The following is a 57,671-nucleotide window of genomic DNA, read 5'->3' as shown; positions in this document are numbered from 1 at the left end:
TCGATGTCGAACAGGGTGCCGGCCGGGGTGTGGCTGGTCATCCAAGTGATGAAGCGCTGCGCCAGCTTGGCGTAGAGGGCCGGGGCTTCCTGGTCGTCATCATCGTAGAGGAAGACCACGTCCAGGTCAGAGGCATAGCCCAGTTCCTTGCCGCCCAGCTTGCCGTAGGCGATCACGGCGAACTGCGGGACCTCGCGGTGGCGCTGGGGAATGCTGCCCCAGACCGCTTCGATGGTCACCTGCACCAGCACGTCGGCCAGGGCGGAGAGTTCATCGGCCAGCTTTTCCACCGACAGGTCGCCTTCCAGATCCTGTGCCAGCAGGCGGAACTGTTCGGCGTGGTGCAGTTCGCGCAGGATGTCGAGCTGGCGTTCGGTGTCGCCTTCGGCCGTGGCCAGCTGGCGCCGGCAGTTGTCGGCGAAGGCGGCCCAGTCGGAGGCGGCCTTGAGGTTGCGGTCGTCCAGCAGTTCGTCCAGCAGCAGGGGGTGGCGCGTCAGGTAGGTGGCGGCCCAGCCGCTGGCGCCGATCATGCGCACCAGGCGCTGCAGAGCGTAGGGATATTCGGTCAGGAGTGCCAGGTAGGCGGCGCGGCGGGCAATGGCTTCGAGGAAATCCAGCAGCCGCCCGAGGGCCGGCAACTGGTCGTAGTGCAAGGCGGCCAGCAGCGGCAGGCAGTTGTTGATGACGGTATTGAGCCGGTTGCGGCTGGTCTCGGGCAGGCTCTGCATGCGCGGCGATTGCCAGGTCAGGTGCAGGCGCCGGGCGCCGTCCTCGATGTCGTCTTCCGGGAAGCCGACCAGGCTCAGGGCGTCGGCCAGGCCTTCCAGGTTGTCGTTCTCGCTCACGCTCACGGCCGGGCCATCGGCTTCGCTTTCGCCGGACTGCTTGTCGGCGAAGATGGCGTCGAACTGGGCGGCGACGATGGCGCGCTGGCCTTCCAGCTCATGCAGCAGGGCCGCGCTGTCCGGGTAGCCCATCATCTGCGCCACCAGCAGCAGGTCGTCGGGATTGACGGGCAGGGTGTGGGTCTGGGCGTCTTCCAGGTATTGCAGACGGTGTTCGAGGTCACGCAGGAAGGTATAGGCATCCAGCAGCTGCTGCACCACCTCGGGCGCCAGCAGTTCCTTGGCGGCCAGGGTGCGCAGGGTGATGCGGGTGGAGCGGTCGCGCAGTTCCACATCGCGCCCGCCCCGGATCAGCTGGAACACCTGGCTGGTGAACTCGATCTCGCGGATGCCGCCCCGACCGAGCTTGACGTTGTTGCTGCGGTCCGGGTGCAGGGCTTCCTGGCGTTTGACCTCGGCGCGGATCTGGCCGTGCATGGAGCGCAGGGCGTCGATGGAGCCGAAGTCCAGGTAGCGGCGGAAGATGAAGGGGCGGCTGATCGCCTCCAGGGTGGCGATATCCTCCGGTGTGCCGGTCAGGGCGCGGGCCTTGGTCCAGGCATAGCGCTCCCATTCGCGGCCCTGGCGTACCAGGTATTCCTCGACCATGTTGAAGCTGGCCACCAGCGGGCCGGAGTTGCCGTTGGGCCGCAGCGCCATGTCGACCCGGAAGGTGAAGCCGTCTTCGGTGATCTCGGCCAGGGCGCCGATGAGTTTCTTGCCCAGGCGCACGAAGAATTCATGGTTGGACAACGACTTCTGGCCGGCTTCGGCCCGGATGTCGCCGTCTTCCGGATAGACGAAGATGAGGTCAATGTCGGAGGACACGTTGAGTTCGCCCCCGCCCAGCTTGCCCATGCCCAGCACGATCATTTCCTGCGGGCGGCCGGACTCCTCGCCGATGGGCTGGCCGTAGAGGGCGGTCTGTTCCTGCATCAGCGCGGCCAGATGGGTCTGCACGGCAAAATCGGCAAAGCCGGTCATGGTCGCCACCACTTCGGCCAGGTCGGCGCGGCCGTCGAGGTCGCGCGTGATCAGGGCGCAGATGATCAGGTTGCGCAGGCGCCGCATGGCCGCCGGCAGCGCCAGGCCGGCGTCGAGGTCGGCCTGCAGGCGCTGCTGCATGCCGGCGCGATCCATGGGCTGGGCGGCGGCGGCCAGGACCAGGGCCGGGCGGGCGGCGTCGGCCTGGGTCCAGCGGGTGTAGTAGCGGGAGGTGGTGGCGTCGACCAGGGATCGTTGATGAACAGGCATAGGGGACCGCAAAGCTCCACGACAGGATGTAAAGGAAGGCAAACCGGCGTCAATGCCACTTCAGCGGGGCGCCCCTGTGATAGACAATATCCAGGGCGCTGACAGCGGGCTGACGTTTTGCACGATAACGGGGATTCTAGCCTTCCTTTTTAAACTTATCGGTGATTTTGCCCCTCATACATCCCCAGCGCCGATGGCATGGTCAGGTTTTCCATGCGATCATGTGGCCTGCCCGATTTTCTCCCATACCGAGCTGCCTTTGCATCCTGATGTCCCACGAAAAACATAACGCCGCATCCAGGCCTGGCCGTTGGGCGCTGTGCTGGCGATTTGCACGGGGCAGCTACATTCACCTGAACCGGGCCAGCCACCATGTGCTGGGTTTCACCCTCAAGCTGCTGCTGGCGGCCTACTTCGTCTTTTGCGCGCTGTTCCTGGTGCTGCGCTATGCGGTGCTGCCCGAGATCGGCCACTACAAGCCGCGCATCGAACATCTGGTGTCGGCCCAGATCGGGCGCGCGGTCAGCATCGAGGCCATCGACGCTTCCTGGAGCGGCCTGCGCCCGCAGCTTTCCCTGTCCAATATTACCGTGCATGACCAGCAGGGCGAGGCCGCGCTGACCTTGCCGCGGGTATCGACCACCTTGTCCTGGAGCAGCGTGCTGGTGGCTGCGCTGCGGGTGGAAAACCTGAGCATCGAGGGCGCCGACCTGGCGATCCGCCGCGACGCCGCCGGCAAGCTCTTCGTGGCCGGCATCCCGGTGCCCACGGGCGGTGACGGCAGTACACTGGATTGGCTGCTGTCGCAGCGCGAGATCGTGATCCGTCACAGCAAGCTGCGCTGGGATGACGAAATGCGCAAGGCGCCCGAGCTGGTGCTGGAAGACGTCAACCTGATCCTGCACAACCGCTGGCTGCGCCACCGCCTGTCCTTGCGCGCCAATCCGCCGCAGGAGACCTCGGCGCCGCTCGATGTCAGGGCCGATTTCAGTCATCCGGCCTTTGCCCGCAGTTCCGAGATCACGCGCTGGAAGGGTGTGCTCTATGCCGACCTGCGCAATACCGACCTGGCGGTCTGGCGCGCCTGGGTGGACTACCCGATCGCCATCAGCAGCGGTCGCGGTTCGGTGCGGGCCTGGCTCACGCTGGACCATGCCAAGGTCGCCAATTTCACCGCCGACCTGAGCCTGGCCGATTTCAACGCCCAGTTGTCGCGCCAGCTGGAGCCCCTTTCGCTCAAGCGCGTCAATGGCCGTATCTCGGCCAGCGAAACGCTTGGCGCCGGCCAGCAGGACGGCGTGCCCACCTTCGGCACCAACGGCCACCAGGTGACCCTCACCGATTTCTCGATAGAAACCCCGGACGGCTTCGTCCTGCCGCCGACCTCGATCACCGAGAGCTACGAGCCGGCCACCCCGCTCAAGGCCGAGCGCACCAGTGTCAAGGCCACCTACCTGAACCTGCAGACGCTGTCGCAACTGGCGACCCGGCTGCCGCTGGCACCCTCGCAGCGCAAGTTGCTGGACGACCTGGCGCCACGCGGAGAACTGAACGATTTCACCGTGCAGTGGCAGGGCAGTTATCCGGAACTGAGTTCCTACCGGGTACAGGGACGTTTCAAGGGCCTGGGCATGAAGGGTCTGGCGGCCCATGTGGAGCCGCGCAAGAATCCGGCCCAGCAGGCGCGCGCCCAGTGGGCGGGCTTCCCGGGCTTCAGCAACCTGAGCGGCGAGATCGATGCCACCGAAAAGGGCGGCTCGGTCAAGGTGGATACGCAGCAGCTGGTGGTCGATCTGCCCGCCGACATGTTCGCCGAGCCCAGCATGCCCTTCGATACCCTGAAGCTTCAGGCGCACTGGCAATATCTGAAGGATCAGACACTGCAGGTGGATCTGGACCAGATGCAGTTCAGCCAGCCCGGCGTGGCCGGCAGCCTGTCCGGTCGCCATCTGCTGCCCTTGCAGGGCAAGTCGGCGGGTACCCTGGACGTGGCCGGCGAGATCAGCAGCTTCGACGTCAAGGCGATCCGGCGCTATCTGCCGCAGCACATGAGCGAGCCGCTGCGTCACTGGCTCACTGAGGGCCTGATGGCGGGCCAGTTGCACGACGTCCAGTTCAAGCTCAAGGGGGCGCTGGCTGATTTCCCGTTCCATACCGCCAAGCCTGGCGAGCAGCCCAAGGGCCAGTTCCAGCTGAGCGGCGACTTCGAGGGGCTCAAGCTGAATTACACCCCCGGCCATCTCGGGCGTGACGGCAAGGAACCCGAGTGGCCCCTGCTGGAAGAGGGGCGTGGGCGCCTGAGCATTGACCGCACGCGCCTGGAGATCAAGGCCGAGAGCGCCCGCAGCCTGGGCGCGCGGCTGGGGCCGGTGACGGCGCGGGTGGCCGATGTCGATTCGCACGAAGCCACGCTGGAAATCGATGGCGTGGCCAATGGTCCGATGCCGGCCTTCCTGCAGTACGTGAACCAGAGCCCGGTGGCGCGCTGGACCGGCAATGTCATGGAGCACAGCAGTGCGTCCGGCGAGGCGCGGCTGGATCTCAAATTCCAGATGCCGTTGAACCATGCCATCGATACCCGCGCCCAGGGTGCCTTCCACTTCGCCAACAACGACGTCGACCTGCTGCCGGACCTGCCGGTGCTGTATCGGACCACCGGCAAGGTGGAATTCAACGAACGCGGTTTCACCCTCAACGGCGTGCGCGGCCAGTTCCTGGGCGACAGCCTGGCCATCAGCGGCGGCACCCAGAAGGATGGCAGCAGCCAGGTGCGGCTGGAGGGGGCGGTCAATGTCGAGGCGCTGCGCAGGCAATATACCGAGCCCTCGCTGCAGCGTCTGCTGGCACGCCTGTCGGGGAGCGCCCGCTATACCGCCACGGTGCAGGTGCGGCAGCGCCAGCCCGAGGTCAGCATCGAATCCAACCTGGCCGGGCTGGGGCTGGACCTGCCGGCGCCCTTGCGCAAGGGCGCACAGGACGTTCTGCCGTTGCGGGTGGACCTGCTGCCCCTGGCCTCGTCCGATCCGCTGATCGAGCGCGAGGAATTGCGCGTCTCGCTCGGGCAGAACATCAGCACGCGCCATGTGCGCGAACGGGTGGTGGCCAGCGGTGGCAACTGGCGCGTTGCCAGTGGCGGCATCGGATGGAACCAGCCGGCCCCGACGCCAGCCTCCGGACTCAAGCTGGCGCTGGCGACCGACAGCCTGGACCTGGATGCCTGGCTGGCCCTGAAGAACGAGCTGGTCGGCAAGGGCAGCAGCAGTCCGGCAGCCAGCCCGGCGGGGCGCCTGGCCAGCGATGATGTGACGCAGTACCTGCAGCCGGACAATGTCTCGGCCCGGGTGGGCGAGCTCAAGCTGATGGGCAAGAAACTCAACAGGCTGATCCTGGAGGCGACGCATCGTCGCAATGCCTGGCAGATGAACCTGGAGTCGCAACAGGCGGCCGGCACTGTCACCTGGGACGAACCCACCGGCGGCAAGGGCGCGGGCAAGGTGACGGCGCGCCTGTCGTCGCTGGTCATTCCCAAGTCCAGCCCGTCTGCCGAGGCGGCCCAGGCGACCCCGCCACAGCCCCAGCCCGACAGCAACGACGACAATGTGCAGATGCCGGCCCTGGACATCCGCGCCGACCAGTTCGAGCTGGGAGACAAGAAGCTGGGCCGACTGGAGCTCGATGCCAGCAACATCGTCACCTCGGTGGGGCGCGAATGGCGCATCAGCCGGCTGCTGCTGGCCAATCCCGATGCGCAGTTCCGCGCCGCCGGCAACTGGCTCAGCTTCGGCAGCAACCATACCTCCAACTTCACCTATGCACTGGACGTCGAGGACGCCGGCAAGCTGCTGGAACGCTTCGGGTATCCCGGTACCATCCGCGGCGGTCGCGGCAAGCTGGATGGCGACCTGAGCTGGAAGGCACCGCCCTATGCCATGGACATGGCCAGCCTGGGCGGCCAGGTCCACATGGATGTGCACTCGGGCCAGTTCCTGAAGGTCGATCCGGGCGCAGCCAAGCTGCTGGGCGTACTCAACCTGCAGGCATTGCCGCGCCGGCTGACGCTGGACTTCCGCGACGTCTTCTCGGAAGGCTTTGCCTTCGATACGGTGGCCGGCACCGCCAGCATCGCTCGCGGCATCGCCACCACTGACAATCTCAAGATGGCCGGCGTGACGGCCTCGGTGCTGATGAGCGGCTCGGCCGACATCGCCCGCGAAACCCAGGACCTGCATGTGGTGGTGATCCCCGAGATCAACCTGGGCACGGCCTCGGTGGTGGCCATGGCGGTCAACCCGGTGGTGGGCGTGAGTACCTTGCTGGCACAGCTGTTCCTGCGCAATCCGGTGATGAAGTCGCTCAGTTTCGAATACAAGGTGACCGGGCCGTGGAGCGACCCCATCGTGGTCAAGCAGGGGCAGGTGTCGCCGGTGGATGCCGAGCGCGCCAAGGAAGTGCTGCAGAAGGGCCGGGACGACAAAGAGCAGACACCGCCGGCCAACGACCTGGCCCCGGCACCGGCGGTCCCTGCCTCCCCGCGTCGTCAGCCTGCGCCCGGCCCGGCCATCAATTCCGGTGCCTGAACCCGATCGGGTGAGGCCTGCAGATAGTCGCGGGATGGGCCATACTGAAGCATCCTTCATATCATTCACGCGTGCTGCCATAGCCGGATGCGCCAGGCAAGTGGCAGACAAGAGGCAGACATGAGCCAGACATTCAAGGTGGCGGCCATCCAGATGGTCTCCACCCCCGAGGTACAAGAGAACTTCGCCAGTGCGGCGCGCCTGGTGGCGCAGGCGGCGGAGCAGGGCGCGCAGCTGGTGCTGCTGCCCGAATACTGGCCCCTGCTGGGCCGTCACGAACGCGACAAGCTGGCCCATGCCGAGGACGATGGCACCGGCCCGATCCAGGCCTTCATGCAGACGCTGGCCCGCCAGCACCAGATATGGCTGGTCGGCGGCACCTTGCCGCTGCAGTCGGCCGACCCGGACAAGGTCCTCAATACCTCGCTGGTCTACGACCCGCAAGGCCAGCGCGTCGCCCGCTATGACAAGATCCACCTGTTCAACTTCGTGCGCGGGCAGGAAAGCTACGACGAGGCCCGCACCATCGAACATGGCGGCGAGGTACGCAGCTTCGAGGCGCCGTTCGGCCGGGTCGGGCTGTCGGTCTGCTATGACCTGCGCTTCCCCGAGCTCTACCGGGCCATGGGCGAGTGCGCGCTGATCGTGATGCCGGCCGCCTTCACCTATACCACCGGCCGTGCCCACTGGGAGCTGCTGCTGCGCGCCCGCGCCATCGAGAACCAGTGCTACGTGCTGGCCTCGGCCCAGGGCGGCGAGCACATCAATGGCCGCCGCACCTGGGGCCATAGCATGCTGGTGGACCCGTGGGGCGAGATCGTGTCGGTCCTGCCGGAAGGCGAAGGCCTTGTGATCGGCGACATCGACCCCCATCGTCTACAATACGTTCGAGAAAGCTTGCCGGCACTTCGCCATCGCAAGCTTTGACCTTTTTGCCTTCCGACAAGACGCTATGAAATTATTTGAACCCAACATGGGCGCCCTGCAAGTGGCGCGCGACGTGCTGCTGACTCCCTTCGGCCTGGACGAATCCAAGCTGCTCAAGGCCCTGGGCAACATGTTCACGCATAAGGTCGACTACGCCGATCTCTACTTCCAGTTCACCAAGAGCGAGGGCTGGAGCCTGGAAGAGGGCATCGTCAAGACCGGCAGCTTTTCCATCGACCAGGGCGTGGGCGTGCGCGCCGTGTCGGGCGACAAGACCGCGTTTTCCTATTCCGACGAGATTTCCGAAGCGGCCCTGATGGACGCCGCCGCCGCCACCCGCACCATTGCCCGCCAGGGCAGTGGCAAGGTCAAGGTGGCCGGGTCCATGATCCCGGCCGGTGGCCGTGCGCTCTACCTGCCGCACGATCCGCTGACCTCGCTGGACGCCACGGCCAAGGTGCAACTGCTGGAACGCATCGAGCGCATCGCCCGCGCCAAGGACCCGCGCGTCAAGCAGGTCATGGCCAGCCTTTCCGGTGAATACGACGTGGTGCTGGTGGCACGTGCCGATGGCGTGCTGGCGGCCGATATCCGCCCGCTGGTGCGGGTTTCGGTGACGGTGATCGCCGAACAGAATGGTCGTCGCGAGATGGGCAGTAGTGGCGGCGGTGGTCGTTATGATTATGGCTATTTCTCCGATGTGCTGCTGGAACAGTATGCATCCGAAGCCGTCGCCACGGCCCTGGTCAACCTGGAATCGCGTCCGGCCCCCGCCGGTCCGATGACCGTGGTGCTCGGTCCCGGCTGGCCGGGTGTCCTGCTGCATGAAGCCATCGGCCACGGCCTGGAGGGTGACTTCAACCGTAAGGGCTCGTCCACCTTCTCCGGCCGTATCGGCGAGCGTGTGGCGGCCAAGGGCGTGACCGTGGTCGATGACGGCACGATTGCTGACCGTCGCGGTTCGCTTAATATCGACGACGAAGGCAATCCGACCCAGTGCACCACCCTGATCGAGGATGGCATCCTGAAAGGTTATATCCAGGACACCATGAACGCGCGCCTGATGAAAATGGACATTACCGGCAACGCCCGCCGCGAATCCTTCGCGCACCTGCCCATGCCGCGCATGACCAATACCTACATGCTGGGCGGCGACAAGGACCCCGGCGAAATCCTGGCCTCGGTCAAGAACGGCCTGTATGCAGTCAACTTCGGCGGCGGCCAGGTGGATATCACCAACGGCAAGTTCGTCTTCTCCGCCAGCGAGGCCTACATGATCGAGGATGGCAAGATCACCTATCCGGTCAAGGGTGCCACGCTGATCGGCAATGGCCCCGATGTGCTGAACCGGGTCTCCATGATCGGCAACGACATGCGCCTGGATTCGGGCGTGGGCGTGTGCGGCAAGGAAGGCCAGAGCGTGCCGGTCGGCGTGGGCCAGCCGACCCTGCGCCTGGATGGCGTGACCGTGGGTGGCACTGCCTGAGCCAGCTGATCAGGTTCAGTAGAAGCAGGTTCAACACTGCTATGAAGACCGCCGGAGAGCTTGCCGGCGGTTTTTTTTCGTCGGCAGGGGATGGAAAAAGCTGCTGTGAAGGTGCTGAAGGAGACGTCGCCAGATCAAATTACCGCCTTTTTTGCAGGATAACCACAGCGAAAAGTGGCACAGGAGACGGGCAGGGCTTGCATGGGGTGTGATTTTTTATTGCTTTTGGAGGCTTATATTCTGCATTTAAGACAATTATTATTCAAATGTTTAATTGTTTTTGAGAAAAATGTGCATGAGCACTGCATCAATCCATTTTTCGCATCTCCCTTGCCAAAGCCCCGGATTTGTAGCACTATGAATATCTGCTTCAATTAATCCATGACGCCAGACATGTCTTTCGCCCGCGCTTACTTTTATTTTTACTTTAGCTATTCCAGCCCCACGGCGGTGAAAAGCGGTAAGCGTTCGTAAAAAGACAAAACCGAATTTCCTAAAAAACCGCCAGTGATGGCGGTTTTTTTTTGGTCAAATTTCCAGCTGAATATTTGCAGCACTCCAGGAGAAAAAAATGCCGCGCACTGACGATCTTCGCATCCGAGAAATGAAAGAACTGGTCCCCCCCTCGCATCTCATCCGCGAATTCGGCTGCACCGAAAAGGTTGAGCGCACCACCGCCGAAGCCCGCACCGCGCTGCATCGCATCCTGCACGGTCAGGACGACCGCCTGATGGTCGTCATCGGCCCCTGCTCCATCCACGACACCAAGGCCGCCATGGAATATGCGCGCCGTCTGGTGGTGGAGCGCGAGCGTCACAAGAACGAGCTGGAAATCGTCATGCGCGTCTACTTCGAGAAGCCGCGCACCACCGTCGGCTGGAAGGGCCTGATCAACGACCCGTACATGGACAACAGCTTCCGCATCAACGATGGCCTGCGCGCTGCCCGTGAACTGCTGCTCAACATCAACGACCTGGGCCTGCCGGCCGGTACCGAATTCCTGGACGTGATCAGCCCGCAATACATCGCCGACCTGATCAGCTGGGGTGCCATCGGCGCCCGCACCACCGAATCCCAGGTGCACCGCGAACTGGCCTCTGGCCTGTCCTGCCCGGTGGGCTTCAAGAACGGCACCGACGGCAACGTCAAGATCGCCGTGGATGCCATCAAGGCCGCGTCCCAGCCGCACCACTTCCTGTCGGTGACCAAGGGCGGCCACTCGGCCATCGTCTCCACCGCCGGCAACGAGGATTGCCACATCATCCTGCGCGGCGGCAAGCAGCCCAACTATGATGCGCCCAGCGTGGAAGCAGCCTGCCAGGACATCGCCAAGAGCGGTCTGGCCGCGCGCCTGATGATCGACGCCTCGCACGCCAACAGTTCCAAGAAGCCGGAAAACCAGATCCCCGTCTGCGCTGACATCGGCCGCCAGATCGCCGGTGGCGACACCCGCATCGTCGGCGTGATGGTGGAGTCGCACCTGGTCGCAGGTCGTCAGGACCTGGTGCCGGGCAAGGAACTGACCTATGGGCAGTCCATCACTGATGGCTGCATCAACTGGGAAGAAAGCCTGCAAGTGCTGCAAGGCCTGGCCGACTCCGTCAAGCAGCGCCGTCTGGTGGGCGATGAGCGCGATGCGGCCTGATCGGGTCTGAGCTGATCCGCTTCAAGCAGCGCACAAGCAAAACGCCGGCAATCGCCGGCGTTTTTCGTTGCAAGACCTGATCAGGCCTGGGGATCAATCACGGAAGTTGTTGAACTCCAGCGGAATGTCCTTGATCTCCTTGCGCAGCAGCGCCATGGCGGCCTGCAGGTCGTCGCGCTTGGCCCCGGTGATGCGCACGGCGTCGCCCTGGATGCTGGCTTGCACCTTCATCTTGCTGTCCTTGATGACACGCACGATCTTCTTGGCGTCGTCGCTTTCGATGCCGTTCTTCACCTTGATGACCTGCTTGACCTTGTCGCCGCCGATCTTCTCGATCTTGCCTTCGTCCAGGAAGCGCACATCGACGTTGCGCTTGGTCATCTTGTTGGTCAGCACATCGCGCACCTGGCTCAGCTGGAAGTCGGAGTCGGCGAAGGCGGTCAGTTCCCGTTCCTTCTGTTCGACGCGGGCGTCGGTACCCTTGAAGTCGAAGCGGGTGGAGATTTCCTTGTTGGCTTGTTCTACGGCATTCTTGACTTCGACCAGATTGGCTTCGCAGACGGTATCGAATGAGGGCATGGCTTTATCCTTATGTTCTTGCAGCCGGCGGAGGCCGGCGTCTGACCCGTGATTCTAGCGGAGTGGGGCCGCCGCCGCCATCGTCGTCCCGCCGACAGCCAATCTCCGGCCTCCGGAGCGCTATAATCGCTGCCCTATGACCACGTCTTCGCTTCCCGTCCAGCACGCCGTTTCCCTGCGCGCCCTCAATACCTTCGGCATCGACGCCCAGGCCCACGCCTACCTGCCCGTCGATGCTGTGGAAACCCTGCAGGCACTACGCGCCGATGCCTCCCTGATGAGCTTGCCCCGGCTGGTGCTCGGAGGCGGCAGCAACCTGCTGTTGACGCAGGATTTCGGTGGGCTGGTGCTGCATATGCAAGGCCGCGGCATGGCGATCACCGGCCAGGATGAGGACTTTACCTACGTGCGCGCCGCCGCCGGCGAAAGCTGGCACGGCTTTGTCCAATGGACGCTGGCGCAGGGGCTGGGCGGGCTGGAAAACCTCTCGCTCATTCCCGGTAGCGTGGGCGCCGCGCCCATCCAGAACATCGGCGCCTACGGCATCGAACTGAAGGATCGTTTCCACAGCCTGCGCGCCTTCGATCTCGAGCGCGGCGAGATGCTGACGCTGGACCGCGAGGCCTGCCGCTTCGGCTATCGCGACAGCGTCTTCAAGCACGCACTGCGTGACCGCGCCATCGTGCTCGACGTCAGCTTCGCCCTGCCCAGGCGCTGGATCGCCAATGCCAACTATGCCGATGTGGCGCAGGCGCTGAAAGAGCAGGGCATCACCGAACCCGGCCCGCGTGACATCGCCGAGGCCGTCATCGCCATCCGCACCCGCAAGCTGCCCGATCCGGCGCGCATCGGCAATGCTGGCAGCTTCTTCAAGAACCCCATCGTCCCGGCCCGCCTGCGCGATCGCCTGCTGGCGCAATACGCCAATCTGGTCAGCTATCGGGTCGATGACGAGCACTACAAGCTGGCGGCCGGCTGGCTGATTGATCGCTGCGGCTGGAAGGGCAAGTCCATGGGACGGGCGGGTGTCTACGAACAGCAGGCATTGGTGCTGGTCAATCGCGGCGGCGCCAGCGGTGCCGAAATCGCCAGGCTGGCCAAGGCCATCCAGGATGACGTGCTGGAAAAGTTCGGGGTGCAGCTGGAGCCGGAGCCGGTCTTCATCTGAGTACGCATTTTGATGCACGTAAAAAAGCCGTCGGTATCGCTACCGACGGCTTTTTCATTCTGCTTTGCTGGCGATCAGCCGAAGTGGCAGACGTAGTCCAGGGTCTCGGTCACTTCGATGTCGAAGCTGGAGTTGCCCGGCACGCTGAAGGTGGTACCCGCAGCGTAGGTATTCCAGGCTTCTTCGCCCTTCAGGCGCACACGGCAGCTGCCGCCGTTGATTTCCATGATTTCGGGCGCGCCGGTGCTGAAGTTCAGCGAGGAGGGCAGGATCACGCCCAGGGTCTTCTTGCTGCCATCGGCCAGCAGCACGGTGTGCGAGACACACTTGCCGTCGAAATAGACGTTGCCCTTTTTCAGGACGGTGACGTTGTCGAATTGAGTGCTCATCGAATCGCTTCCATTAAACGGTGTAAGGGGAAATCCTGCAGGAATTACTTCTCATCCTTGCCCAGCAGCGGCAGCGACACAGCCGTGCTGGAATCCAGCAGGCCGGTGCCCTGGTAGATAGCCAGCTTCTGGCGGGTGTCGGCGATGTCCAGGTTGCGCATGGTCAGCTGGCCGATACGGTCGATGGCGGAGAAGCTGCCTTCGCCCTTTTCCATGGTCAGGCGTTCCGGGTGGTAGGTCAGGTTGGGCGACTCGGTGTTGAGGATCGAGTAGTCATTGCCGCGACGCAGTTCCACCGTCACTTCGCCGGTGATGGCGCGCGCCACCCAGCGCTGGGCGGTTTCGCGCAGCATGATGGCCTGCGAGTCGAACCAGCGGCCCTGGTACAGCAGGCGGCCCAGCTTGCGGCCGTTGTCGCGGTACTGTTCGATGGTATCTTCGTTGTGGATGCCGGTGACCAGGCGCTCGTAGGCGATGAACAGCAGGGCCAGGCCCGGGGCCTCGTAGATGCCGCGGCTCTTGGCTTCGATGATGCGGTTCTCGATCTGGTCGCTCATGCCCAGGCCGTGACGGCCGCCGATGCGGTTGGCTTCCAGGATCAGGTCGGTCATGCTGTCGAAGGTCTTGCCGTTCAAGGCCACCGGACGGCCTTCTTCGAAGCGCACGGTGACGGTCTCGGCCTTGACTTCCACATCATCGCGCCAGAACGCCACGCCCATGATGGGCTGCACGATCTTGATGCCGCTGTTCAGGAACTCCAGGTCCTTGGCTTCGTGGGTCGCGCCCAGCATGTTGGAGTCGGTCGAGTAGGCCTTTTCCACCGACATCTTGTAGTCGAAGCCGGACTTGATCATGAACTCGGACATTTCCTTGCGGCCGCCCAGTTCGTTGATGAAGGTGCTGTCCAGCCAGGGCTTGTAGATCTTCAGGTTGGGGTTCACCAGCAGGCCATAGCGATAGAAACGCTCGATGTCATTGCCCTTGAAGGTGCTGCCGTCGCCCCAGATGTCGACGTTGTCCTCGCGCATCGCGGCCACCAGCATGGTGCCGGTCACGGCGCGGCCCAGCGGGGTGGTGTTGAAGTAGGTGATGCCGGCGGTGGAGATGTGGAAGGCACCGCTCTGCAGGGCGGCAATACCTTCGTTGGCCAGCTGCTCGCGGCAGTCGATCAGGCGCGCCAGTTCGGCACCGTATTGCAGGGCCTTCTTGGGGATGGCGTCGTAGTCCGGCTCATCCGGCTGGCCCAGATTGGCGGTATAGGCGTAGGGGACGGCGCCTTTCTGGCGCATCCAGGTCAGCGCGGCGCTGGTATCGAGGCCGCCGGAGAAGGCGATGCCGACTTTTTGATTGACCGGGACGGATTGCAGGATGTTGGACATGATCTTGACGTTGCGATGAGGATGAATTGACTAGGACTGGCGGGCTGGGCGTCATGCCCAGCCCGCAATTTCATTGGTCGAACTTGCCGTGCACCAGATACTCGAGCAGGGCCTTCTGGACGTGCAGGCGATTTTCCGCCTCTTCCCAGACCACCGACTGCGGGCCGTCGATCACCTCGGCGGCCACTTCCTCGCCACGGTGGGCCGGCAGGCAGTGCATGAAGAGTGCGTCCTTCTTGGCGCGCGACATCTTGGCCTGGTCCACGATCCAGCCGTCGAAGGCCTTCAGGCGCGCATTGTTCTCGGCCTCGAAGCCCATGCTGGTCCACACGTCGGTGGTGACCAGGTCAGCATCCTGGCAGGCATCGGCCGGATTGGCGAAGAAGGTGTAGTGCGTGTTCCCGGGCGAGACCTGGGCCGGGTCGATGTCGTACCCCTTGGGGGTGGAGACATTGACGTGGAAGCCGAATACCTCGGCCGCCTGCAGCCACGAATACAGCATGTTGTTGGCATCGCCCACCCAGGCCACGATCTTGCCCTGGATGCTGCCGCGCTGCTCGATGTAGGTGAATACGTCGGCCAGCACCTGGCAGGGATGCTGCTCGTTGGTCAGGCCGTTGATCACCGGCACGCGCGAATGGGCTGCAAAGCGCTCGATGATCTCCTGGCCGTAGGTACGGATCATGATGACGTCGCACATGCGCGACATCACCTGGGCTGCGTCTTCCACCGGCTCGCCGCGGCCGAGCTGGCTGTCGCGGGTGTTCAGGTAGATCGCGGCACCGCCCATCTGGTGCATGCCGGCCTCGAAGGAGAGGCGGGTGCGGGTCGAGTTCTTCTCGAACACCATCACCAGCGTGCGGTCGGCCAGCGTGTGGTGGGGCTCGTAATTCTTGAACTTACGTTTGATCACACGGGAACGTTCGATCACGTACTCGTATTCATCAAGCGTAAAGTCGGAAAACTGAAGGTAGTGTTTGATTGCCATAAATAAAAACGGCGGCCAGTGTGGCGCCTGCCGCCGATAGTCGTTAACTCCTTAGATTATAAGGGATTCGGCTTAAAAAGATACCCGCCGTAATTGCCTTTGGGCAACCGTCGCTGATGCGACAGGGCTACCAGGCTCTCCCAGCGACAGCCGGGGACCGTGCGCTGGTCCTCACGGCCGCCTGCACGTTCTGCGCGGATCAGTACAGCGTCTGTGAAGACTCATGCACCAGCTGTGCATACAGCTGATGGCGCAGGCCGGCAATCTCGCCGGCCTGTACCGCTTCCAGCACGGCACAGCCGGGTTCGTTGAGGTGGTGGCAGTTGTAGAAGCGGCACTTGCCCAGGTAGGGCGTGAAGTCACGGAAGGCGCGTTCCAGCATGCCTTCGGAGAGCTGGTACAGGCCGAATTCCTGGAAGCCCGGGGAGTCGATGATGCTGGCCCCGCCCTCCATCTGGTACAGGCGGGTGAAGGTGGTGGTGTGCTTGCCGGTGTCGAGCGCGGCCGAGATTTCGCGGGTGGCGATGTCGGCGTCCGGCACGATCAGGTTGATGATGGAGGACTTGCCCATGCCGGACTGGCCGATCAGGATGGTGCTCTTGCCGGCCAGCAGGGGCATGAAGGCGGCGCGGGTTTCGTCCGGGTGGGCCTTGGCCGAGACCTCGTGCACCGGATAACCCAGGCGCGCATAGACCTGCAGGCGTTCGCGGGTCTTCGGCAGGGCCTCGGTGATGTCGGTCTTGTTCAGGATCAGGTGGGCTGACACGCCCGCCGATTCGGCCGCCACCAGCGCGCGCGAGACCAGGTCATCGGTAAAGCTCGGCTCGGTCGCCACCACGATGAACAGCTGATCCACATTGGCCGCCAGCAGCTTGGACTTGTACTGGTCGGAACGGTACAGCAGGGTCTTGCGCTCGTCGATGGCCTCGATCACGCCCTGGTCCGGCGAGGTACGCGCCAGACGGATGTGGTCACCCACGGCGACATCGCTCTTCTTGCCACGGGTGACGCAATGCAGTTTCTGTTCCCCTGCCTGCACAAGATAATGCCGCCCGTGGGCGGCGATCACCAGACCGGGTTCCAGGTCGGCCTTGCCGGCCGGCCCGGCGCCGCGTGCTGCGGCTTGCTTGCGGCCAGCCATCAGGCGTTGGCGCGCTGGGCGTAGATGGCGTCGACCTTGGCCGCGCAGACGAAGTCGTTGGCTGACAGACCGCCACGGCCATCATTGACGCTGTGGGTATCGAAACGCACGCTGCAGCGGTTGTAGCTCACGCCCAGGTCCGGGTGATGGTCTTCGGCATGGATCACCCAGGCAATCGCATTGACGAAGGCCAGGGTCTCGTAATAGTTGGCGAAGGCGAAGCTGCGCGCCAGCTTGCCACCTTCGACTTTCCATTCGGGCAGGGCGGCCAGGTGGCTGGCGAGGGCGGCGTCATCCAGGGCCTCGATAGGCTGGACGCAACGGGAAGCGGCGAGGGTGCTTGCGGTAATGCTCATGGGGGTTCTCCAACGGTCAGGAAGCTGCTCGCTCCTGACCTTTATGCGATGAAAGAAATCAGTGAATGGCAGCCGGCGCTGGCGCTGCCATGGCGCCATGCAGGTGGCGGATGCGCAGCGAAGCCGGCGGGTGCGAGTCGTAGAAGGCCGAGTGTAGCGGGTCGGGGGTGAGGGTGGAGGCGTTGTCCTCATACAGCTTGACCAGCGCCGAGACCAGATCCTGCGCATTGGTATGCTGGGCGGCGAAGGCATCGGCCTCGAACTCGTGCTTGCGTGAGGACAGCGAGGACAGCGGCGAGAGCAGGAAGGTGAAGATCGGCAGCACCAGCATGAACAGGATCAGCGCCATCGCGTCGTTGCTGCCCAGCAGCAGCGGGTCCACGCCCAGTCCGGTATAGAACCAGGTCTGGCCCTTCAGGTAGCCCAGCAGGGCCAGCAGCGCCAGCGACATGGCAAACATCACCACCACCCGCTTGACGATGTGCTTGAGCTTGAAGTGGCCCAGTTCGTGGGCCAGCACGGCCTCGATCTCATGCGGCGCCAGGCGCGCCAGCAGGGTATCGAAGAAGACGATGCGCTTGCCCGAACCGAAGCCGGAGAAATACGCATTGCCATGCGCGCTGCGCTTGGAACCGTCCATCACGAACAAGCCCTTGGAGGCGAAACCCACACGCTGCATCAGGCCCTCGATGCGGCTGCGCAGGCTGTCGTCTTCCAGCGCGGTGAACTTGTTGAACAGCGGGGCGATGAAGCTGGGATAGATCACCAGCATCAGCAGCTGGAAGGCGCACAGCACCACCCAGGTGTAGAACCACCACAGCGCGCCGGCTTTCTCCATCAGCGTCAACACCACCCACAGCAGCGGCAGGCCGATCACCGCGCCGACCAGGCTCTGCTTGATCATGTCGCTGAAGAACAGGGCGCGGCTCATCTTGTTGAAGCCGAAACCGGCTTCCAGGCGGAACTGGCGGTAATAATCGAAGGGCAGGTCGACCAGGCCGGAGATGATGCCGAAGCCGGCCACCAGAGCGATCTGGTAGAGCATGCCGGGGCCACCGGTCCAGCCCAGCAGCAGGCTGGAGAGCCACTGCAGCCCGCCCAGCAGGGTGAAGCCGATCAGTACCGCCGCATTGACCAGCAGGGTCACCAGCCCGAACTTGGTGCGCGCGACGGTGTAGTCGGCCGCCTTCTGGTGGGCCGACAGGGGAATCTTCTCGGCGAACTCGGGCGGCACGGCGGCGCGATGCGCGATCACATGGCGAATGTGGCGCGAGGCCAGCCAGAACCGCACCCCCAGGCTGATCCCCAGGAACACGATGAACAAAACGGAAAACGAAAGTGAAGACATGCGTACCCTGTGCGAAAATGGCGGGATTCGTCGCCCCGGTGGGGCCCCGGCGTCGGCCGGGCAAGCGAACCAAGCAATGGAACCATGCAGTAGATGGGGCCGGACCCCATCCCGTCAATAAGGAATAATTATGTCACAAGCCCCCGCCGCGCCCGTCCGGCCGAATGAAATGAACCTGATCTGGGTCGATATGGAAATGACCGGACTGGACCCGGACAAGGATCGCATCATCGAAGTGGCCGTGGTGGTTACCGATGCCGAACTGAACGTCCTGGGCGAAGGCCCGGTACTGGCGATCCACCAGTCCGATGAACTGCTGGACGGCATGGATGCCTGGAACAAGGGGACCCACGGCCGCTCGGGCCTGATCGACCGCGTCAAGGCCTCCACCGTCACCGAAGCCGATGCCGAGCAGCAGATCATCGCCTTCCTGAAGCAATACGTCCCGGCCGGCAAGTCCCCCATGTGCGGCAATTCGATCTGCCAGGACCGCCGCTTCATGGTGCGCGGCATGCCCAAGCTGGAAGAATTCTTCCACTATCGCAACCTGGATGTGTCGACCCTGAAGGAACTGTGCAAGCGCTGGAAGCCGGAAATCGCCACCGGTTTCAAGAAGCGCCAGATGCATACGGCCCTGGCCGATATCCTGGAGTCGATCGAAGAGCTCAAGTATTACCGCGAGCACTTCATCAAGGAATGATGCGCAGGGCAGCCATGTTGCCCACAGTGCAATAAAAAGGCGCGCCGGCTTCCCGGTGCGCCTTTTTCGTTATGGGCCGGAAATGCTTGCCCCGGTGACCTTCCGGCTTATTCGGTGCCGTCTGCACTGCTGTCCGCGCCACAGCATTTCTTGTACTTCTTGCCACTGCCGCAGGGGCAGGGATCGTTGCGCCCGGTCTTGGGCGCTTCGCGCTGCACCTGTTCCACGGCCGACTTGCGTTTCGGCGCCCAGTAGCGGTGGATGTGAGGAATGGCAGCCTCGATCTCGATGGCCAGCTTGTGGGTCTTGACCGGGTCATCGATGAGCTTGGTTTCTTCCTCTTCCAGCTCTTCCGAGCCCAGCAGGTAGATCGGGCGCATCAGCGGGGCCAGGTTGGAATGGAAGATTTCGTCCCATTGCTCGGCGCGCAACTGGATCCCTTCCCAGAAGCCCCAGGCCCAGGCCTCGGCGTCCAGCAGCGGCTTGCCTTCATGTTCACGTTCGCAGAACAGGGGCTCGTACTCCTTGGGCGCCACTTCAAAGGTGATGGCGATTTCGTTCATGCTGCGCGCGATCAGGCTGGTGATGCGCTCGGCTTCCTTGCCGTTCTTGAACTTGGGCGTGTCTTCCGGACGGCTGCCCCAGACCCGTGGCAGCCATTCGGCCATCAGCACCTCCTGCGGACCGATGGCCAGTGCCGTCAGGTAGCCGTGCAGGGTGTCCATGGTCATCACATCGTCGGCGCAGCGATCGGAGAGGAGAAAATCGTCGAGTTCGTCGAATTCGGCGTCGGAAAGGGGCTGGTCGAGTTGCATGATGGGTCCGGTTGCTGAAGATTGCTATTACCAAAGGCAGGAGTGTAAAGGCATTCAGCCAGGGGCGCGAGCATTGTCGGCGCCGGTTGCCGCAATCTGCTGCGGCGCGGGCGCCGTGGACAGTACAATAGCCGAATGAATCAAGCCGCCACTGCTGACATCCCTGACGTCCCCGACGCCACTTCCTTCGCCACGCTCTCGCCCGATACGGTGCTCGATGCCCTCGACGCCCTGGGCCTGTATGGCGACGGTCGCCTGCTGGCATTGAACAGCTATGAAAACCGGGTCTACCAGGTCGGCATGGAAGACGGCCCGCCGCTGGTGGCCAAGTTTTACCGCCCCCTGCGCTGGTCGGATGCGCAAATCCTCGAAGAACATGATTTTTCGCAGGAGTTGGCCGACGAAGAGGTTCCGGTAGTGCCGGCCATGCGCCTGGACAGCGGCGCCACCCTGCATCGCCATGCCGGTTTCCGCTTTGCCGTGTTCCAGCGCCATGGCGGCCGCGCCCCCGAGCTGGACGATGCCGACACCCTGGAACGCCTGGGCCGCTTCATCGGCCGCATCCATGCGGTGGGTATGCGCCGTCCCTTCGTCGAGCGCCCCGCGCTGGACCTGGCCAGCTTCGGCCATGAGCCGCGCGACTGGCTGCTGGCGCATGACTTCATTCCCATGGATGTGGCCACCGCCTGGCGCACCACGGTCGAACAGGCCCTGCAGGGCGTGCAACGCTGCTACGACCGCGCAGGCGACATCCGCAGCCTGCGCCTGCACGGGGATTGCCATGTCGGCAATGTCCTGTGGACCGATGCCGGCCCGCACTTTGTCGATTTCGACGACAGCCGCAGTGGCCCCGCCGTGCAAGATCTGTGGATGCTGCTTTCCGGCGAGCGACGCGAGATGGTCGGGCAACTGGCCGACCTGCTGGCCGGATATGAAAGTTTCTGCGAATTCGAACCGCGAGAACTGTACCTGATCGAAGCGCTGCGTACACTGCGGCTGATCCATTATTCCGCCTGGCTGGCGCGCCGCTGGGACGACCCGGCGTTTCCGGCCGCTTTTCCCTGGTTCAACACCCAGCGCTACTGGCAAGACCGCATCCTGGAATTGCGCGAGCAGATCGCGCTGATGGATGAGCCGCCCCTGTGGCCGGTGTGAACCGGTACCGATGAACCGCCTGACCTGTTTCCCCCATCTTCCATGAGCCAATCCCTTACCCGCTGCGGCTGGGTCAACCTTGCCAACCCTCGCTACGTCGAGTACCACGACCACGAGTGGGGCCTGCCCTGCCATGACGAAACCCGACTCTTCGAAATGCTCAACCTGGAAGGCGCCCAGGCCGGGCTGTCCTGGGAGACCGTGCTCAACAAGCGCGAGAGCTACCGCGCCGCCTTCGACCAATGGGATGCCGAGAAGATCGCCGGCTACGACGAGCGCAAGGTGGCGCAATTGCTGGCCGACCCCGGCATCGTGCGCAATCACCTGAAGGTGGCCGCCACCATCGGCAATGCCCGCGCCTACCTCAAGCTGCGTGAGGAAGTCGGTGGGCTCGATCCCTACCTGTGGGGCCAGGTCGACGGCCAGCCCATCGTCAACCGCTGGGCTTCCCTGGCGGACTGCCCGGCCAAGACGCCGCTGTCGGATGCCATTTCCAAGGACTTGGCCAAGCGTGGCTTCAAGTTCGTCGGCTCCACCATCATCTACGCCTATCTGCAGGGCGTGGGCGTGATCAACGACCACGTGCGCGATTGCCATTGCCACGGTCGCTGAGTCGACCTGTACCAAAGGGTGGCATGAAGAAGGGATGAGGACGGGCGGCCGTGGTCGGGTTTGGTTTACACTCGCAGCCTGCGGCGGTGCATCAGGACTGCCGGGATAGATTCACGAGGCCGGCTGGCGCCATGCCAGGCCGGTGAAGTATGGGAGTAGCATGATTTTCGTCAAATGGTTTGGCTGGTCGGTCCTCTGGCTGCTGCCGCTGCTGCTGCGCACGGTAGCGCGCGTGCTCGGCCGCAAGTCCATCTTCGGCGGCCGCGGCGCCATCCGCCTTTGGTGTGGCAGCCTGTTGCTGCTGGCCGCCAGCGGGGCGCTGGAAGCCCTGCTGCGCGCGCAACTGAGCAGCAGCGACGACGGCCCCAGCGGTGATCTGGTCGGTGCAGCCCTGATGGAAACCCTCGGCGGCAAGATCAGCAAGGGCATCGCCGCAGTACTCTTGCTGGGCCTGCTGGTGCTGGGTCTGAAGTGGTTGCTGGGGGCCATCTTTGGCCGAAGCGATGCGCAGAGCCGCGACGATCACCCAGAACTGGACCTGGGACCACCCCGACGCGGCAGTATCGAAAGCGAACGCGTGCGCATGAGCAGCCAGCGCAGCAGTTTCCCGACAGGCGCCGAGCGCCGTATGCCTGCGGTGCGCCAGCCTGTGCCGCCGCGCGCAGCGGCCCACCCCTCCGGCCATGCCGCGAACCGCTCGCCGGTGGGCTCGCCCTTCGAACCGCGCCCGCGTCCAGCCCGCCTCACGCCAACCCCCGCCAATGAGCGCCCACAGGAGGGTGCTGCCCGTGATGACTGGAAGGTACCGCTGTCGGCCCTGACCGGCGGCCAGTCGCGCCATGCCCAGGCAGGGCAGGGTGGCCAAGGGGGACAGGGGGGCAAATGGCCTTCGCTCAACCCCCGTCCGTCCGGCCCCGCCGCCAAGGCGCGCCCGGAATCCGAGTGGGCCGCTTTCGAAACCCTGCGCCCGACCGAAGCCATGCTGGCCCGTGCCGCCGCCAGCCGCGCCATCTCGGCCGCCAGTGCTGCCGCCGATGTCAGCCTCTCGCGGGCGGCCAATCCGGCGTTACCGATCCGCCCGATTCCGTCGTCGATTGCCCGTCCCGGCGCGGACCAGTCGGGGGCGCCGTCCTCGGTCAACCCGGCCAACCCGACCCGCAGTATCCGCATCAGCAGCGTAGGCCGCGCCGCGCCGCAGGCAGCTGCACCGACCGGGCCGGCGCCGCGTGCCGATGTGATTCCGACCCGCCTGATGCGCTCGCTGCACGAGGCCGATGGTCCGCAGGGTCCGACGTCACCGGCCGCGCCCATCGTGCCGGTGTTGCCGATGCCAAGCACGCCGCAGGATCACTTGATCCCCGACCTGCCGACCGCCCACCAACTGCCGCCGGCAGGTGCCGCCTGGGCGCCGGCCGAACCCGCGCAAGCGCCCGTCCTGCCCGTCTCGGAGCCGGAAGCGTTCTCACCCGCAGAAGACGAACCGATCGACCTCGGCACCTTCAACGCGCCCTGGTTCGACATGCTGCCCGATCCGGCAGCGCCAGCATCGCCGGCATCGCCGGCCTCCCAGCAGCCGGCCTTCACCGTGCGCATGCCCGAACCGCAGCCGGCCGCGGCCGCGCCGGTGGCCAGGGTCTATCCCGATCACGAGGACGAGCCCCGGGTGGATATCCCGCTGCCCTCGCTGGACCTGCTGGACGAAGTCCCCGAGTCGCGCATCGAGATCGATCCCGAGCAACTGCAGGAAACCGGCCGCCTGATCGAACAGCGTCTCAAGGAATTCAAGGTCCCCGTGACCGTGCTGGGCGCCGAAGCCGGCCCGGTGATCACCCGCTTCGAAGTGGAACCGGCGCAAGGCGTGCGCGGCGCCCAGGTGGTGAACCTGATGAAGGACCTGTCGCGGGCGCTGGGGCTGACTTCCATCCGGGTGGTCGAGACCATCCCCGGCAAGACCTGCATGGGCCTGGAACTGCCCAATGCGCGCCGGCAGATGATCAAGCTCTCCGAGATCATCCATTCCCAGGCCTACCGCAAGTCGTCGTCCCACCTCACCATTGCCATGGGCAAGGACATCACCGGCACACCCGTGGTGACCGACCTGGCGCGGGCCCCGCACATGCTGGTGGCCGGTACCACCGGCTCGGGCAAGTCGGTGGCCATCAATGCCATGATCCTCTCGCTGCTCTACAAGGCCACGCCCGAGGAAGTGCGCATGATCATGATCGACCCCAAGATGCTGGAGCTGTCCATCTATGAAGGCATCCCGCACCTCCTGGCGCCGGTGGTGACCGACATGCGCGAGGCCGCCCATGCCCTGAACTGGGCGGTGGACGAGATGGAGCGCCGCTACAAGAAGATGTCCAAGCTGGGCGTGCGCAACCTGGCCGGCTACAACCAGAAGATCGACGAAGCCGCCGCCCGTGGCGAGAAGATCCCCAATCCCTTCAGCCTCACGCCGGACGCTCCGGAACCGCTGGAAAAGCTGCCCACCATCGTGATCGTCATCGATGAACTGGCCGACCTGATGATGGTGGTCGGCAAGAAGGTCGAAGAGCTGATCGCCCGCCTGGCGCAGAAGGCGCGGGCAGCCGGCATCCACCTGATCCTGGCTACCCAGCGTCCCTCGGTGGACGTGATCACCGGCCTGATCAAGGCCAACATCCCGACCCGCGTGGCCTTCCAGGTGTCTTCCAAGATCGACTCACGCACCGTGCTGGACCAGATGGGTGCGGAATCCCTGCTGGGCCACGGCGACATGCTGTTCCTGCCGCCGGGCTCGGGCTACCCGCAGCGCGTGCACGGCGCCTTCGTGTCCGACGAAGAGGTGCACCGCGTGGTGGAATACCTGAAGTCCTTTGGCGAGCCGCGTTATATCGAGGAAATCCTGGCCCCGCCGATGTCCGAGGACACTGCCCAGGCCGACATGTTCGCCGGTGGCGAGGGTGGCGATCCGGAGTCCGATCCGCTCTACGACGAGGCCGTGGCCTTCGTGCTCAAGACACGGCGCGCCTCGATCTCGTCGGTGCAGCGGCAATTGCGCATCGGCTACAACCGCGCAGCGCGGCTGGTGGAACAGATGGAGACGGCCGGCGTGCTCTCGGCCATGTCGCGCAACGGCAGCCGCGACATCCTGGTCCCACCCTCTGGCGGCGAGGAATAGAGACAACGGCATCGGTGCCAGCGCCAACGCGAATATCCGGCTGCACAAGACAAAACGGCGAACCCTTGCAGGTTCGCCGTTTTGCTTGAACGCCGTCTCAGGCGATCAGTGCATCAGAGCGCCAGCCCTCAGATATCGAGCTGGGTCACCAGCTTGGTATTGATGTAGGCCTCGATGGCTTCGGTACCGCCTTCGGAACCATAGCCGCTGTCCTTGACGCCGCCGAAGGGCAGTTCCGGGAAGGCCAGGCCCAGGTGGTTGATGGTCAGCATGCCGCTTTCCACGCGGGCGGCCAGTGCGTGCTTGGTCTGTGCCGACTTGGCGAAGGCATAGGCTGCCAGGCCGAAGGGCAGGCGATTGGCTTCGGTGATGACTTCATCGAGGGTCTCGAAGGAGTTGATCAGCGCCAGTGGACCGAAGGGCTCTTCATTCATCACCCGTGCGCTCAGCGGCACGTTGGTCAGTACGGTGGGCTGGAAGAAGTAACCCTTGTCACCGATGCGCTTGCCACCGGTGCGCAGTTGCGCGCCGTTGGAGACGGCATCGTCGATCAGCGCTTCCAGTGCGGGGATGCGACGCTTGTTGGCCACCGGACCCATGTTCACGCCGGCTTCCAGGCCATTGCCGACCTTCAGTTGTTCGGCATAGGTGACGAACTTGTCGACGAAGGCGTTGAACACGCCCTTCTGCACCAGGAAGCGGGTCGGCGACACGCATACCTGACCGGCATTGCGGAACTTGGACGTCGCCAGGGTCTTGGCGGCCAGGTCCACATCCACGTCATCGAACACCATGGCCGGCGCGTGGCCGCCCAGTTCCATCGTGGCACGCTTCATGTGCTGGCCGGCCAGCGCCGCCAGTTGCTTGCCCACCGGCGTGGAACCGGTGAAGGAAATCTTGCGGATCACCGGATGCGGGATCAGGTATTCCGAAATCTCCGCCGGCACGCCATAGACCAGGTTGATGACGCCGGCCGGCACGCCTGCATCGGCGTAGGCACGGATCAGTTCAGCCGGCGAAGCCGGAGTTTCCTCGGGCGCCTTGACGATGATGGAACAGCCTGCCGCCAATGCGGCCGACAGCTTGCGCACCACCTGGTTGATCGGGAAGTTCCAGGGCGTGAAGGCCGCCACCGGGCCGACCGGCTCCTTGATCACCATCTGGTAGGCGCCCGGGGTGCGGGCCGGTACCAGGCGACCGTAGGTACGGCGGGCTTCTTCGGCGAACCAGTCGATGGTGTCGGCCGCACCCAGGGTTTCCATCTTGGCTTCGGCCAGCGGCTTGCCTTGTTCCTGGGTCATCAGGCGGGCGATCTCGTCGACGCGCTCACGCAGCAGGTCGGCTGCCTTGCGCATGATCTTGGAGCGATCGAAGGCGGACATGTTGCGCCAGGTCTCGAAGCCCTTCTTGGCGGCTTCCAGGGCGCGGTCGAGGTCGGCGCGGTCGGCGTGGGCGATCTTGCCGATCACTTCCTCGGTGGCCGGGTTGATCACGTCGATGGTGCGACCGGAAGCGCTGGCGGTCCATTCGCCGTTGATGTAAAGCTGTACGTCCTTATACATGGGCAATCCTCGTTCTTCAGGTTGGGGGAAGGGCCGCCGCTGCCCGGTTCACGCGATCAGGCAGGAACACAGGGCGGGCAGGACGGCCGCGGGAGAATTCAGACAGACCGGCGTTTGCCGGTCTGGTTCATGCGCGTTGCAGGCCCCGGGGCAATGCGGCGCGAAGACTGTCTTTATACCACGCGCCATGTTTTCGCGTCGGCCCGCCAGGGCGCCGACAGCGGCTTCCTACAAGGGTGGCGCGGCATCTGCCGGGGAGGAACAATCGCTGCCGGCCGTCGGTCACACCGGCACAACAATATGTCTAATCGAGGTCCCCATGAACCGCTCTCCCGACGCGTTCCGTCCCGCCCACCATCCTGCCGACGCTGCCGGCGGCGCTGATTCCATCGAGCGTGATAGCGCTGCCTCCCATGCGGAACCGGATCTCCGTGGCAGTGCTGGCGGCGTGCTCGCTGGTGCCCTGCTGAGCGCCGGGCTGGGCATCTGGCTGGGACGCAAGCGTCGTGGCCGGCAAGTGCAGCGTGCGCAGCACTTGCAGCGCGCCTCGTCGGCCGCCGTCAAGAGCGCACCGCGCCACTCTTCGCGCCCGCACGCCGCAGCCCAGGTCGGTCACGAGACACTCTCGCCCGGGCTGGAACGCGCGTTGCGGATTGTGACCCTGGCCATGCCGCTGGTGGCAGCCTGGCGCAAGGGATCGGAGGCTTCCCGGGCGGCCGCGGCCAAGGCCCGGGCCGAGCCCACCTTGCCGCCGGACGCCCCGGCCCGCATCGACATCGTCAAGGCCAAGCTGGAACCGGCCCCGTCGGATTACCTGGACCCGGCCGCCGAGGTCAAGATGCTCAAGGGTGGCACCCGCGCCCAGCAAGCCTGGCAGATGACGTCGGCCGCCATCAATGCCTGGATCGATGACTTCGCGCCCAGCATGGGCGCAGCCATCGCCTACTACACCATCTTTTCCATCGCCCCCATGCTGGTCATCGCCATCGCCGTGGCCGGCATGCTGTTCGGTCACGACGCGGCGCAGGGCGAGATCGTCAACCAGATCCGCGACATCGTCGGCACCGAGGGCGCCTTCGCCATCCAGGGCTTGCTCAAGTCGGTCAGCCAGCCGCGCGAAGGCATGATCGCCGCCGGCATTTCGGTGGTGACGCTGGTCATCGGTGCCACCGCCGTGTTTTCCGAATTGCAGAGTGCGCTCGATCGCATCTGGCGTATCCCGGCTGCCAAGCGCAAGAGCGGGGTATGGCAACTGGCGCGTACGCGCCTGCTGTCCTTCGGCCTGATCCTGGGACTGGGCTTCCTGCTGATCATCTCGCTGGTGGTCAGCGCTGTGCTGGCGGCCCTGGGACGCTGGTGGGGCGGTTGGTTCGAGGGTTGGCAACTGGTGCTGCAACTGCTCAACTTCGTGCTGTCCTTCGTGGTGTTTTCGACGCTGTTTTCGATGATCTACAAGTTCATGCCGCGCGTGACCTTGTCCTGGCATGACGTCTGGATCGGGGCGGTCGCCACTACGGTCCTGTTCATCGTCGGCAAGTACCTGATCGGACTCTACCTCGGCAGTACCGGCATGACGTCCGGCTTCGGTGCCGCCGGTTCCTTTGCCCTGCTGCTGCTGTGGATCTACTACTCGGCGCAGATCTTCCTGCTGGGGGCGGAGTTCACGTGGATCTATGCCAACAATTTCGGCTCACGCGCCCGCCGCCAGAAGCTGGTCAATACCGTGCAGGAACATCACGTCAGCCTGGAACAGGCTCAGCAGGTGGTGCGTGGCAACGATAGCGCGCGCTGAGGCGCCAGCGTCAGGGCTGGGCAGTCTTCCACCGCCCATTGCCGGAGGGTGTCGCCAAAGCCGCCGCGCGCCTTGCTCTGCGGGCGGGTGCTGGTGACCACCCGCGGACGTGCGCTCCAGGCGATACGCGCGCCGCTGGCCTGCAAGGCCTGCACCAGTCCCACATCTTCATGGCAGCGGAGCGCCGGGAAGCCGCCTGCGGCCAGATAGGCCCGCGCGCACACGCCGAAGTTGGCGCCGTGGATATGGCGATGTTCGTCCTGGTCGACATAGTCGCGCGCAAAGCGCTGCTGCACCTGCGGCGGATGGCCGTGCCAGTCGTCCGGCACCACGGTGCCGCATACCGCGTCGGCCTGCAGCTTGAGCTGGGCGGCCAGCCAGTCGGGCGCGACGCGGGTGTCGGCATCGGTGAAGGCCAGCCAGCGCGCACCCTGCAACAGCAGTTGATCGGCACCCAGCGCGCGGGCCAGCCCGACGTTGCGCGCCTGAATCGGCAGCACGCTCACCGGATGGCGGCGCGCAATCGCTTCGGACCCATCGCTGCAGGCATCGAGCACCACCACGATGCGTACTTCCTCTCCCCCCAGGTCGGCGTGACCGGCGGCCTGGCGGACTGCCTGCAGGCAGGCATCAAGCAGGACTTCTTCATCGTGGGCGGGAATGACGATGCCTATCATGGCGTGCTCCTCCTTGTTGTTCTGGCGGTCGGACTGTCCGGCCGGGGATCAGGTCTTGCGCCACAGATCGATCAGGATGTCTTCATCCTCGTAGCAGGCCTGGCGCTTGAGCCTGGCATGGGCGTCGATGAGCTGGTGCATGGGGCGCGTGGCCAGCAGGCGGTCGTCGAACTCCTTTTTCCAGTGACAGGCCAGCAGGTGTCCGCCTTGCGCCAGGCTGCCCGCCGCCAGCGTCGCCATCTCCGCCATTTGCGGCGCATCGAAGTAGTAGCAGAGTTCGGAAAAGACGATCAGCTCGAACTCCGGCGCATCGTGCGGCGGTACCGGCCATTGCTCGGGCAGGGCCTGACGGCGGACCTCCACATGCGGCAGATGCGCGGTCTTGTCGCGCGTGATGCGTACCGCTTCCTCGCAGAAGTCCGAGGCCATCATGCGCTGGCAGCGTTCGGCCAGATGCAGGGTCAGTTCGCCGCTGCCGCAGCCGGGCTCGAAGATGGTGGTACATCGTTGCCGGGGCAGGATGGCCGCGACGATGGCGCGCTTGCGTTGTTCGTACCAGCTTTCCCGGGTATTCCAGGGGTCGACATTGCCCGCATACAGTTGGTCGAAATGTCCGGTGGTCCGCGCTGTCATAGGAAGAACACCTCGTAGGGCCGCACGAAGTGCGCCAGCACACCGGCCGGCAGCACCGGGTCACGTTCACCATCGCGGCCGATCTGGCTGTGATAGCAACGCAGGGCGCGCCGCTTGCGCAGCCCGGTATCGGCATCGAAGGCCAGCTTATGCGCCCGGCCCCAGGGGAAGTCGCCCGACAGCGGCTGTGCCCAGTGCCAGCCCCAGATCGGCACTTCGACCAGCTTGCAGCCGAGTTCATGTTCCAGTTCGGCGGCGATCTCGCCCACCGTTTCATGATCGGGATGGCCATCCAGCCGCCAGGGCGCGAACACGATATCGGTATGGCGCAACTGCGCGATCAGCCAGGCTTTCAGTTCCAGCCGGTGCTGCCGGATCTGACCGTCGGGAATCCGGGCCCGCAGTATGCGCGCCTGGCCGGCGCCCAGGCACTCCAGGGCCGCCATGCTTTCGGCCGGTCGCAGCAGTGGCAGGCGTGGTGCCAGCGGCGAGCTGTCGGGGTGACTGTGTTCGCCATCGCTGACCGCCACCACGGCGATCTCGCGCATCATCGAAGCCAGTCGCGCGATGAGACCGCCGCAGCCCAGTGTTTCGTCATCCGGGTGGGGGGCCAAAATAACCGCGCGCGAGCGCGGTGGCACCAGTTGGGCCAGTTCGATCTCGGGCAGCGCATGCAGGCGCTGGCAGGATTGCCAGACCTCCTCGGTGGTGCCGTGGGCGACGTCGATATGGCGCGCGGCCGGTGGGTGCCGTGTCGCTGCGGGGGCATTCACAATAAGCATGGGGCAGACTCCTCTTGCAGGCAGGATGTGGCCAGCGCGGCCAGGTCGCGCTCGGCATGGCTCTGGCGCAACCAGACCGGCAGGTCGGCCAGCAGGCGCGCACTGCGGCGCTGGCCGCAATAGGGATGGGGACCGAGCGCTGCGCCCATGTCGTCGATGATGCGGGTGCAGGCCTGCTCGACGATGAGGCGCGTACGCAGGGCATGCCGCATGGCGTCTTCGGCGGGGAAGGCATCGATCCGTGCCGCGCTCTCGCGCAGGCTGGTGGCCGAGGTATGGAGCGCGCATTCGGCGCTGCCCAGACGCGCCAGTGCGTGCGGGTCGGCGCGTTGTGCCAGCGCCTGTCGCAGCTGTCCCACCAGGGCGGCTGCGGCGCCATGCCAGCAGGCAGCGATGCCGATGCCGCCGTGCCAGAAGCCGGGCCGGCGCAGATAGAAATCGGGGGCGCCCACCACCTGGGCCGTGGCGCCCTGCAATTGCAGGCGGGCGGTGCGGGTGGCCGCCATGCCGACGGCCGCCCAGTCGTCTTCGATGATGCTTACCTCGCGCTGGCCCAGCTCCAGCGCCAGCAGCCAGGTGCGACCGGCGTCGTCGCGGTGGCTCAGCAATCCGTGCGTGACCGCAGCGGCCCCCGAGCACCAGGGTTTCTCGCCGTCCAGCAGAACGTACTCTTCGGCGGCCGGCATGCGCATGACCAGACTGCCCGGGCGCCCCTGGGCGCACCACACGCCCCAGATCGAGCGGGGCGGCTGTGGGTGTCCGGCTGCGGCCAGGATGGCCAGTGCATCGGTATGGGCCTCATACAGCTTGGCCAGTGACAGGTCGTGCGCGGCCACCGCCGCCAGGGCTTGCCAGCGGGCCAGCGTTTCTCCCTGGCCGGGCAGCGGCAACTGATCCAGACCGGCCGCGACCAGCTGGCGCAGCAGGCGCGCGTCGAGGCCTGCCAGTTGTTCGTGGGGGCAATCGGCCAGTGCGGATGCGATGAATCCTTCCAGCATGGCGGGCAGGGTGGGGCAGGCGGGGACATCACCAGAAGCGCGACAGTTCATCATGACCAGGCCGGGTTCGGGCGGCCGGGGAGGGGCCGCAACGATGAGCAGTATGCGCGGCAATGCGGAGCGCCGATGTCGGTGCGCTGCTGTGATAGTCGTAGGATTTCATTAAGGCCGGGTAGCGCGGCGGCGACCTGTAGGAATCGTACGCACTGTAAATCCGTCTCGCGCCTACAGCCAAACCGCTGCGCTACTTCCATCATGACCACCATCCACGTGTCTGTACGTCCCCGACCGGACCACGCACGCATGCAGCCGGGCGCCGCGCCAAACACGCGCCTATCGTGAACCCATGAATCCAGCTCGACAGAGCACGCACAAAGAGGCGATATGAAAACCAAGGACATTCCCGAAAAGGCCAGTTTCGACGAATACAACAATGCCGCCGGCGGCTGGGGCTCGGTCAAGGCGCTGGGTTCCATCCTGCAGCAGGAGCACGTGATCGCCACCGGCACCCGCATCCTGATGAAGCAGAACAAGCCCGATGGCTTCGCCTGCGTCAGCTGTTCCTGGGCCAAGCCGGCCGATCCGCATCTCTTCGAGTTTTGCGAAAACGGCGCCAAGGCCACCGCCTGGGAAATCACCGGTAAGCGTGCAAGCCCCGACTTTTTCGCGCAGCATACGGTCAGTGAGATGGAAAGCTGGAACGACCTCGAACTGGAGTCCACCGGCCGCATTACCGAGCCCATGAAATATGACGCCGCCAGTGATCGCTACCTGCCGGTGTCATGGGCGGAAGCCTTCGATGACATTGCGTCCCGGCTGCGCGCGATGGATCCGAAGAAGGTGGTGTTCTATGCCTCAGGCCGGGCCTCGTTGGAAACCTCCTACCTGTACCAGTTGATGGCCCGCCTGTATGGCAGCAACAACCTGCCCGACAGTTCCAACATGTGCCACGAATCGACCTCGGTGGCCCTGCCGCAGACTATCGGCGTGCCGGTCGGCACGGTCCGGCTGGAAGACTTTGAACAGACCGAGTGCATTCTTTTTTTTGGTCACAACACCGGCACCAATGCCCCGCGCATGCTGCATCCGCTGGAAGCGGCACGTAAGCGCGGGGTTCCGGTGATCACGTTCAATCCCTTGCGTGAACGCGGCCTGGAGCGCTTCGTCAATCCGCAGTCGCCCAAGGAAATGATCACACCGGCCCATACCGACATCAGTTCGCAGTATGTGCAGATCAGGATAGGTGGTGACACCGCCGCCGCCGTGGGAATGGCCAAGCGCATCCTCGAGCGCGACGACCGTGCCCGTGCTGAGGGCCTGCCTCGCCTGCTCGACCAGGCCTTCATTGATGAGCACACCAGCGGCTTCGAGGAATTCGCCGCGGCGGCCCGGGCCGCCTCCTGGAGCGATATCGAACAGCATGCGGGCGTATCGCGCGCCGAACTGGAACTGGCTGCCGACACCTACGCCAGTGCCGGCCGCGCCATGCTCATGTATGGCATGGGCGTGACCCAGCACCGGGAAGCCGTGCGCACCATCCACATGCTGACCAACCTGCTGCTCATGCGCGGCAACATCGGCAAGCCCGGTGCCGGCATCTGCCCGATCCGCGGCCATTCCAACGTACAGGGACAGCGTACCGTCGGCATCACGGAAAAACCCAAGATGGTACCCAACGACCGTCTGCGTGCGCTGTATCATTTCGAACCGCCGATGGAGCAGGGCCTCAACACCGTGGAGGCCTGCGAAAAGATCCGTGACGGCGAGCTGTCGGCCTTCTTCATGCTGGGCGGCAATTTCGTGCGGGCCATTCCCGACCACGGCGTGATGGAGCCGGCTTGGCGCAAGCTGCCGTTGACGGTGCAGGTGGTCACCCACTTCAATCGTTCCTGCGTGATCCACGGCCAGACCGCCTATGTGCTGCCATGCCTGGGGCGCATCGAGATCGACCGCCAGCGGGGCGGAGAACAGGCGGTCTCGGTGGAGGACAGCACCGGTTGCATGCACGGTTCGCGCGGACGGGTAGAGCCCGCCTCGCCGCACCTGCTCTCGGAGCCGGCCATCATCGCCGAGCTGGCCAAGCGCCTGCTGCCTTTCAATCCGCACGTGGACTGGGATGCCTGGGTGGGGGACTACGCCCGCATCCGCGATGCCATTGAAGCCACCTATCCCGATATCTTCCGCGACTTCAACGCCCGCATGTGGACGCCGGGCGGCTTCCCCCGCCCGCTGGCCGCGCGCGAGCGCCAATGGAAGACACCCAATGGCAAGGCCAACTTCAAGACACCGGCCGGACTGGAGCCCGATCCCGACATGCCGGCCGACGCCCCTGGCGTACTGCGTCTGATGACCACCCGTGGCGACAGCCAGTTCAACACCACCGTCTATTCGCTGGATGATCGCTTCCGTGGTGTCTGGGGCACCCGCCGCGTGCTGCTGCTGAACCTGCGCGACATGCAGGCCCAGGGCCTGGTGCCAGGTGATTTCGTCACGGCCGAGACGGTCTCCGACGACGGCGTGGAGCGACGCGTGGATCACCTGCGGGTAGAGCCTTTCGATATCCCCGTGGGCTGCGTGATGGGTTACTTCCCCGAACTGAACCGCCTGATTCCGCTGTTCCACCATGCGCGCGACAGCAAGGTCCCGGCGGCCAAGTCGATTCCGGTGCGTTTGATTGCGGAGGTGAGTGAGCCGGTGTTGTCCTGACAGCGGTCGTCAGCTTGCAGCTGCCGGGCGGTTCTATACCACGCCCAGCAGCACTTCCAGATCGTCATCCTCGCCCAGCGGGGTGGACATATCCAGCACGCTCTCGATATGGTGCAGGTGCGCCAGCATGGTCGCCACCGCCTCTTCGGCGCGGCCTGCTGCGATGGCATCGATGATGTCGCCATGGTCATCGTGCGTGCAGGCCGGCACCGTCGGGGAGTCGTACAGCACGATGATGAGACAGGTCAGGGAGGCCAGTTCGCGCATCATCTTGCTCATCACCGGGTTGTCCACCATGTCGGCGATGCGGATGTGGAATTCTCCCGAGAGCCGGATAATGGCGCGCCGGTCATTGCTCGCCCGCGCCTTGGCTTCCTCGGCCACGTGGGCCCGCAGCAAGGCAATGTGCTCGGGTCGCGTGTGCTCGCACAGATGACGCAGCAGGGCCGGTTCCAACAGGCGGCGCGCAGCGAAGATGTTGCGGGCTTCCTCCGGGGTGGGGCTGGCCACGAAGGCGCCGCGGTTGGGGATGGTTGTGATCAGGCCCTCATGCGCCAGGCGCGCCAGCACTTCCCGTACGCGGGTACGGTTCACGCCGAAGATGCCCGCCAACTTCTCCTCGACCAGCTTGGTGCCGGGCGTGAGGCGATGTTCCATGATGGCCCCGACTATCCTTTCATAGATGGCATCCCCAGCCAGTGGCCGCACGCTGAACGCCTGGCCAGGCAGCGGGCTGTTGTCCGGGTGCTCGTGCTTGCTCTGTTTCCTGCGGGGGCTGCTGGTGCTGGTCGGGCTCATGGGTTTTCGGATCGAAGACGTAGGTTGCCCGCCATGATAGCGGAAAATTGTGGAAATTGATTGTCACAAAACGATAAAAATAATCAGACAAATAAGCGCTCAAAATGCTGCACTTTGACGGGGCGTTTTCCCTCTTTTGGCATGCTCACATTGAATTGCTTTGGTGCGTCCATGCTGGTTTCCGCCCGGCAATACGAATAGAGGGATGGGTCATGAGTACCAATCCACAAGGGGTTTGGGGGAATTTCTCAGTAACTGCGACAGGGTATTTCCGGGCTGGCACAGGCTTTGCATAAACGGTGGCAATGCAAAACAAGATTGTCACAAAATAGTCGTCCTCGAATGTCCACCTGGGAGAAAACCATGCAACAGCAAGTCCGCAAGTCCCCCTCCGGCCTGTTCTTCAAGACAGTCGCCCTCGCCAGCCTGCTGGCCTGCACCGCCTTCGGCTCCGGCTCGGCCATGGCCCAGGCCAAGCCCAAGATCAAGCTGGCCTATGCCAAATGTGCGCATTGCATGTCTATGGCCATGGTGCCGGCGCTGGCGCAGAACGTGGAGATCGAGGGCATCAACTTCACCGCCGGCAGCGATGCGCTCACGGCGCTGGTGTCCAAGAGCGTCGATATCGCCCAGGTGACCTACCTGGCCTACGTCAGCGGCCTGGACAAGGGCTTCGATCTGGTTGCCGTCTCGGGCCAGGTCAACGGTGGCTCGGAGATGCTGGTCGGCAAGGACAGCAAGCTGGCCTCGGATGACTGGGCCGGCCTGAAGAAGCTGATCGCGCAATACAAGGCCGAAGGCAAGCCCTTCCGTATCGCTGCCTCGCGCGGCAATGCCCAGGATCTGCACATGCGTGGTGAACTGGCCGGCCATGGCATCGATCCGTCCAAGGATGTGCAGTTCGTCAATATCCCCAATCCTTCCGATCACGCGGCAGCGCTCTCGCGTGGCGAGGTGGAACTGATCTGCTCGGTGGAACCGTTCGCTTCGCAGATCCGCATGACCGGCGTTGGCAAGCATTTTGCCTATCCCTATGACCAGGCGGCAGGTCGCCTGACCAATCTGATCGTGACCCGTTCGGATGTCATCAAGGAACATCCGGCCGAGGTCAAGGAAACCGTGGCCGCGGTGGTCAAGCTGGTCGATGGCTTGCAGAAGGACAAGCAGGGCTGGATCAACAGCATCGTCAAGGGCACCGGCCTGGATCCCAAGATTGCTACCGAGGCGCTCAACAACGCCTATCCCGACTATCGCATGTATCGCACCCAGACCAAGGCCATTGCCGGGATGATGAAGGATCTGAAATACGTCTCCAGCGATGTCTCGGCGCTGGCCGAAAAGAACATGGACTACAGCTTCCTGATGAGCGTGACCGGCAAGCCCAAGTCCGAGCTTGGTTATTGATTCACGACGACACTAGCCCCAAAGGAAACATCATGAGTGGATGGAAGCAATCCCTGTCGGAAGCCAAGTGGCGCTTTGCGGTGCCGCTGTTGCTGGTGCTGTTCTGGGAGGCTTTCTCCCGCTCGGGCGTGATCCCGGCATCGCTCCTGCCGGCCCCTTCGCGCGTGTTCGCCACCTGGATGGACTGGATCTTCGGCATCAACGAAGCGGCCCAGGACAGCAGCGGCAAGTGGATCTACGATGCCATGGCCAGCTGCCTGCGGGTGACCGCCGGCTACCTGATCGCGGCGGTCTCCGGCATTGCGCTGGGGGTGGCCATCGGCTGGTGGCGCTGGGTCGAACGCACCATCGAACCTACCGTGCAGATGCTGCGACCGATTCCGCCGGTGTCCTGGATTCCGCTGGCCATCATCTGGTTCGGCATCGCCAACAAGCCGGCCATCTTCCTGGTGTTCCTGGGGGCCTTCTTCCCGATCCTGATGAATACCGTGCATGGCGTGAAAACCGCTGACCGCAACCTGTTGCGCGCCGCGGCCATGGCCGGTGCCCGGCAAAGCCAGTTGCTGCGCTTCGTCATCCTGCCGGCCGCCATGCCCAGCATCTTCGCGGGCTTGCGCATCGGCATCGGCAGCGCCTGGATGCTCACGGTGACCGCCGAGATGGTGGCCGTCAAGAGCGGGCTCGGGTATGCGCTGTGGGATTCGTATTACTTCCTGCGCTATGACCTGGTGATCGCGGCCATGATCAGCATCGGACTGCTGGGCTTCCTGGCGGACTGGATCCTCAAGCAGATCATGCATTCCATGCTGCGCTGGCAGCATGTGGCAACCGTACAGGGCAAGGCCTGAGCGGCCCGTGCCCGTCCGGCCTGCGCATCAACGATCAAGGAAAACGCATCATGGCATTCATCGAACTGAACGATATCGTCAAGGTCTTCAAGGACCGCAAGCGCGGCACCGACATGCTGGCCATCGACCAGGTCAGCCTGCAGCTGGAGAAGAAGGAATTCCTCTGCCTGCTCGGTCCCTCCGGTTGCGGCAAGTCCACGCTGCTGAACATGATCGCCGGGTTTGAATTCCCGACCAGCGGCGCGGTGAAGGTGGCCGGCCAGGCCATCACCGGTCCTGGTGCCGACCGCGGCATGGTGTTCCAGCAGGCCAACCTGATGCCCTGGTTGCCGGTCTGGGACAACGTGGCCTTTTCGCTCAAGTTGCAGGGCAAGAGTGCGGCCGCGCGGCGCGCAGCGGCCCAGCCTTTCATCGAGACGGTCAAGCTCAAGGGCTTCGAGAACCACTATCCCAGCGAACTCTCCGGCGGCATGGCGCAGCGGGTCGGCATTGCCCGCGCGCTGCTGCAGAACCCCTCGGTGATCCTGATGGACGAGCCCTTCGCTGCCCTGGATGCGCAGACCAAGATGGAGATGCAGGAAGAGCTGGTGGCTCTCTGGCAGCGTTACGAAGGCACCATCGTTTTCGTTACCCACAGCGTCGATGAGGCCCTGATCCTGGCCACCAAGGTGGCGGTGATGACGCATCGGCCGGGACGCATGCGCGAGTTGATCAACATCGACCTGCCGCGTCCGCGCGATACCACCACTCCCGAATTCAACCAATACAAGCGCCATGTGCTGAGCCTCATCCGCGAGGAATCGGCACTGGCCCATGCGGATGCCGCCCTGTTGGCAGCCTGAAAGGAAACATGATGACCCAACGCACCCTGCTCGGCATGCTCACGCCGTCTTCCAACACCACGCTGGAACCGGTGACCACCGCCATGCTGGCCGACATCCCCGAGGCCAGCGCCCACTTCGGCCGTTTTCGCGTGACCGAGATTGCGCTGTCCAACCAGGCGCTGGCGCAGTTCGACGACAGCGAAATCCTGCGTGCCGCCGAACTGCTCTCGCATGCCAAGGTCGGCAGCATTGCCTGGAATGGCACATCCTCGGGCTGGCTGGGCTTCGATGCCGACGAGCGCCTGTGCCGCCGCATCACCGAGGCGACCGGCATCCCGGCCTGTACCTCGGTACTGGCGCTCAACGAGATCTTCGACATCACCGGCGTGAAGCGCTTCGGTCTGGTCACCCCGTACCTTGACGAGGTGCAGGCGGCCATCATCAAGAACTATGCCGCCTCCGGTCTGGAATGCGTGTCCGAACGCCATCTGCGCAAGCAGGACAATTTCTCCTTCTCCGAAGTCGGCGCAGCCGAGCTGCGTGCCATGGTGCGCGAGGTGGCCAAGGATAAGCCGCAGGCCATCACCATCTTCTGCACCAACCTGCGTGGCGCGCCGCTGGTGGAGGAGCTGGAGCGCGAAGTCGGCATCCCGATCTACGACACCATCTCCACCGTGGTCTGGAAGTCGCTGCAACAGGCCGGTGCCGATCCCTCGCGCATTCGTGGCTGGGGCAGCCTGTTCCGCGACGTGCGCTAGCCCGCTCGCTCCGCACTCTCAATTTCTCTCCCCGCCTGACGTCCCGGCCCCTGCCGGCGGCGTTGGCGGCGTCACGCCCATGGCAGCACGCGCTGCCGGGACAGACGCGTGCCTGATCGAAAGGAAAACAGATGGACAGCTTTGACCTGGTGATTCGCAACGGTACCGTTGCGACGGCCTCCGACATCATGCAATGCGACGTCGGCATCAAGGATGGCAAGGTGGTCATGCTCGGCTGCGGCCTGGCCCCCGGACGCGAAGAGATCGATGCCAGCGGCAAGCTGGTCCTGCCCGGTGGCGTGGATGCGCATTGCCATCTCGACCAGCCGATGGAAGAGGGCCTGAAGATGGCCGATGATTTCCGTAGTGGCACGATCTCGGCCGCCTGCGGCGGCACCACGACGGTGATCCCGTTCGCCGCCCAGGCCAAGGGCGGCTCCCTGCGCGCAGCGGTGGAGGACTACCATCGCCGGGCCGAGGGCAAGGCGGTGATCGACTACGCCTTCCACATGATCGTGAGCGACCCCAGTGAACAGGTCCTCAAGCACGAGCTGCCGCAACTGGTGCGTGAAGGCTATACCTCCTTCAAGATCTACATGACCTATGACGATCTCAAGCTCAACGACCGCCAGATCCTCGACCTGCTGGCGCTGGCGCGCAGGGAAGGGGCCCTGGTCATGGTCCATGCGGAAAACGCCGATTGCATCGGCTGGCTCACCGACCAGCTGGAAGAAGCCGGCCTGACGGCACCGAAGTATCACGCCCACTCACGTCCAATGATGGTGGAGCGCGAAGCCACCCATCGGGCCATCGCCCTGTCGGAGCTGGTGGACGTGCCCATCCTGATCGTGCATGTCTCGGGTCGGGAAGCCATCGAACAGATCCGCTGGGCCCACGGCCACGGCCTGCGCATCCATGCCGAGACCTGTCCGCAATACCTGGTGCTGACGGCCGATCACCTGGATGACGGCTACCATGGCGCCAAGTGCGTCTGCAGTCCGCCGCCGCGCGACAAGGCCAACCAGCAATACGTCTGGGACGGCCTGGCCAGCGGCCTGTTCACCGTGTTTTCATCGGACCATGCCCCCTTCCGCTATGAGGATCCGCAGGGCAAGAAACCGGGCGGCCAGGAAGTGCCGTTCCGCTACATCCCCAATGGCACGCCGGGGCTGGAGACGCGCATGCCCATCCTCTTTTCCGAAGGCGTGGGCAAGGGGCGCATCGATCTCAATCGCTTCGTGGCGCTGACCGCGACCGATCCGGCAAAGATGTATGGCCTGTATCCACGCAAGGGCACCATCGCCATCGGCAGCGATGCCGACATTGCCATCTGGGATCCGCATCGCGAGGTACGGGTGAGCAACAGCATGCTGCATCACGATGTCGATTACACGCCCTATGAAGGCATGCATCTGACGGGCTGGCCGGTGCTGACCCTGTCGCGTGGCGAGATCGTCTGGCGCGATGGCGAGGTCCTGGGAACGCCGGGACGGGGCCAATTCCTGCCGTGCGGACTGCCTGATCCGGCCCGGCCCAAGAGACAGATTTTCCAGTGAGAAGACACGCTTGGGGATGTCTGCACCCGGTCGTAGGATGCGCGGTTCAGGGCGCAAGAAAAAGCCCCGCCGAAGCGGGGCCGAGAGCAATTTCAACAACAGAAGCAACAGAAGATCATGAATGCGAAAACGATTTATATCGTTTTCTGACGTCAGGTGAGATCAATACTTCCACATGATCTTCTGCAGTTCCTTGGGATCGTTGGTCCTGGTCAGTGCCAGTTCGGCCAGGATGCGCGCCTTCTGGGCGTTCTGGTCGTCGGTCACTACCCAGTCGAACTTGTCGTCGGGTTGCTCGCCGTTGCGGATCACCACGCCGCTGCCGGTGCGCGAGGCGCGGATCACCTGCACGCCCTTGCTGCGCACTTCCTGCAAGACCGGCACGATCTGTTCGGCCACGCTGCCGTTGCCGGTGCCATCGTGGATGATGGCCTTGGCGCCGGCGGCGACGAAGGCGTCATAGGCGGTGCGGCTCACGTTGCCGTAGTTGTAGACGATGTCCACGCGCGGCAGGCTGCTGATCTGGTCGATGTCGAACTCGGTCTGCGTGGTGTGCGGGCGGGCCGGCAGGCGGTAGAAGCTCAGCTTGTTTTCCACCACGTAACCCAGCGGGCCGTAGGGCGAGCGGAAGGTCTCGACCTTGAAAGTATTGCTCTTGGTGACGTCGCGGCCGGAGTGGATTTCATCGTTCATCACCACCAGCGTGCCCTTGCCGGCGGCTTCCTTGCTGCCGGCCACCAGCACCGCGTCATACAGGTTCAGCGCACCGTCTGCACCCAGCGCGGTGCCCGGGCGCATGGAGCCCACCACCACCACCGGCTTTTCGCTCTTGAGGACCAGGTTAAGGAAGTAGGCGGTCTCTTCGATGGTATCGGTGCCGTGGGTGATGACGATGCCATCCACGTCGCCCTGCTTCAGCAGTTCGGAGACGCGCTTGCCCAGCTTGATCAGGCGCTCGTCATTGAAGCTCTCGCTGCCGATCTGGAAGATCTGCTCGCCGCGCACATTGGCGATCTTGGAAATCTCGGGAACGGCGGCGATGATCTTGTCCACCGGCACCACGGCCGACTGGTAGGCGGCGGTGTTCACGCTGGAAGCGCCCGCGCCGGCGATGGTGCCGCCGGTGCCGATGACGACCACGTTGGGCTTCTTGTCCTGGGCGTGCGCGGCGAAGGCGCAGGCCAGCGAGAGGATCAGGACGGCGCCGGTTTTCTTGAAGTGTGTCTGCTGCATTTTTATAGGTCTCCTGGTACGCATGGGGTAGCGACGGGCGATCACGCTTCTGTTTCGTTTCTGATGCTTGTCTGCAAGCGGATCGCGTGATGAGTTCGTACGGTGAGCGTCGAACGTTGGCGATCATACGAAAGCGCTGCCGTGCTGTCTCATGCTTTTAAAACATGAGCGGATGCACGCCATGCATGAGCTTTCGGCCAGCCTGGCCGGGGCTTGCGGCGGTGGTGCCAGGCAAAAAAAAGACCGCTTGCGCGGCCGGCTGACAAGGTGTTGTCGGGGCAGGAGCTAAAAGAATTCCACCGTATCGTTGGTGGTGATGCCCGAACGCAGCACGCCCGAATTGACCAGTTCCTGGTAATAGCAGATGCGGTTGCGACCACTCTTCTTGGCATGGTAGAGCGCCTGGTCGGCATGGCCCAGGATCACCACCGGCGTCTCGCGCGCGATGTTGACGAAGCCCAGGCTGACCGTGACCTTGCCCACCTGCGGGAAATCGTATTCCTGCACGTTCTGGCGGAAGCGATCGAAGATCTTGCGGGCGTCCGAGAGCGTGGTCGAGCGCAGCAGGATCACGAATTCCTCGCCGCCGAAACGGAAGATGCGGTCATGCGCACGGAACGAGGCGCGCAGGATATTGGCCACCAGGATCAGCACTTCGTCGCCATAAAGATGGCCGTAACGGTCATTGACCTGCTTGAAGTGATCGATGTCCACCACCGCCAGCCAGTGCCCCTTGGGTTCGGCGTTGCTGTCGTGGCGCCGTTCGTCCTTCTCCATCGAGTGGGCCTCGTGCGGCGCGATGGCAAAGGCGTAACGGGTGAACTGCTCGTCGAAGGTCTTGCGGTTGAACAGCCCGGTGAGGGCATCGCGCTCGCTGTAGTCCAGCAGGGCCTGGTAGTTGCAGTAGACGTGGAAGATGCCGTGGATCACATCCATCATGGCCGGCGACAGGGCGTGTTCGCTGCGGATTTCCAGGCAGGAGTTCATCTTGCCGTGCAGCCAGACCGGCAGCCACAGCACATGCATGCCCTCGGGCGTGACTTCCTGGTATTCGTTGAGATGATTGCGGATGCAGGCGGTCATCGCCGGATAGCTCGACAGCGATTCCTTGGGATCGTCGTTGGTATGCTCGGCGATGGTGTGCACGGTGCCGTCGCGGATGACCATCTTTTCCTGCACGTAAAGCTCGTCGCGCATGGTGAAGATGTCCAGCATGCGGATGCTCTGCACGTCGGTGAGCTGGTACAGCGCGGAGATGACCGAGATGGCCAGGCGGGAATGCTCCCGATGGGCCGTGATCTCTACCAGATGCTTGAGCAGCGGTTTTTTCATCTCGTCGTCGATGTCCTGCATGAGCCCATTGTTCTATGTATGGTCGGTACTCGGCTTGCGCTTCGTCCGTCGCGCTCGGCGCGGACGCGCTCACATGCAGTCAACGAGTACGAGGCGGTGGTCGGCAACGGCCGGGATGCGGCGTCTCTCCCCGAGAACGCGGCCCAGCCCAGATGCAAGAATCACGCCATGAAGCTAGCACGGAAGCAAAAGGATTTTACACGTTGGTACGCACAGGGATGAAGCAGTTTCTACATTTCATCACCGAAAAATCACGTTTCATTTCCGCATGGAAATTTAAACTGCATTTGATTTTTACTTACGCTTGAGCTTGCATATGTTTTGACTTCCGCCCTTCCGGGCGTTGCATCCTCCTCCCCGGATAAGCGCACCCGCATTGGGTTTGCGGAAGATGCTCCAACATCCGGACAGGTCGTTAGGGCCTGTTCACATTTAATCTACGAGTGCGAGAGGTCGCCAAGCGTTGACTGCCTAGGCGCAGCGACGCGCCGTAGTGGTGCTACGGCAAGGAGTTGCAACAACGGCAGGCGACGCTTGGCGGCCTCTCCCGGAGGGTTGGCCCCAGAAGGCGCGCTGGCGGCGTTGCACGTCAGGGCTGGTGGCACCACCACCAGCCCTGACGCGCGCCTTGCCACCCCGCCTTCTGGGGCCAACGCATCTCGCAGATTAAATATGAACAGGCCCTAGGTACTCTCGCAGGGTGACAATCGCTCACACCGTTTTGCGAATCGCCGATACAAAAATCGCCGGGCAAGCGTGACCGGCGATTTGTTTTATATCATTTGCACGAAGACCGGGCTTTCCCGTTTCCTGGCAGGCCTCAGGCGTAGATGATGATCAGCGCCACCGCGATGATCAGCCCGAACTTGGTGATCTTGTAGACCGTCTTGTTCCAGTTCTTGAAGCGACGACGGTACTGTCCGGCCAGCCACACGAAACGGAAGAGCTTGTTGACGCGCCCGGTCTGGTCACCCGTTTCGTTGGGCGAGGCGGCAGCCGTCATCATGGTGCGACCGAGGAAGCCGTTGATGGCTTCGGCCCAGCGATAACGCAATGGACGCTCGACATCGCAGAAGAGAATGATACGGTTCGTCTCGGAGCCGTTCTGTGCCCAGTGGATGAAGGTCTCATCGAACACCACGCTCTGGCCATCGCGCCAGCTGTAACGCTGGCCGTCGACCTCGATGAAGCAGCGGTCGTCATTGGGCGTGACCAGGCCCAGGTGGTAACGCAGCGAGCCGGCGAACGGATCGCGGTGCGGATTGAGCGTGCCGCCCGGAGCCAGTTCGGCAAACATCGCGGCCTTCACGCTGGGAATGCGCTTGAGGATTTCCACCGTCCTGGGGCAGAACTTTTCGGCCGACGGGTGGCTGGCGTTGTACCACTTCAGGTAGAAACGCTTCCAGCCGGCCTTGAAGAAGGAGTTGAAGCCGGCATCGTCATTCTTTTCGGCGGCCTTGATCTTGGCCATTTCACGCAGGGCCACGGCCTCGTCGCGGATCACTTCCCAGTTCTGGTCGATGAGGGCCAGGTCCTGGAACTCCTTCACAGCGGGATACGGCACCGCCGGTACGCGCGAAAAGGCGTACATGAAGAGGTTGATCGGCGACATGATCGACGAGTGGTCGAAGAACTGGCGCAGGAAGGGCAGGCGCACCCGTCCACGGAAGTGGATGAACAGGATGGAAAAAATATAGATGAAGACTATTGCCCACTTCATTGCAGGGTCCTTTGATGTTGCCTGCTTTTCCAAGTGAAGGAAAATGCAGTGACGGATGTTCGTCCAGATGGGGTCGATTCGGGAAGGATCAACGGCAAAGGTAGCCGAAAGACGCTAGATGCGCGATGATGAGTTGAAATCCCCGAAACTGCGCGAGCCTCGGCCAAGCCACGGCGACGCAGAGCAAGCGGGGATTCTACACCAAGGGGATGTTCGTATTTGTAAGCGCCTGATCTTGCTTTATATGAATGTTCGCGCTTGGAGGCGCCGCGCTGACCCAGATCAAGCGCCCATGAAAAAAGGACCGGAAATTACGGTCCTTTTTGCAGGAAGGTGCAGCTTCGGGTCAGGCCGCCTGCGTCACCACCTGGCGCGCGCGGTTCCAGCGCGGCAGGCCGGTGAAGGCGAAATCGATTTCCGGCACGTGGCCGGCAACGATCTCGGCGATGGCGCGGCCCGAGCCACAACCCATGGTCCAGCCCAGGGTGCCGTGGCCGGTATTGAGGTACAGGTTGGCGAATTTGGTCTTGCCCACGTACGGCACGTTGGACGGGGTCAGCGGGCGCAGGCCCGTCCAGTAGGTCGGGTTCTCGTAGTCGCAGCCATCGGGGAACAGTTCACGGGTGCGGCGGGTGATGGCTTCGCAACGGGTGGTGTTCAGTTCGCGGGTATAGCCGTTCAGTTCGCAGGTGCCGGCCACGCGCAGGCGGTCGCCCAGGCGCGACACCACCAGCTTGTAGCCGTCGTCGGTGAGCGAGACGGTGGGGGCGGCATCCGGATTGGTGACCTTGTAGGTGGCCGAGTAGCCCTTGCCGGGGTAGAGCAGCAGGTCGATGCCCAGCGGCTTGACCAGCTGCTGCGAGAAGCTGCCCATGGCGACCACGAAGGTATCGGCCGTCAGGACTTCATGGCGGCCATCCGGGTTGATGATCTCCACGCCGGTCACGCGGGCGGCGGCGCCGGCCCCTTCGGTGATCAGGCGGGTGATGGTGGTGGAATAGCGGAACTCGACGCCGGCTTCCTCGCTCTTCTTGGCCAGGCCCGTGGTGAGCTTGAAGACGTCGCCCGATTCATCGGTGGCGGTGAAGTCGCCACCGACGATCTTGTTGCGGATCGAGGCCAGTGCCGGTTCGATGCGAACCACTTCGTCGGCCCCGATGGATTCGCGCGGGCAGCCCAGGTCGCGCATCAGCTTGGCGGCCGGCAGGGAGTCCTGGAATTCCTTTTCTTCAGTGTAGAAGTGAAGGATGCCACGGGTCAGGTGATCGTACTGGATACCGGTCTCGGCGCGCACCGCCTGCAGGGTCTGGCGGCTGTACTCGCACAGGGCGACGATGTTGCGGATGTTCTCGTCGGTACGGGCGGCGGTGCATTCGCGCAGGAAGGCCACGGCCCATTTCCATTGCAGCCATTCGGGGCGGAAGCGATAGAGCAGGGGGGCGTCTTCCTTGCCCAGCCACTTGAGCACCTTCATCGGGGCGGCCGGGTTGGCCCAGGGTTCGGCGTGCGACACCGAGATCTGGCAACCGTTGGCAAAGCTGGTTTCCTGCGCCGCGCCGGGCTGGCGTTCGATGACGGTGACGTCGTAGCCCTGCTTCTTCAGGAACCAGGCGGAAGCGGTTCCGATAATGCCTGCGCCCAATACGATCACTTTCATCCCACTCTCCCGGTTTTGCATGAACTTGCTGGTGTTTTTCGGACTTCACACCGCCATTGGACGATGCGAACAATGCAAGCATTGTAAGAAAAGCGTGATTGCCGATGTAATCAATACTGGCCAGAATTTTTGTGAATCAAAAGCCGAATGTAGATGGTTTATTCAAAATGAAAAGAAAAATCCATACAGATTTACTTTTTTGAAGACGAGAAGCGCGCCATCTCTTCGGCTACGGCGCGTTCCACCGTTTCTGCCAGGGCATCGTGCAGGCCTTCCTTGACGCGCTGCATCACGATATCGGAAAGATGGTCCAGCGCCAGTGCCATCTGGTCCTGCAAGTGTTGGTGCAGCACGGTATCGACGCGCTCCAGCAGGCTTTGCAGGACGTTTTCGCGGATTTCCTGTTCCCACTGGCGGTACTGCTCGGCGGCCGGCGTGACCTGAGGCGGCGGGGCCATCGGCGACATTACGGGCGTTGCAGCCGCGGGCGCCTGATAGTGGGTGGCCGCAGGTTGGGTGTGAAAGGCACCCGGTTGCATCGGCGCGGCGTAATCCTGCGCGGCCGGGGCAGCCGGTGCCAGCGGGATGATCTCGGTGAGGAGAGGGATGCTGTTGTCGTCGTGGTTCATGGCATGGGCAGACGGTTCAGGCCGCCACATGGTGCGACAGCGGATAGCCGCGTTCCTTGTAGAAACGGTAGCGGTCGCGGCCGGCGGCCTTGTCGGCGCCGTCGGCGGAAATGATTTCCAGCAGGCGTTCGAAGCGGGCGAAATGGGCTGGCGTATCGGTGCCGAGGTTGATCAGTATCTGGTGATGCGGCACTTCGGCGGCGTCGTCGCCGGTGAGGATGATGGGCGTCTGTGCTGCCAGCGGATCGCCGGCCATCACGTGCGGCAGGAAATCCTGCTCGGAAAAGCTCCAGAGCGCCTGGTCCAGCTGCTGCAGTTCGGCGCGGTCGGGACTGCGCAGCACCAGCATGGCGCCGGACGCACGCGCCTTGCGCACCAGTCGGCAGACGTAGGCGATCTTTTGCGGGACGTTGCTGTGGAAATCGATTCGGGTCATGGCGCAAGTATAGTGGCTCGCGCTGCAGCATGCCATCCGTGGCGGCGGCCAGGGCAAAGAAAAACGGCCCGCCACCGGGGCGGGCCGTGCTGGCCGTCTTGCGAAGCCGTTCGTCAGCGACTCAGGCCGCCATGCCACTATGCCGCAGCAAGGCATCGATACTGGGCTCGCGGCCACGGAAGGCCTTGAAGGACTCGATGGCCGGGCGGGAGCCGCCGACGGCCAGGATTTCCTGCTGGAAGCGGCGTCCGGTTTCCAGCGAAATCACGTTGCCACCCGTTACGGCGGCTTCTTCGAAGGCGCTGTAGGCGTCGGCAGACAGCACCTCGGCCCACTTGTAGCTGTAGTAACCGGCTGCATAGCCGCCCGCAAAGATGTGCGAGAACGAATGCTGGAAGCGGTTGAACTCGGGCGGGCGGATCACGGCGATGCGGTCGCGCACGCTGTCGAGCAGTTGCTGCACAGTCTGGCTGCCACCGACTTCATATTCATGGTGGATCAGCATGTCGAACAAGGAGAACTCCACCTGGCGCAGCATCTGCAGGCCGGACTGGAAGTTCTTGGCGGCGATCATCTTGTCGTACAGCGCACGGGGCAGCGGTTCGCCGGTCTCGGCGTGGGATGTCAGCTGCTGCAGCACGTCCCATTCCCAGCAGAAGTTTTCCATGAACTGCGAGGGCAGTTCCACCGCGTCCCATTCCACGCCGGAGATGCCGGAGACACCCACTTCATCGACTTGCGTGAGCATGTGATGCAGGCCGTGGCCGAACTCGTGGAACAGGGTGATCACTTCGTCATGGGTGAACAGGGCCGGCTTGGCCACGCCATCGACCACGGCAGGTTCGGTGAAGTTGCAGACCAGATAGGCGATCGGGGTCTGCACGCCTTGTGCGGTGAGACGGCGGGCGCGGGCGTCATCCATCCAGGCGCCGCCACGCTTGCCGGAGCGGGCATACAGGTCGAGGTAGAACTGGCCGACCAGCTGGCCGTCGCGTTCGATGCGGAAGAACTTCACGTCCTTGTGCCAGACCGGGGCCGTATCGGGCTTGATCTGCACCCCGAACAGTTGCTGTGCGACCTGGAACAGGCCGCCCACCACCTTGGGCTCGGGGAAGTATTGCTTCACTTCCTGCTCCGAGAAAGCGTAGCGCTGTTCGCGCAGCTTTTCCGAGGCATAGGTGCTGTCCCAGGCCTTCATCTCCTCCAGGCCCAGTTTTTCGCGGGCGAAGGCCTTCAGTTCTTCGTAATCCTTCTGGCCAAAGGGGCGGGCGCGCTGGCCCAGGTCTTCCAGGAAGGCAATCACTTCCGAGGGCGACTTGGCCATCTTGGCCACCAGCGACACCTCGGCGAAGTTGGCGTAACCCAGCAATTGCGCTTCTTCCTTGCGCAGCTGCAGGATCTGGTCGATGTTGCCGCTGTTGTCCCATTCCGGCTTGGCGCCCAACTCGGAGGCCTTGGTGGCGTTGGCGCGGTAGATCTTCTCGCGCAGGGCGCGGTTGTCGGCGTATTGCAGCACCGGGAAATAGGACGGGAAGTGCAGCGTGAACTTGTAGCCGGGCTTGCCGTCCTTCTCGGCGGCCGCGCGGGCGGCCTGCTTGACGTCGGCCGGCAGGCCGGAGAGTTCGGCTTCGTCCTCGACGAAGAGGCCGAAGTCATTGGTGGCATCCAGCACGTTTTCCGAGAAGCGGGTGGTCAGCATGGCCTGCTTTTCCTGGATCTCGGCGAAGCGTTCCTTCTTCTCTTCCGGCAGTTCGGCGCCGGACAGGCGGAAATCGCGCACCGCATTGTCCACCACCTTGCGGCGTGCGGCCGACAGGGAGGCGAAGGCCGGGCTGGTCTGCAGCGCCTTGTACTTCTCGAACAGCGCCAGGTTCTGGCCCAGGGAGGTCCAGAATTCCACCAGGCGCGGCTGGTTCTCGTTGTAGGTGGCGCGCAGGGCCGGGGTATCCATGACCGAATTCAGGTGGCCCACCACGCTCCAGGCGCGGCCCAGTTTTTCGGTGGCCGACTCCAGCGGTTCGACGAAATTGTCCCAGGTGACCTCGGCCATCGGCGCTTCCAGTTCGGTGACCAGGCGGCTGGCATCGGCCAGCAGCTTGTCCAGGGCCGGGGTGACGTGTTCCGGCTGGATAGCGTCGAACTGGGCGTAGCCCGAGAAGTCGAGCAGGGGATTGGCGGCGATGTCGGTGGTGGTCATGGGTTCTCGTTTCTCTGAAGCCTCCCGCCGGCGTGGCGCCCTCGGGAGGTGATGCGGTTTTAGGTACGTTCTGCGGCTTCGATGGTGTTGACCAGCAACATGGTGATGGTCATCGGACCCACGCCACCCGGCACCGGGGTGATCCAGCCGGCAACTTCGCGGGCATTGGCGAAATCGACGTCGCCGCACAGCTTGCCGTTGTCATCGCGGTTCATGCCGACGTCGATGACGACGGCGCCGGGCTTGACCATGTCGGCGGTGACGATGTTGCGCTTGCCGGTGGCGACCACCAGGATGTCGGCCTGGCGGGTGTGGTGGCCGAGGTCACGGGTCTTGGAATTACAGATAGTGACGGTGGCGCCGGCTTGCAAGAGCAACATGGCCTGCGGCTTGCCGACGATGTTGGAGGCGCCCACCACCACGGCATTGGCCCCGCGGACCGGGTAGTCGATGGATTCCAGCATCTTCATCACACCATAAGGGGTGCAGGGGCGGAACAGCGGCTGGCCCGTCATCAGGAGGCCGGCATTGCTGACGTGGAAACCGTCCACGTCCTTTTCCGGCGCGATGGCTTCGATCACCTTGTGCGAATCGATGTGGGCCGGCAGCGGCAGTTGCACCAGGATGCCGTTGATCTTGGGGTCCTGGTTGAGAGCGTCGATGCGGGCCAGGAGTTCGGCTTCCGTCATCGTGGCTTCATATTTTTCCAGCACGGAGTGAAGGCCATTGTCCTGGCAGGCCTTGACCTTGTTGCGCACGTAGACCTGGGAAGCCGGACTGTCGCCTACCAGGATCACGGCCAGGCCGGGTTGCTTGCCTTGGGCGGTGAGGGCGGCGGCGCGCTTGGCGACATCGGCGCGCAGTTGTTGGGAGAGCAGGTTTCCGTCGATCAGTTGGGCAGACATGGCAATGAGGGCAAAAAAGGCAGGACTAGGAAGAAAGCTCCCGGGCGAGCCGGGGCGACTGGGGCGCGGGGGGCGCCGGAACCCGTGATTATAAAGCCAGGGCGGGGACGGAGCGACATGCGGGCTATCGTGCCAATGTTGCCTCTTTGGAAATGGATTGTGGCGATTCTGAACGACAATGGCATTTGGGGTAGCGTACGACGGGAATTTCCAATTTCGGTTATGCTCCCGCAACCAAACGAAGCCGCTCCCTGGCTTCCCCCCAGTTACAAGGATTTGCGCATGACCGATCTCCTCACCCGCCGCCTGCAACAGCTTTCCCAGCCGCAACATCTTGCGCTGCTGAGTCAGGGCTTGCGCGGTGTGGAGCGGGAGACGCTGCGGGTGGACGAGCAGGGCAATCTGGCCCGCACACCGCATCCGCCGGCGCTGGGTTCGGCCCTCACCAATGATTTGATCACCACCGACTATTCGGAATCGCTGCTGGAGTTCATCACCCCGGCCATGCCCGACATCGCCGATGCGCTGCAGCGACTGGACGAGATCCACCGTTTCGCCTATGCCAAATTGGATGGCGAATACCTGTGGAATGCCTCCATGCCCTGCGTGCTGCCGCCGGAAGACGAAATTCCCATCGGCTGGTATGGCAGTTCCCACATCGGCATGTTGAAGCATGTCTACCGGCGCGGCCTGGCGCTGCGCTATGGCCGCACCATGCAATGCATCGCCGGTATTCACTACAATTTCTCGGTGAGTGAAGACCTGTGGGAGGTGTTGCGCGACGAGGACGACACCGTCGACCCCACGCTGTCGCGCCGGGATTACCAGTCCGAGCGCTATATCGCCCTGATCCGCAACTTCCGCCGCTATAGCTGGCTGCTGATGTATCTGTTCGGTGCCTCGCCGGCGGTGGCCACCAACTTCCTGCGCGGCCGCCCGCACCAGCTGGAGACGCTGTCCGAGGACACGCTGTTCCTGCCCTACGGCACCAGCCTGCGCATGAGCGACCTGGGTTACCAGAACCACGCCCAGGCCAACATCACGCCGCACTACAACAACCTGCCGGCCTACATCCGCAGCCTCTCGGATGCGGTCAGCGAACCGTATCCGCCCTATGAAGCCATCGGCACCAAGCGCGATGGCGAGTGGGTGCAGATCAATACCAATATCCTGCAGATCGAAAACGAGTTCTACTCTTCGATCCGCCCCAAGCGCGTCATCAATAGCGGCGAACGCCCGGTGCAGGCCCTGTCGGCGCGCGGCGTGCAGTACGTGGAAGTGCGCTGCATGGACATCGATCCCTTCAACCCGCTGGGCATCGGCCTGGAGGCAGCGCGCTTCCTGGACGTGTTCCTGCACTTCCTGGCGCTGGAATCGAGCTGCCTGACCTCGGACGAGGAGGGCGTGGAAAACCGCGCCAACTTCCTCGCCACCGTCAAGGAAGGTCGTCGTCCCGGCCTGCACCTGCAGTTCAAGGGCGAATCCATCCTGCTCAAGGACTGGGGCGAGCAACTGCTGGACCGCATGGCACCGGTGGCCGAACTGCTGGACCGCCAACTGGGCGGCAGCCAGCATCGCGACAGCCTGGCCGTGCAGCGCGGCAAGCTGGCCGATCCCGATGCCACCCCGTCGGCCCAGGTGCTGCGTGAAATCCGCGCCTCCGGCAACTCCTTCCCCGGCTTCACCCTGGCCAATAGCCGCCGCCAGGCCGAGCAGCTGCGCGCCCGGCCGCTGTCGGCCGCCAAGACGGCTGACTTCGTGGCCATCGCCCAGGCCTCGCTGGATGCGCAGCGCGACATCGAGCGCACCCAGATCGGCGACTTCGATACCTTCGTCGCGGCCTATCGTGCCAGTACGCTGGGCAATATTGCGATCTGATCGCGTCACCAGGGAGCGCCATCTGTCAGCAGCATTGGTTGGCGCCATCTGCGGCCGGGTCTGAACATCCCTTCATTTATATAGTGCAAGTTCTGTAGCCAGCGTCAGCGGCTGCAGCAAGATCGTCTGCGCCTGTGGACAGCATTGCGGGCCTTGCATTGTCTTCCAGCTATGAAATTTCCTTCACGACAACACCGCCAGACCTGACTCTACGGGTGGTCCAGGGGCGTTTGCGGCATTGCAAACAGGGCAAGAAAACCGCGCTCACAGAGCGATACAGTAAAAATACGCGGTCCGCAAAGCGCCTATTCATGCCGCTTTGCAGCATATTTTCGCATTATGAAATCGATTATCGTAATTTGAAAATCGAAAATTCCCTGATAAAATTCGTCGTCCACACGGCTGGAAGACCGTACATTTAAGCCTGTTCCGCCTCCAAAGCCTTGCCCCGCGGGCGGGGAAGGGTTGTAGCACAGGCAACAGAATGGTCTTCCTGCATCACTTGCCGGCGGCAGCGTACCGAATGAACCGACCGACCCGCCAGGTCTATCCGACCGGACGGATCTCTCAACAACCAGGAGACATGACATGTCAGCCCAAATCGATCAAGTTCTGGCGCAGGCCGCCAACGATCCCGATGTGATGGAAACCCAGGAGTGGCTCGACGCCCTCGAAGCAGTGATCGAAAAGGAAGGCCCGGATCGCGCCCACTACCTGATGGAACGCATGGTCGATCTGGCCCGCCGTCGTGGTGCCCATATTCCCTTCTCCAGCAATACCGCCTACGTCAACACCATTCCGGCCGACCAGGGCGAGCACTGCCCGGGCAACCTGGAATACGAAGAGCGCCTGCGCTCGTGGATGCGCTGGAACGCCATGGCCATGGTGGTCAAGGCAAACCGCGTGGACGGCGACCTGGGTGGTCACCTGTCTTCCTTCGCCTCGCTGGCCAACATGCTGGGCATCGGTTTCAATCACTTCTGGCACGCTCCGACTGAAGATCACGGCGGCGACCTGCTCTACATCCAGGGTCACTCCTCGCCCGGCATCTATGCACGCGCCTTCCTGGAAGGTCGCCTGTCCGAAGACCAGCTGATCCACTTCCGCCGCGAAGCCGATGGTCATGGCCTGTCGTCCTACCCGCACCCCAAGCTGATGCCGGAATTCTGGCAGTTCCCGACCGTCTCCATGGGCCTGGGCCCCTTGATGGCGATCTACCAGGCACGCTTCCTGAAGTACCTGCACGCCCGTGGCATCGCCAAGACCGACAACCGCAAGGTCTGGGCCTTCTGCGGCGACGGTGAAATGGACGAACCGGAATCGATGGGCGCCATCGGCATGGCCGGTCGCGAAAAACTGAACAATCTGGTCATCGTGGTGAACTGCAACCTGCAGCGCCTGGACGGCCCGGTGCGCGGCAACGGCAAGATCATCCAGGAACTGGAGTCCGACTTCCGTGGCGCCGGCTGGAACGTGGTCAAGGTCATCTGGGGCAGCGGCTGGGACGAGCTGCTGGCCAAGGACAAGGACGGCATCCTGCAGAAGGTGATGATGGAAACCGTCGACGGCGAGTACCAGAACTACAAGGCCAAGGACGGCGCCTTCGTGCGCAAGCACTTCTTCGGCAAGCATCCCAAGCTGCTGGAAATGGTCTCCAAGATGTCGGACGACGACATCTGGCGCCTCACCCGTGGCGGTCACGACCCGCACAAGATCTACGCCGCCTTCAAGGTCGCGCAGGACTCCAAGGACCAGCCCACCGTGATCCTGGCCAAGTCCATCAAGGGCTATGGCTTCGGCAAGGCCGGCGAAGCGCGCAACACCGCGCACAACACCAAGAAGCTGGACGACGAAGCCATCCGCGCCATGCGCGACCGCTTCCAGCTGCCGATCTCGGACGCCGAGCTGCCCAGCATCCCGTTCTTCAAGCCGGCCGACGACACCCCGGAAATGCAGTACCTGCACGAGCGCCGCAAGGCCCTGGGCGGCTACCTGCCGCAACGTCGCCCGCACGCTGACGAAAAGCTGCCGGTGCCGGAACTGTCGGCCTTCCAGGCCATGCTGGAGCCGACCGCCGAAGGTCGTGAAATCTCCACCACCGCGGCCTACTCCCGCGTGCTGACCGCGCTGCTGCGCGACCCCAACCTGGGCCCGCGCGTGGTGCCCATCATGGTCGACGAGTCCCGTACCTTCGGTATGGAAGGCCTGTTCCGCCAGATCGGCATCTTCAGCCAGGTCGGTCAGCTGTACGAACCGGTCGACAAGGACCAGGTGATGTACTACCGCGAAGACAAGGCCGGCCAGATCCTGCAGGAAGGCATCAACGAAGCCGGTGGCATGAGCTCGTGGATCGCTGCGGCGACCTCGTACTCGACCAACAACCGCGTGATGATCCCGTTCTACACCTACTACTCCATGTTCGGTCTGCAGCGTATCGGCGACCTGGCATGGGCAGCCGGTGACATGCGCGCCCGTGGCTTCCTGATCGGCGGCACCGCCGGCCGTACCACCCTGAACGGTGAAGGTCTGCAGCACGAAGACGGCCACAGCCACGTGTTCGCCTCGGCCATCCCGAACTGCATCCCCTACGACCCGACCTTCGCCCACGAAGTCGCCGTGATCATCCATGACGGCCTGCGCCGCATGGTGGCCAACCAGGAAGACGTGTTCTACTACATCACCGTGATGAACGAGAACTACGCCCACCCGGGTATCAAGGCAGGCCAGGAAGAGGGCATCTTGAAGGGCCTGTACCTGCTGAACGAAGGCGGCAAGGAAAACAAGCTGCGCGTGCAACTGCTGGGCTCCGGCACCATCCTGCGCGAAGTCATCGCCGCCGCCGAACTGCTGCGCGACGACTGGAAGGTCGACGCCGACGTCTGGTCCGCACCGTCCTTCACCCTCTTGGCCCGCGAAGGCCAGGACGTGGAACGCTGGAACATGCTGCATCCGGCCGACACCGCCAAGAAGAGCTACTTCGAGCAATCGCTGGAAGCTACCGAAGGTCCGATCGTGGTCTCCACCGACTACATGCGCACCTACGCCGAGCAGGTCCGCGCCTTCGTGCCCAAGGGCCGCTCCTACAAGGTGCTGGGCACCGACGGCTACGGCCGCTCGGATACCCGCGCCAAGCTGCGCGAGTTCTTCGAGGTGAACCGCCACTTCGTCACCGTGGCTGCCCTGAAGTCGCTGGCCGATGAAGGCAAGATCAAGCCCGAAGTGGTGGCCCAGGCCATCGCCAAGTACGGCATCGATCCCAACAAGCCCAACCCGGTGACCGTGTAAGGACTGCCCGACCGACCATCCCCGCCTCAGCCTGCTGATCGCGGGGATGTGTCGTGTCCGGCACTGCCACAAAAACGGGAAGGGCCGCAGCCAGATCGCTTAAGATGCAATGGCTTTGCGGCAGCACCTTCCCTACTGCGAATATCCCTCCCGGCCCTGGGCCTGGGAACAGAACAACGGAGCGCATCAGATGAGTCAAGTCGAAGTAAAAGTCCCGGACATCGGCGATTTCAAGGAAGTCGAAGTCATTGAGGTGATGGTCAAGGTCGGCGATACCATCAAGGTCGATCAGTCCCTGATCACCGTCGAATCCGACAAGGCCAGCATGGAAATCCCCTCCACCCAGGCGGGCGTGGTCAAGGAAATCAAGGTCAAGGTCGGCGACAAGGTCGCCGAAGGTTCGTTGCTGCTGATCGTCGAAGGCGAGGGCGCTGCGGCAGCACCGCAAGCCGCCGCCCCGCAAGCCGCCGCCGCTGCGCCGGCTGCCGCCCAGGCCTCTGCCCCCGCACCCGCGCCAGCCGCTGCAGCTCCTGCGGCTGCCGCCGGCGGTGGTACGGTCGAGATCGAAGTCCCCGACATCGGCGACTTCAAGGAAGTGGAAGTCATCGAAGTCATGGTCAAGGTCGGCGATACCGTCAAGGCCGAGCAGTCCCTGCTGACCGTGGAATCCGACAAGGCCAGCATGGAGATTCCCTCCAGCCACGCCGGCGTGATCAAGGAACTGAAGGTCAAGCTGGGTGACAAGGTCGCCAAGGGCAGCATCATCGCCACCATCGAAGCCGTCGGTGGCGCACCTGCCGCTGCCCCTGCGGCTGCACCTGCCCCGGCTGCCGCTGAAGCTGCCCCTGCCGCGCCCGCAGCGTCGGCCCCGGCTGCTGCTGCGCCTGCCGCCGCCGCACCGGCCATCGCCACCGCCTCGGCCACCAGCACCGGCGGCAAGGCCCACGCCTCGCCGTCCGTGCGCAAGTTCGCCCGCGAACTCGGCGTGGACCTCTCGCGCGTGCCGGCCACCGGCCCCAAGGGCCGCATCCTGCAGCTGGACGTGCAGAACTTCGTCAAGGGCGTCATGGCCGGTTCCACCGCGGTCGCCGCCGCCCCTGCCACCAATGGCAGCGGTACCGGCATGAACCTGCTGCCGTGGCCGTCGCTGGACTTCAGCAAGTTCGGCGAGACCGAACTGCTGGCCCTGTCGCGCATCAAGAAGATCAGCGGCCCCAACCTGCATCGCAACTGGGTGATGATCCCGCACGTGACGCAATTCGACGAAGCCGACGTCACCGAGCTGGAAGAATTCCGCAAGACCTCCAACGATGCCTTCGCCAAGTCCAAGTCGCCGGTCAAGCTGACCATGCTGGCCTTCGTGATCAAGGCCAGCGTCTCGGCACTGAAGAAATTCCCGGCCTTCAATTCCTCGCTGGATGCCAAGGGCGAGAACCTGATCCTCAAGAAGTTCTACAACATCGGCTTCGCCGCCGATACCCCGAACGGCCTGGTGGTTCCGGTCATCAAGAATGCCGACCAGAAGAGCATCGGCCAGATCGCCATCGAAATGGGCGAACTGTCCGCGCAAGCCCGTGACGGCAAGTTGAAGCCGGCCGACATGCAAGGCGCGACCTTCACCATCTCCTCGCTGGGTGGCATTGGCGGCACCGCCTTCACGCCCATCATCAATGCGCCGGAAGTGGCGATCCTGGGCCTGTCCAAGTCCATCATCAAGCCGGTATGGGACGGCAAGCAGTTCGCCCCGCGCCTGATGCTGCCGACCTCGCTGTCCTATGACCACCGCGTCATCGACGGCGCCATGGGCGCGCGCTTCTCGGCCTACCTGGCCGAGGTGCTGGGTGACCTGCGCAAGTCGCTGCTGTAAGCGGCCACTAGCGAACCACAGAACATTACGGAGCCAGGACAATGAGTCTCTCTGAAGTCAAGGTCCCCGATATCGGGGATTTCAAGGAAGTCGAAGTCATCGAGGTGATGGTCAAGGTGGGCGACACCATCAAGGTCGATCAGTCCCTGATCACCGTCGAATCCGACAAGGCCAGCATGGAAATCCCGTCTTCCTCGGCCGGCGTGGTCAAGGAAGTCAAGGTCAAGGTCGGTGACAAGGTCGCCGAAGGCTCGCTGCTGCTGCTGGTGGAAGCCAGCGGCGAAGCTGCCGCAGCGCCGGCGCCTGCCGCCGCGCCTGCACCGGCCGCTGCTGCGCCTGCTGCAGCTCCAGCCGCTTCTGCTGCCCCCGCAGCCGCCCCGGCCGCTGCCAGCTTCGGCGGCAGCGCCGACGTGCAGTGCGACGTCATGGTGCTCGGTGGTGGCCCCGGTGGCTACTCGGCCGCCTTCCGTGCCGCCGACCTGGGCCTGAACACGGTCATCGTCGAGCGCGAAGCCACCCTGGGTGGCGTCTGCCTGAACGTCGGTTGCATCCCCTCCAAGGCGCTGCTGCACGTGGCCGCCGTGATCGACGAGACCGCCGCCATGGCCTC

General features: G+C 63.8%; 43 protein-coding genes (1 of these 43 running past the window's edge). 20 read left to right on the top strand and 23 right to left on the bottom strand.

What is annotated here, in order from left to right; translation table 11 throughout:
- Positions 1-2,138, bottom strand: the 5' portion of a protein-coding gene (gene glnE / locus VE092_RS21760; RefSeq protein ID WP_324880005.1) for a bifunctional [glutamate--ammonia ligase]-adenylyl-L-tyrosine phosphorylase/[glutamate--ammonia-ligase] adenylyltransferase. It extends 580 nt beyond the left edge of the window; only the first 2,138 of its 2,718 coding nucleotides appear in the window; the start codon lies at positions 2,136-2,138; its stop codon lies off the left edge, out of view.
- 269 nt (positions 2,139-2,407) lie between these two features.
- On the opposite strand from glnE, the gene VE092_RS21755 reads away from it, so the two are divergent.
- The 4 genes from VE092_RS21755 to aroG all read left to right on the top strand — a co-directional run bounded on the left by VE092_RS21755 (position 2,408) and on the right by aroG (position 10,773).
- Complete coding sequence (locus VE092_RS21755) at positions 2,408-6,715, top strand: YhdP family protein (RefSeq protein WP_324880004.1); 4,308 nt, start codon at positions 2,408-2,410, stop codon at positions 6,713-6,715.
- 120 nt (positions 6,716-6,835) lie between these two features.
- Positions 6,836-7,642, top strand: a complete 807-nt coding sequence (locus tag VE092_RS21750) for a carbon-nitrogen hydrolase family protein (RefSeq protein WP_324880003.1) — start codon at positions 6,836-6,838, stop codon at positions 7,640-7,642.
- 25 nt (positions 7,643-7,667) lie between these two features.
- Positions 7,668-9,128 (top strand): metalloprotease TldD, encoded by a 1,461-nt coding sequence (gene tldD, locus VE092_RS21745; protein WP_324880002.1) that lies wholly within the window; start codon positions 7,668-7,670, stop codon positions 9,126-9,128.
- Between the two features lie 571 nt (positions 9,129-9,699).
- Positions 9,700-10,773 carry a 3-deoxy-7-phosphoheptulonate synthase AroG gene (gene aroG / locus VE092_RS21740; protein WP_324880001.1) on the top strand — a complete coding sequence of 358 codons (1,074 nt, stop codon included), beginning with the start codon at positions 9,700-9,702 and terminating at the stop codon, positions 10,771-10,773.
- Positions 10,774-10,866: 93 nt separating this feature from the next.
- Here the strand turns inward: aroG and VE092_RS21735 are convergent, their stop codons facing one another.
- A complete protein-coding gene (locus tag VE092_RS21735; RefSeq protein WP_006463130.1) occupies positions 10,867-11,352 on the bottom strand; it encodes a YajQ family cyclic di-GMP-binding protein in 486 nt (161 codons plus the stop codon).
- A 136-nt stretch (positions 11,353-11,488) separates the two neighbouring features.
- Between VE092_RS21735 and murB the strand changes: the two genes are divergently transcribed.
- Positions 11,489-12,520, top strand: a complete 1,032-nt coding sequence (gene murB, locus VE092_RS21730; RefSeq protein WP_324880000.1) for a UDP-N-acetylmuramate dehydrogenase — start codon at positions 11,489-11,491, stop codon at positions 12,518-12,520.
- Positions 12,521-12,594: 74 nt separating this feature from the next.
- On the opposite strand, the gene VE092_RS21725 is transcribed toward murB, so the two are convergent.
- The 6 genes from VE092_RS21725 to VE092_RS21700 all read right to left on the bottom strand — a co-directional run bounded on the left by VE092_RS21725 (position 12,595) and on the right by VE092_RS21700 (position 18,121).
- Positions 12,595-12,909 (bottom strand): pyrimidine/purine nucleoside phosphorylase, encoded by a 315-nt coding sequence (locus tag VE092_RS21725; RefSeq protein ID WP_006463128.1) that lies wholly within the window; start codon positions 12,907-12,909, stop codon positions 12,595-12,597.
- Positions 12,910-12,953: 44 nt separating this feature from the next.
- The gene (gene argG / locus VE092_RS21720; protein WP_077237819.1) at positions 12,954-14,288 is read right to left on the bottom strand and encodes an argininosuccinate synthase; all 1,335 of its coding nucleotides are present in this window, start codon (positions 14,286-14,288) and stop codon (positions 12,954-12,956) included.
- A 70-nt stretch (positions 14,289-14,358) separates the two neighbouring features.
- Positions 14,359-15,276, bottom strand: a complete 918-nt coding sequence (gene argF / locus VE092_RS21715; RefSeq protein ID WP_324879999.1) for an ornithine carbamoyltransferase — start codon at positions 15,274-15,276, stop codon at positions 14,359-14,361.
- Positions 15,277-15,475: 199 nt separating this feature from the next.
- Positions 15,476-16,417: a ribosome small subunit-dependent GTPase A gene (gene rsgA / locus VE092_RS21710; RefSeq protein ID WP_324879998.1), complete on the bottom strand. Its 942-nt coding sequence runs from the start codon at positions 16,415-16,417 to the stop codon at positions 15,476-15,478.
- Positions 16,417-16,773: a 4a-hydroxytetrahydrobiopterin dehydratase gene (locus VE092_RS21705; protein ID WP_324879997.1), complete on the bottom strand. Its 357-nt coding sequence runs from the start codon at positions 16,771-16,773 to the stop codon at positions 16,417-16,419. Before VE092_RS21705 ends, rsgA begins: the two co-directional genes overlap by 1 nt.
- 58 nt (positions 16,774-16,831) lie before the next feature.
- Positions 16,832-18,121 (bottom strand): M48 family metallopeptidase, encoded by a 1,290-nt coding sequence (locus VE092_RS21700; protein ID WP_324879996.1) that lies wholly within the window; start codon positions 18,119-18,121, stop codon positions 16,832-16,834.
- A gap of 130 nt (positions 18,122-18,251) precedes the next feature.
- Here VE092_RS21700 and orn point away from each other — a divergent pair, with 130 nt between their 5' ends.
- Positions 18,252-18,821: an oligoribonuclease gene (orn, locus tag VE092_RS21695; RefSeq protein ID WP_324879995.1), complete on the top strand. Its 570-nt coding sequence runs from the start codon at positions 18,252-18,254 to the stop codon at positions 18,819-18,821.
- 107 nt (positions 18,822-18,928) lie between these two features.
- Here orn and VE092_RS21690 read toward each other — a convergent pair whose 3' ends face one another.
- Positions 18,929-19,636: a UPF0149 family protein gene (locus VE092_RS21690; protein WP_077237830.1), complete on the bottom strand. Its 708-nt coding sequence runs from the start codon at positions 19,634-19,636 to the stop codon at positions 18,929-18,931.
- A gap of 135 nt (positions 19,637-19,771) precedes the next feature.
- On the opposite strand from VE092_RS21690, the gene VE092_RS21685 reads away from it, so the two are divergent.
- The 3 genes from VE092_RS21685 (at position 19,772) to VE092_RS21675 (ending at position 24,563) form a co-directional block, all read left to right on the top strand.
- A complete protein-coding gene (locus tag VE092_RS21685) occupies positions 19,772-20,791 on the top strand; it encodes a serine/threonine protein kinase (protein ID WP_324879994.1) in 1,020 nt (339 codons plus the stop codon).
- Between the two features lie 42 nt (positions 20,792-20,833).
- Positions 20,834-21,403, top strand: a complete 570-nt coding sequence (locus VE092_RS21680; protein ID WP_324879993.1) for a DNA-3-methyladenine glycosylase I — start codon at positions 20,834-20,836, stop codon at positions 21,401-21,403.
- 160 nt (positions 21,404-21,563) lie between these two features.
- Positions 21,564-24,563 (top strand): DNA translocase FtsK, encoded by a 3,000-nt coding sequence (locus tag VE092_RS21675; RefSeq protein WP_324879992.1) that lies wholly within the window; start codon positions 21,564-21,566, stop codon positions 24,561-24,563.
- 128 nt (positions 24,564-24,691) lie between these two features.
- On the opposite strand, the gene VE092_RS21670 is transcribed toward VE092_RS21675, so the two are convergent.
- Complete coding sequence (locus VE092_RS21670; RefSeq protein WP_324879991.1) at positions 24,692-26,125, bottom strand: NAD-dependent succinate-semialdehyde dehydrogenase; 1,434 nt, start codon at positions 26,123-26,125, stop codon at positions 24,692-24,694.
- A 319-nt stretch (positions 26,126-26,444) separates the two neighbouring features.
- On the opposite strand from VE092_RS21670, the gene VE092_RS21665 reads away from it, so the two are divergent.
- Entirely contained in the window at positions 26,445-27,917 is a 1,473-nt protein-coding gene (locus tag VE092_RS21665) for a YihY/virulence factor BrkB family protein (RefSeq protein WP_324879990.1), read from the top strand.
- Here the strand turns inward: VE092_RS21665 and VE092_RS21660 are convergent.
- From VE092_RS21660 to VE092_RS21645, 4 genes are read right to left on the bottom strand one after another with little or no spacing between them, the layout of a single operon-like run.
- Entirely contained in the window at positions 27,881-28,594 is a 714-nt protein-coding gene (locus VE092_RS21660; protein WP_324879989.1) for a glycosyltransferase family A protein, read from the bottom strand. The genes VE092_RS21665 and VE092_RS21660 overlap by 37 nt on opposite strands.
- Positions 28,595-28,642: 48 nt before the next feature.
- Positions 28,643-29,227, bottom strand: a complete 585-nt coding sequence (locus VE092_RS21655) for a class I SAM-dependent methyltransferase (protein WP_324879988.1) — start codon at positions 29,225-29,227, stop codon at positions 28,643-28,645.
- Positions 29,224-30,009 carry a PIG-L family deacetylase gene (locus VE092_RS21650; RefSeq protein WP_324879987.1) on the bottom strand — a complete coding sequence of 262 codons (786 nt, stop codon included), beginning with the start codon at positions 30,007-30,009 and terminating at the stop codon, positions 29,224-29,226. The genes VE092_RS21655 and VE092_RS21650 overlap by 4 nt, the downstream gene beginning before the upstream one ends.
- The gene (locus VE092_RS21645; protein WP_324879986.1) at positions 29,997-31,061 is read right to left on the bottom strand and encodes an acyl-CoA dehydrogenase; all 1,065 of its coding nucleotides are present in this window, start codon (positions 31,059-31,061) and stop codon (positions 29,997-29,999) included. The genes VE092_RS21650 and VE092_RS21645 overlap by 13 nt, the downstream gene beginning before the upstream one ends.
- Positions 31,062-31,391: 330 nt before the next feature.
- Between VE092_RS21645 and VE092_RS21640 the strand changes: the two genes are divergently transcribed.
- Complete coding sequence (locus VE092_RS21640) at positions 31,392-33,713, top strand: FdhF/YdeP family oxidoreductase (protein WP_324879985.1); 2,322 nt, start codon at positions 31,392-31,394, stop codon at positions 33,711-33,713.
- Between the two features lie 33 nt (positions 33,714-33,746).
- On the opposite strand, the gene VE092_RS21635 is transcribed toward VE092_RS21640, so the two are convergent.
- Positions 33,747-34,511 carry a GntR family transcriptional regulator gene (locus tag VE092_RS21635; protein WP_077237838.1) on the bottom strand — a complete coding sequence of 255 codons (765 nt, stop codon included), beginning with the start codon at positions 34,509-34,511 and terminating at the stop codon, positions 33,747-33,749.
- 363 nt (positions 34,512-34,874) lie between these two features.
- Between VE092_RS21635 and VE092_RS21630 the strand changes: the two genes are divergently transcribed.
- The 5 genes from VE092_RS21630 to hydA all read left to right on the top strand — a co-directional run bounded on the left by VE092_RS21630 (position 34,875) and on the right by hydA (position 39,901).
- Positions 34,875-35,915, top strand: a complete 1,041-nt coding sequence (locus VE092_RS21630) for an ABC transporter substrate-binding protein (protein WP_324879984.1) — start codon at positions 34,875-34,877, stop codon at positions 35,913-35,915.
- A gap of 32 nt (positions 35,916-35,947) precedes the next feature.
- Complete coding sequence (locus tag VE092_RS21625; RefSeq protein WP_077237840.1) at positions 35,948-36,763, top strand: ABC transporter permease; 816 nt, start codon at positions 35,948-35,950, stop codon at positions 36,761-36,763.
- Between the two features lie 50 nt (positions 36,764-36,813).
- Positions 36,814-37,605, top strand: coding sequence for an ABC transporter ATP-binding protein (locus VE092_RS21620; RefSeq protein WP_324879983.1), 792 nt, complete (start codon positions 36,814-36,816; stop codon positions 37,603-37,605).
- 11 nt (positions 37,606-37,616) lie between these two features.
- Positions 37,617-38,345, top strand: coding sequence for a maleate cis-trans isomerase family protein (locus VE092_RS21615; RefSeq protein WP_324879982.1), 729 nt, complete (start codon positions 37,617-37,619; stop codon positions 38,343-38,345).
- Between the two features lie 131 nt (positions 38,346-38,476).
- Positions 38,477-39,901 carry a dihydropyrimidinase gene (gene hydA / locus VE092_RS21610; protein ID WP_324879981.1) on the top strand — a complete coding sequence of 475 codons (1,425 nt, stop codon included), beginning with the start codon at positions 38,477-38,479 and terminating at the stop codon, positions 39,899-39,901.
- 162 nt (positions 39,902-40,063) lie between these two features.
- On the opposite strand, the gene VE092_RS21605 is transcribed toward hydA, so the two are convergent.
- From VE092_RS21605 to folD, 8 genes are all read right to left on the bottom strand, one after another.
- Complete coding sequence (locus tag VE092_RS21605) at positions 40,064-41,134, bottom strand: asparaginase (protein WP_324879980.1); 1,071 nt, start codon at positions 41,132-41,134, stop codon at positions 40,064-40,066.
- A gap of 285 nt (positions 41,135-41,419) precedes the next feature.
- Entirely contained in the window at positions 41,420-42,487 is a 1,068-nt protein-coding gene (locus VE092_RS21600) for a GGDEF domain-containing protein (protein WP_324879979.1), read from the bottom strand.
- A gap of 820 nt (positions 42,488-43,307) precedes the next feature.
- On the bottom strand, positions 43,308-44,207 hold the full coding sequence (lpxO, locus tag VE092_RS21595) for a lipid A hydroxylase LpxO (RefSeq protein WP_324879978.1): 900 nt from the start codon (positions 44,205-44,207) through the stop codon (positions 43,308-43,310).
- Positions 44,208-44,553: 346 nt separating this feature from the next.
- Positions 44,554-45,864: a D-amino acid dehydrogenase gene (locus tag VE092_RS21590; RefSeq protein WP_324879977.1), complete on the bottom strand. Its 1,311-nt coding sequence runs from the start codon at positions 45,862-45,864 to the stop codon at positions 44,554-44,556.
- A gap of 191 nt (positions 45,865-46,055) precedes the next feature.
- The gene (locus VE092_RS21585) at positions 46,056-46,493 is read right to left on the bottom strand and encodes a hypothetical protein (RefSeq protein WP_324879976.1); all 438 of its coding nucleotides are present in this window, start codon (positions 46,491-46,493) and stop codon (positions 46,056-46,058) included.
- A 16-nt stretch (positions 46,494-46,509) separates the two neighbouring features.
- Complete coding sequence (locus VE092_RS21580) at positions 46,510-46,929, bottom strand: DNA polymerase III subunit chi (protein WP_324879975.1); 420 nt, start codon at positions 46,927-46,929, stop codon at positions 46,510-46,512.
- A 121-nt stretch (positions 46,930-47,050) separates the two neighbouring features.
- Positions 47,051-49,126 (bottom strand): M3 family metallopeptidase, encoded by a 2,076-nt coding sequence (locus VE092_RS21575; RefSeq protein ID WP_324879974.1) that lies wholly within the window; start codon positions 49,124-49,126, stop codon positions 47,051-47,053.
- Between the two features lie 59 nt (positions 49,127-49,185).
- A complete protein-coding gene (gene folD, locus VE092_RS21570) occupies positions 49,186-50,031 on the bottom strand; it encodes a bifunctional methylenetetrahydrofolate dehydrogenase/methenyltetrahydrofolate cyclohydrolase FolD (protein ID WP_077237849.1) in 846 nt (281 codons plus the stop codon).
- A 282-nt stretch (positions 50,032-50,313) separates the two neighbouring features.
- On the opposite strand from folD, the gene gshA reads away from it, so the two are divergent.
- From gshA to VE092_RS21550, 4 genes are all read left to right on the top strand, one after another.
- Complete coding sequence (gene gshA, locus VE092_RS21565; RefSeq protein ID WP_324879973.1) at positions 50,314-51,909, top strand: glutamate--cysteine ligase; 1,596 nt, start codon at positions 50,314-50,316, stop codon at positions 51,907-51,909.
- Between the two features lie 588 nt (positions 51,910-52,497).
- A complete protein-coding gene (gene aceE, locus VE092_RS21560) occupies positions 52,498-55,194 on the top strand; it encodes a pyruvate dehydrogenase (acetyl-transferring), homodimeric type (protein WP_324879972.1) in 2,697 nt (898 codons plus the stop codon).
- 190 nt (positions 55,195-55,384) lie between these two features.
- Positions 55,385-57,061, top strand: coding sequence for a dihydrolipoyllysine-residue acetyltransferase (gene aceF, locus VE092_RS21555; protein WP_324879971.1), 1,677 nt, complete (start codon positions 55,385-55,387; stop codon positions 57,059-57,061).
- A 41-nt stretch (positions 57,062-57,102) separates the two neighbouring features.
- Positions 57,103-57,671: biotin/lipoyl-containing protein (locus VE092_RS21550; protein WP_324879970.1), on the top strand; the 569-nt coding region annotated here is incomplete at its 3' end.

Origin of the sequence: Herbaspirillum sp. (assembly GCF_035644555.1) — a bacterium.
GTDB lineage: Bacteria > Pseudomonadota > Gammaproteobacteria > Burkholderiales > Burkholderiaceae_D > Herbaspirillum.
The sequence above is the reverse complement of the archived record's forward strand: the minus strand, read 5'-3'. Positions and strand labels throughout refer to the sequence as shown.

Coding starts and splice junctions, on each gene's coding strand:
- VE092_RS21755 (WP_324880004.1), top strand. CDS start 2,408: ATGTCCCACGAAAAACATAACGCCGCATCCAGGCCTGGCCGTTGGGCG.
- VE092_RS21750 (WP_324880003.1), top strand. CDS start 6,836: ATGAGCCAGACATTCAAGGTGGCGGCCATCCAGATGGTCTCCACCCCC.
- tldD (WP_324880002.1), top strand. CDS start 7,668: ATGAAATTATTTGAACCCAACATGGGCGCCCTGCAAGTGGCGCGCGAC.
- aroG (WP_324880001.1), top strand. CDS start 9,700: ATGCCGCGCACTGACGATCTTCGCATCCGAGAAATGAAAGAACTGGTC.
- VE092_RS21735 (WP_006463130.1), bottom strand. CDS start 11,352: ATGCCCTCATTCGATACCGTCTGCGAAGCCAATCTGGTCGAAGTCAAG.
- murB (WP_324880000.1), top strand. CDS start 11,489: ATGACCACGTCTTCGCTTCCCGTCCAGCACGCCGTTTCCCTGCGCGCC.
- VE092_RS21725 (WP_006463128.1), bottom strand. CDS start 12,909: ATGAGCACTCAATTCGACAACGTCACCGTCCTGAAAAAGGGCAACGTC.
- argG (WP_077237819.1), bottom strand. CDS start 14,288: ATGTCCAACATCCTGCAATCCGTCCCGGTCAATCAAAAAGTCGGCATC.
- argF (WP_324879999.1), bottom strand. CDS start 15,276: ATGGCAATCAAACACTACCTTCAGTTTTCCGACTTTACGCTTGATGAA.
- rsgA (WP_324879998.1), bottom strand. CDS start 16,417: ATGGCTGGCCGCAAGCAAGCCGCAGCACGCGGCGCCGGGCCGGCCGGC.
- VE092_RS21705 (WP_324879997.1), bottom strand. CDS start 16,773: ATGAGCATTACCGCAAGCACCCTCGCCGCTTCCCGTTGCGTCCAGCCT.
- VE092_RS21700 (WP_324879996.1), bottom strand. CDS start 18,121: ATGTCTTCACTTTCGTTTTCCGTTTTGTTCATCGTGTTCCTGGGGATC.
- orn (WP_324879995.1), top strand. CDS start 18,252: ATGTCACAAGCCCCCGCCGCGCCCGTCCGGCCGAATGAAATGAACCTG.
- VE092_RS21690 (WP_077237830.1), bottom strand. CDS start 19,636: ATGCAACTCGACCAGCCCCTTTCCGACGCCGAATTCGACGAACTCGAC.
- VE092_RS21685 (WP_324879994.1), top strand. CDS start 19,772: ATGAATCAAGCCGCCACTGCTGACATCCCTGACGTCCCCGACGCCACT.
- VE092_RS21680 (WP_324879993.1), top strand. CDS start 20,834: ATGAGCCAATCCCTTACCCGCTGCGGCTGGGTCAACCTTGCCAACCCT.
- VE092_RS21675 (WP_324879992.1), top strand. CDS start 21,564: ATGATTTTCGTCAAATGGTTTGGCTGGTCGGTCCTCTGGCTGCTGCCG.
- VE092_RS21670 (WP_324879991.1), bottom strand. CDS start 26,125: ATGTATAAGGACGTACAGCTTTACATCAACGGCGAATGGACCGCCAGC.
- VE092_RS21665 (WP_324879990.1), top strand. CDS start 26,445: ATGAACCGCTCTCCCGACGCGTTCCGTCCCGCCCACCATCCTGCCGAC.
- VE092_RS21660 (WP_324879989.1), bottom strand. CDS start 28,594: ATGATAGGCATCGTCATTCCCGCCCACGATGAAGAAGTCCTGCTTGAT.
- VE092_RS21655 (WP_324879988.1), bottom strand. CDS start 29,227: ATGACAGCGCGGACCACCGGACATTTCGACCAACTGTATGCGGGCAAT.
- VE092_RS21650 (WP_324879987.1), bottom strand. CDS start 30,009: ATGCTTATTGTGAATGCCCCCGCAGCGACACGGCACCCACCGGCCGCG.
- VE092_RS21645 (WP_324879986.1), bottom strand. CDS start 31,061: ATGATGAACTGTCGCGCTTCTGGTGATGTCCCCGCCTGCCCCACCCTG.
- VE092_RS21640 (WP_324879985.1), top strand. CDS start 31,392: ATGAAAACCAAGGACATTCCCGAAAAGGCCAGTTTCGACGAATACAAC.
- VE092_RS21635 (WP_077237838.1), bottom strand. CDS start 34,511: ATGAGCCCGACCAGCACCAGCAGCCCCCGCAGGAAACAGAGCAAGCAC.
- VE092_RS21630 (WP_324879984.1), top strand. CDS start 34,875: ATGCAACAGCAAGTCCGCAAGTCCCCCTCCGGCCTGTTCTTCAAGACA.
- VE092_RS21625 (WP_077237840.1), top strand. CDS start 35,948: ATGAGTGGATGGAAGCAATCCCTGTCGGAAGCCAAGTGGCGCTTTGCG.
- VE092_RS21620 (WP_324879983.1), top strand. CDS start 36,814: ATGGCATTCATCGAACTGAACGATATCGTCAAGGTCTTCAAGGACCGC.
- VE092_RS21615 (WP_324879982.1), top strand. CDS start 37,617: ATGACCCAACGCACCCTGCTCGGCATGCTCACGCCGTCTTCCAACACC.
- hydA (WP_324879981.1), top strand. CDS start 38,477: ATGGACAGCTTTGACCTGGTGATTCGCAACGGTACCGTTGCGACGGCC.
- VE092_RS21605 (WP_324879980.1), bottom strand. CDS start 41,134: ATGCAGCAGACACACTTCAAGAAAACCGGCGCCGTCCTGATCCTCTCG.
- VE092_RS21600 (WP_324879979.1), bottom strand. CDS start 42,487: ATGCAGGACATCGACGACGAGATGAAAAAACCGCTGCTCAAGCATCTG.
- lpxO (WP_324879978.1), bottom strand. CDS start 44,207: ATGAAGTGGGCAATAGTCTTCATCTATATTTTTTCCATCCTGTTCATC.
- VE092_RS21590 (WP_324879977.1), bottom strand. CDS start 45,864: ATGAAAGTGATCGTATTGGGCGCAGGCATTATCGGAACCGCTTCCGCC.
- VE092_RS21585 (WP_324879976.1), bottom strand. CDS start 46,493: ATGAACCACGACGACAACAGCATCCCTCTCCTCACCGAGATCATCCCG.
- VE092_RS21580 (WP_324879975.1), bottom strand. CDS start 46,929: ATGACCCGAATCGATTTCCACAGCAACGTCCCGCAAAAGATCGCCTAC.
- VE092_RS21575 (WP_324879974.1), bottom strand. CDS start 49,126: ATGACCACCACCGACATCGCCGCCAATCCCCTGCTCGACTTCTCGGGC.
- folD (WP_077237849.1), bottom strand. CDS start 50,031: ATGTCTGCCCAACTGATCGACGGAAACCTGCTCTCCCAACAACTGCGC.
- gshA (WP_324879973.1), top strand. CDS start 50,314: ATGACCGATCTCCTCACCCGCCGCCTGCAACAGCTTTCCCAGCCGCAA.
- aceE (WP_324879972.1), top strand. CDS start 52,498: ATGTCAGCCCAAATCGATCAAGTTCTGGCGCAGGCCGCCAACGATCCC.
- aceF (WP_324879971.1), top strand. CDS start 55,385: ATGAGTCAAGTCGAAGTAAAAGTCCCGGACATCGGCGATTTCAAGGAA.